We start from the raw sequence: 56,487 nt of genomic DNA, 5'->3' as shown, positions 1-56,487 counted from the left end.
CTTAGCAAAGCTGCAGAACTGTCCGAAAAAGTGGGACCACTTCAGATAGCGATCTGGCCAGGCGGTATCCGGCGATCGCGCCCAGCTGGCGACGGGCCTGGAACGAGGTTATCCCGTTCCTCGACTACCCGCCCGAGGTGCGCAGGCTGATTTACACCACGAACTCCATTGAGGCCTTGAACGCGAAAATCCGCCGCGCCGTCAGAAGCCAGCTCGCCATCATGTTCGAAGAACGCTTCCCAATGGCGTAAAAAAACGCGTCAGGCACAAAATTCGGCACAGTCTCGGCTGACTACCCCAGGATCTGGCTTTCCGTAAATCTTGTTTTTTCATCTCGTTCTCCAAGCCCATCAAAGGCCGGAGAAGTCCAATTTTCAACCCAATGGTTCTCGGGGACGATTACCCTTACTCTCAATCGCTCTGCCAGATGCATCAGCAACATGGACGTGAAACACGTTCTTGGCCAGATCAAGGCCAACGGTGGATGGGATCATTGGGGATGCTCCTCTTACAAACAGGACCAGCATACGGCCCCTTCTCGGGAGCGGGGCCGTCTTCCCCATCAATGGCCGGCTGAGGGACGAACTGCTGAACGAAACGCTGTTCCCGTCGCTCTCGCACGCCCGAGCAACTCTTTAGGCCTGGAGGAACGACTACAACCTCAACCGCCCACACTCCCGGCTCGGTTGGCTGACCCAGACCGAATATACCGACACCTTGAACCCGAAACGGGATCTGCCGCTCCGCTCGCTCGCGAGCTCCGCGTCAGACCCCGTCAATAGCCCCGGCCATATCGGCCAAACCCACCGCCAGAGTCTCCGTCAAACTGGATAAAACTTGGGGGCAACGTCAAACTGGTTACTTTTGTGTCAATGCGGCCTAGGCAGTGGAGCAGCCAGATACGGAGAAGCATAATCAACTAAATACGCCGCATGAATGATCTTATTGCAGATCACGACATTGGCAACCTGCATCGGTGCCTGTTCGTCAATATCAGCGACTAAACTCCGCAACTCTCGGCCTTGACTGCTTTCTTCAATCAAGCCAGTGTCAATTAAACGCTCAAGGGCTGCTAGCGTGAATGCCTTAAACTTTGCAGGAAAATTTTTGTTTTTATTCGTGATTCTGTCCGGTTCAGGATGAGGCACTCTGGTTATTTTTCCATTCGCCACTCTCTTACTCTCATCATATTTTGTCCTATCAACGCAGAGATCTCCCGTAATGAAGTCTAGATCGGCGCGCTCTAGGCGACTTTGAAGTTTTTCTCGCTCATCATTGTCCCTTGGACGGCCATAGGGGTACCTAGCTGCTTCCGGATTGAGGGCGGCCGTTACGTCTAGCTGTAGCTTTATGCTTTCGTCATCAAACATCTTCAGCTTCAGCTTAAACATTTCCTTAGATTGGAGAGGCCCCCAGCTCGGCCCAATCGTCTGGTTAAGCCACTTATCAGAGCAATGTAGTCCATTTCGATAAAAAAGATAATGTAGATCCCACTTCTCTAAATCACTACTTCCAGGTAACCGTGAAAGCTCTTCTGTGAGAATCGCGTGAAGATCGTGATCTAACTCCGACATGCGATGAGTTTTCGGTATACCCTTTACGATCCTTTCAACCAGTTTTCCTAAATTTTGGGAGGGTTTCCAATTGCCGAATAGCAGACGTGCATAATATGGGCGAGCGCAGATCTCCCCATAGAACCCGCTGATTCGAAGTGAATCGTTGAGTTTGGCCTGCACCGATACGGGCCTTCTCCCGAAGTATGTATCTAGATCGAGGCTGATAAGATCGATTAGAGAATCTTCGAGAAGGCACCTCGTATAAGTTCGAGCAATATCGTCGTATTCGAAGCCAATAATCTCCGATAGCGCTAGGCTTACCTCTAAATCTCTCGGTGAATTAATAACATCAGCAGTATGCAGCCTAATGCGGTCACGATACTGAGGAAAATGTGAGAGAGCGCCTACCACCATTCTAGCGTCCAGCCCAGCTGTAACGTCTACGCGCACATATTCGAAGCGCTTACTCTCCAAGGCCACCCGCAGATTGTCGATAATCTCTTCAGCAGCAAGCCGCACCGAAGTAGGATAATCTTGTACAGTTGTTTCGCCACAGCGAAGTAACTCTAATAGACCAGCCTCTTCATATACAATAGATTTTTCCTTAACGACGACCCGGGTGCCCGCTAACAGGCACTCAATTCCAACAACACTCATCTCTCGGGAGAAATTTTGAACAAACGGCTGATTAGCAGCGGTAAGTGTGGCTCTCAGTTTCTTCACATTTAGTTTTATAGGGCGATTAAGTTGCTTTATGCACAGTATTAATAAATGATATCGATTAGAAATCGCAAAAAAATTACCATCATCGTATCTGTAGAATTTACCAACGCCGAAAAAGTCAGTGGTCGCAGTAATATTCTTCCCCACTCGAAGCAATGTATAGTCACCAACCTGATCAGATATTTCATCTAAATCTGCGTGATTAAGATCTTCTTCGCCAAAAATAAAACGATCTTCTGTACGCGTTGATCCTGAGAAATAGACCGTCTCATCGCCAAGGTCCTTCCCTGGCCGAGAGGATAGGACTGCGTGCTCCTGCAGTGAGCCGGCACCGGAGCATATGAGTCCTAACCGGTCGGCAAGGTCTTCGAATAACTCAGGTTTTGCGCTGACAAGTGCGAAATCGAGATGAGGGTACGGAAGCTTAGCGAATTTCAAGTCGGGGAGTGGCTCGCTTAACGTATCCATGTGGGTCAAATCTTATGCTCCGTACGCTTGCACATGTTCATTTATGCCTTATAGACTCTGCTGTTCTAATAGGCAACGAGGGGTCAGCGGATGAGTAAGACCGCGTTACTTTATGGCTTTCTTGGGAGCAATGTCGGCGACGTGGCCGTAACGCGCGGAGCAATCGAAACTATACGCGCCCTGGGAATGAAAGGGCCGATGACAGTCGTTGCTCCGAAGTTGAACAATCGCGCGAGAGATACTTGGACAAAAGATGTGTGGCGACACTATCCATATCTCGATCTTGTCGAGTGGGATTTTAAGAATATACCCCAAGAAAGACCGGTGACTGTTGACGACATCGATGATATCGCCACTGCGAGTCTGCTAATTTCTCTGAAGATAAACGATGCGGACACTTTCGTATACTCAGGTGGAGAACATCTTTTTTCCTACGGCAAGTCGGGCGATGACTGGAATCTCCTCTTGAGACTAGCGCCGTTCTTCGCGGCTGCTTCTATGGGGAAACAAGTCCGGCTACTCCCCTCTACCTTAGGTCCGTTTAATACCCCCTTGTCAGATGTGCTTGCAAAACGTTTCCTGAGCTTGTTGCCTGATATACCCGTTCGGGACACCCACTCCCTAGAGACTGTCGCAAATTTAGGATTTCAGGGGCGATTCTGCTTAGATCCAGCCTTTTTTATCAATATAAGCGACTTACTGTCCTGCGACAAACAGCCTATTGCCAACTTGATAATGCGCCTCGACCGGTACGGCCTGCGAGTAGGAGAGGCGCAATCTCTTGAATACGCGCAATACTTGGTTAGCAACGGATACGGAAACTCACGATCTTACAATATCCATCGTGACGTCGCGAAGACCCTTGCTGACAAAGGCTTCCAAATTAACGTCATCATCCAAACGATGGCTGACGAAGCGCCCTCCCTGTCATTGTATCGGGAATTATCACAAGAACCAAATATTCGAGCGACTTTATCAAAACCAACCTCAATCGAGGCATTTATCCGAGAACTAAGCAAAGGTCGCGTAACGGTTACAAGTCGCTTTCACGGTGCCATATTTTCCCTTCTGTCAGACCGACCAGCCACAGCTATTTTTTTTAAAGATCATGGCAATAAGATGCCTGGTTTGTTTGAAGGATTGGGTTGGAGCCATTTATGCTTCGATGGTGACAAAAAGACTGCCAATCAAATCGCGGAAGCGGCTATAGCGCGTCCAGGCTCCGGAGATTTAAGAACTAAGCTGGACAAGTATAGACACGAGACCATAGAGAGCATGCAGCCGTACTTCCATCGAACTGGAAAAGCACTGATTAGAGCCGGGACACCAATATGCCGCGTCTGCGGCTGCGGTTTATGCGACGAAGAGCAGTCGTCGTTTGGTTTCTTCTGCCAGGAACATGGACTTGAACGCTTCGATTTCGAGTTGCTGATTTCACAACAATGACGCGACTTGAACTGATGGGGTGGATGCCCGCTCCGGTCGGCATCGGAGTATGATGCCAGCGGCCTATCATTGTTGCCGGCCGCCTCGGTAATCGTCCCCTCGAACCCGATCCGCACCGGCAGGTCGTAGCTGACCTGCGCCGCAGTTAAGCGTTGAAAGTCTTCCAACGTGTTCATGATAGTCATGTGCCGCCGGCGCTTCTTCCCCGGGACCTGGATCAGGACCTCGTGGCGGTGCTTGGAAATGTAGACGGCGACCAAGACGGTCGAAGCAATAGAATGCCTGGAGGTCATAGCCGGTCTCCTCAACGGTGTGGTTCAGCAAAACCACTATTGAGACCTGAGGCCCAGTTATGGCCTCCCGCTGCGCGATGTGGAGGCTGCGCGCGGCCATAACTGTCGGCAGCGCATGTTCCCGACGTGCTACGGCGCGAAATACATCAGCGGCCCCTCCTGGAATGGGCTGAGAACACGACACCAATGTCCGCCCGCACAGCGCAATCGGCGATAGGCCGCCGACATCGCTCATGAAAGGCTCATCAGCACCTTATGCCACCTCCTGAGCCAGAAACCCCAGAAGTTCCGGTTCGGGGCGATCCAAAGACGGAGTGCACGTCACCCCGACAGTTACATTGAACTACTTTTCTAATTTGCGTCTGCCTCTGCAGCGATGACCCCGGAAAAATCAAGGGGGGAAACTCCGTGTAAGCGATGCGAAATCCTGAAGGCCCTGTGCCCTACAAGTACTGCATGAATATCCGCACCACTCACAGCTTCCTCAAGCGTCGATAACTGCACGCCCCCCAAATTGGCTGGCAAACTGTCGACATGAGGTTCGACAATGAGCACTTGCCCACCAAAATCGGCGCAAAAGCGCTTCACGATCTCAATGGAGGGACTTTCGCGCAGATCATCAATATCCGGCTTGAAACTCAATCCAAAACAGGCAACGGTTACGCTGCTTGCCGTTCGATCCGGATTGGAAAGCAGAAACTCGCTGACCGCATTGCGGATTTTCTCAACCACCCACTCAGGCTTGCTATCGTTCACCTCACGCGCAGTGCGAATGAGGCGAGCCTCGTCCGGGGTCTTTGCCACGATGAACCACGGATCGACCGCGATGCAGTGTCCGCCGACACCAGGGCCTGGCTGCAGAATGTTCACTCGTGGATGGTGATTAGCCAGACGGATCAGTTCCCAAACATCGACGCCCAACTTATCACAGATGATAGAGAGTTCATTGGCGAGCGCGATATTCACATCGCGGAAGCTGTTTTCAGTCAGCTTACACATCTCGGCGGTGCGCGCATTTGTTACAATGCACTCGCCTTCCACAAAGGACTTGTAAAGGTCGGTTGCAGCATCGGCGCAACGCCGCGTCATGCCGCCAATGACGCGATCGTTAGCCACCAGTTCCTTCAGGACTTGCCCCGGAAGGACCCGCTCGGGACAATGCGCAACCCGAATGTCAGAATCCTCACCATGCGTTTGCGGGAAAGTGAGGTCCGGCCTCTTCTCTTGAAGCCATTGGGCTACCTCCTCCGTCGCCCCCACGGGAGACGTGGATTCCAGAATGACGAGATTTCCCTTCTTCAACACTGGGGCGATGGCGAAACTGGCTTCCCGTATGTATCTCAGATCCGGCTTGTGTCCGTCAACAAAGGGGGTCGGAACAGCAATCAAAAAGGCATCGGCCGGCTCAGGTATTGTGGTTGCTCGCAGTAAACCTTGCGTAACCGCAGCACCGACCACCATGTCGAGATCCGGCTCGACGATATGGATTTCTCCCCGATTGATTGTCTCGACAGCCTTCACATTAATATCGACGCCAATTACTGTCTTTCTTCGTGAGGCCAAAACTGCTGCAGTCGGAAGTCCGATGTATCCAAGTCCAATAACCGAAACCGTTTCATAGCTCATTTGGTATCAAGCCTTCTTGAATGCTAACAATGCTGACAGGATGCGCTCGCAAGCCTTGCCGTCACCATAAGGATTATGAGCAAAGCTCATACGGTCGTAAGTATCTTTGCTGGAAAGAAGCGCAGCGATTTCGGCAGCAATCTTGCCGGCATCCGTTCCCACCAACCTCACCGTACCCGCTTCTACCGCTTCGGGACGTTCGGTAGTGTCGCGCATGACAAGAACCGGCTTTCCTAAGGAGGGAGCCTCTTCCTGAACACCACCCGAATCCGTCACAACCATATGCGAACGGTCAATGAGGTGGACAAACGGCAGATAATCGAGCGGTTCGATGAGATGTATACGGTCATTCCCGCCAAGAAGACGACGCACCGGCTCTTGCACGTTGGGATTGAGATGCACAGGATAAACGATTTCGACGTCAGAAAAACGTGAAACGGTCTCTACCAAGGCCGTACAAATTCGCTCAAAACCGCCACCGAAACTTTCGCGACGATGGCCGGTTACCAGGATCAGCCGCCTGCTTTCATCCAGAAATGAAAACTGCTCGCGGAAACGCTTCTGCATCGAAGCATCTCCTCCAAGCACACCAACCACATGGAAGAGTGAATCAATAACAGTATTGCCGGTAACGTGTACACGCATTGGGTCAATACCCTCACGCAACAGATTTTTCTTTGCTGTTTCGGTCGGGGCGAAATGCAGCTCTGCTAAAGCGCCGGTTAGTTTGCGATTGGCCTCCTCAGGCCACGGAGAATAGATATCTCCCGTGCGCAGCCCCGCCTCGACATGCCCCACCGGGATACGCTGATAATATGCAGCCAAGCTTGCCGCAAAAGTTGTGGCGGTGTCACCGTGAACAAGAACGATATCGGGCTGAAATTCCCTCAACACCTCACGCATCCCGACGACTATTTTCGCTGTGACATCGGTCAGATCCTGACCGGGCTGCATGACATCCAGATCAAACGTGGGAGATAGGCCGAAGAGCTCCAGCGCCTGATCGAGCATTTGCCGATGCTGCGCAGTTATGCAGAACTTCGCCTCAAAACGTCCATCCTGATCCAGAGCGAGAATCAGAGGTGCCATCTTGATCGCCTCAGGCCGCGTTCCGACTACCGACAACACTTTCATCAAATACGAACCCCGTGATTCAGCATGACCCTAGCTTCACTCGACTGGAAAGAAGGTTGAGTCCATCAGACTATTTCGTGTCATATGCGTGCAACAGGTGGTTTGCAAGGTTCTTCATGCTCTCATTGTGCTGTGCACTGAGCCCGAAGTTTGGAGCGCCGGTCAACCACTGGTAGCTGCCCTTGCGGTGGCCCGCGAAAAGATGAAGGATTGGCGTGGATACTACAATGCGGATCGGCGTCATTCGGGGATCGGGTACAACGTTCCGACTGCACTACATAATCCCGGTAACATGCCCAGATCGTCACCGAGATCTTACCAGATAACTTTATTGGCGTTGCTCACGCCGTGCCACCGGCAACGATTGCCAACCGGAACGCCGTTCTCACCCTGCATCAAAATTGCCAGGATCTGGTTTTCCGTAGATCTTGATTTTTTCATCTCGTTCTCCAAGCGCATCAAAGGCCCGGGAAGCCCAATTTCAACCCAATGGTTTTGGGGACGATTACCCCTGCGCCTCCAAAAATCGGGGAGCATGTAAAAATGAGCTCCCCACCCCCTGTCTGATTGAGATGTGGCACTGTGGCCTTGCGGAGGGAGCCAGTCCCCCGCTTTGTCATCAACCTGAACAGTTGCTTGGGTCTCAGGTCACGCATGACATGGACAGGAGCCTTTCAGCATGCCACAGATCATCGTCGGCTGCGATCTTTCCCGTGCCTTCATCGACTTTGCCAGAATGCCGGACGGGCAATTTCGGGGATCCAAAACACCAAATCCGGCATCATGGAATGGATAGAAACACTCGACCCTACCGCTGTCATCGTCTTCGAGGCGACCAGCGGATGCCATAGCATTCTCATGGATGCTCTCGCGGCACGACATATCAACTATGCCCGCGTCAATCCAAGGCAGGCAAGGGAGTTCGCACGCGCGTCCTTTTACTACGAGCTGAAGGGCGAGACCGAGCAGAACCTCGGCCTGATGCGGCAGATCGACGACCAGTTCCTGGAGACGCCGTCCTTTGGTGTCCGGCAGATGACCTGGCACCTGCGGAACGACGGGCACCTCGTGAACGAGAAGCGGATACGCCGGCTGATGCACCTCATGGGGCTGATGCCAATTTACCAGAAGCCCAACACGAGCAGACAGGCGAAGGGGCACAAGGCCCATCCCTACCTGCTGAGACGTCTGCGGGTTGATCGCCCGAACCAGGTCTGGTGTTCGGACTTCACCTCTAGCGCTCGTGGACAAAGGCTGACTGCGGAAACTGGTTTTGATTCAAGGCTTCCTTTTGGAGGCCGCTTTGGGCGAGCGGATTGGTTTGACAGACGAAAAATGGGCGCTGATCGGGCGTTGTTACCCACTGAACGAGGGCGGGGCTGCCGTCCGGCTCAGGATAACCGGCGCTATTTCGAGGGCATGATGTGGATGGCTCGCACGGGCGCACAATGGCAACACCTGCCCGATGAATACGGCAAGTGGAACAGCGTCTTTCGCCGTTACCGAGACCCTTTCCGGCAATCATGATGTCGGCAAGGTCGACATGGTGGATCGCCTGAACCGTCAACTGGCGGGATGGGCGGCCTTCTACAAGTTCACCGACTTCACAGCACGCACCTTCCGGCGCATTGACCATGTCGTGTTCTGGAAACTGGCGCACTGGCTGGCGCGAAAATATCGGTCACGCATCAAGCCTTTGATGCGGAGCTGGTATCGAATGCCGGAGCCAGGCAAGGCAAAGACCTGGCTTGTCTATGGAACGAGTGAACGCGGAGACCGCGTCGGCAAGGCGATGCGCCGGATGGTATCCAGCCCAAAGGCGCAGTTCCGGTGGCGGAATCCGGAGAACAATCCATACATTCTCCGGAGCGAAACTCGCAGCACCGTTACCTCACGCTACCATGATGTTGCTATGGCCATGGGCCAAGCTTGAATGGAGAGCCGTATGCGCTGAAAGGTGCACGTACGGTCCGGAGGATGGCTCTACGTTGCGGCCGTGGTCGATTTGTTCTCCCGACATGTCGTCGGCTGGGCCATGAAGGCGGATATGACGGCACAACTCGTCACCGACGCGCTCATCATGGCGATCTGAAGGAGAGGCAAGCCCGACAGCCTACTGCACTATAGCGACCAGGGAAGCCAATACACCAGCGAGCAGTTCCAGCGCCTGATGGCCGACAACGTCATCACCTGTTCGATGAGCCGGTCGGGCAACGTCTAGGACAATGCGGCAATGGAGAGCTTCTTCTCGTCGCTCAAGACCGAGCGGACAGCCCGCAAGGTCTGCAGGACAAGAGATGACGCTAGCGCGGATGTGTTCGATTATTTTGCATGGACGGACAGGCTACGGCGGATGAGCGTAGGCATCTCGATGGACGGCAAGGGGCGGTTCCTCTACAATAGCTTCGTCGAGCGGCTTTGGCGCACCCTCAAATACGAGTGCGTTTTTTTTGCACGCCTGGGAAACCGGCTCACAGACCAGGGACGGTGTCCGAAAATGGATGGATTTTTATAACCGGAAACGCCCGCACTCTGCCCTTGGCGGCAAGCCGCCTGCCGTGGTCTATTAGCAGCGCAACGAACAAAACCAACCCGATTGGCAGGTGCAGAGAGTAACGTAATTACGCCAGATCCTGTCCAACGTACGGCGAGTAGCTCAAAACTTCAATGGATATGCCGCAAAATGAAACCTGTCGAGCAGCGTTTAAGTATGTTTTCGCCGGATGCTGAAGCTGTCTACTTTTCCGACGAAGCGTCGGCAAGCTTCTTTTCTCGATTGATCGCGACGCACCCACTACGTCCGTTCGAACAATTGGATGAGTGTCCAAATGTGTCAGGACCTACCCTTACTAGGAAGGTTGGAAAACGGATCAAAGAAGGATGGAGCTGTGGTGGCATCAGCAATGTGCAACTATCCCCACCATTTCCCTGGGATAAGCACGGTCGATCCTTCTCATTCCACATTCATAGCTGGGACCAATTATCAATAATTATATCAAAATACGAAGAAAAAAAAGAATTTGATTTGTTAAAGGTATGCATTGAAACTTGCAATGACTGGATAGATAGGTTTCAGAAACCTCTTTTTATCGAATGCAATATAGAAACGGCCATAGATAAAGCCGTAAACATGAATGATACTATGGCCTGGCACGACATGGCAGTGGGAAAAAGGGCGCAAATATTCTCTTATTTGGCTGATGTTATCCTTAGGTCCGCAGAAATACACGATTCAGATAAGTCAGTCTATCTTAAAACACTCGTCTTTCACCATGAAGTATTATCTCGTGATGACGTTTTCTCTCCCCACAATAATCAGGGCTTTCACCAAGCGATTGGCCAATTGGCGAGTGCTAAGCGTTTTTCTATGCTTCCTGGTTTCTCTGCATACATAGAAAAAGCAAAATATCGCTTAGAGGAAATGCTCAGGAAGAGCTTCTTTACCTCTGGTCCGCACAAGGAGCATTCGCCTGCCTACCATAGCATGGTGTTAGGCAGGCTGCTCAGAGCGCGAGAAGCTGGACTTCTAAGTCGCAGTGACCTCGAAAATACGCTAACTCGTGCCGAAGAGGCATTGGGATGGATGATCCAGCCAGACGGCTCCCTCGTACCTTTCGGTGACACGTCACCTAAGGCCAAAGTTTACACGCCCCAGCAATTGAAACACTTTCGTCATGCTGGATTGAAAAAACTACTAATGAGAGATGGCGAAAAGGACAACATTCCTTTAGGGCTTAAATTATACAAAGATGCGGGCTATGTATTCGCGCGCGAACGAAATGAAAATAATTCAGATAAATTCTCTTATCTTTCTCAACTTTCCGCATTTCATTCCCGAGCACATAAGCATGCTGACCATCTAACCTTCGTCTGGCATGATCGCGGTGTCAATATTTTCACCGATCCTGGTAAATATGGATATGTTACAAAAACAAAATTCGGAGACGACCTGTCAAATCAGGGTTTTTACTACTCAGATCCACGTCGTATTTATGTTGAGAAGACTCGTTCGCACAACTGTGTCGAAATTGACGGAAAAGATCACCAGAGGAAAGGTGTTAGACCCTTTGGTTCCGCTTTGCATTTCGCGGATACGATTGCGGGACTGTGGGTCACTCTGTCCGAAATTCGGCATCCAATACAGGTCCGGCACTTTCGACTTCTAGTGTGCAATCCTGGGCATTTCATACTAGTGGCGGACTGGTTAAAGGATGGAAATGAGAAGCCTCATGATTTCCGACAGTGGTTTCAGCTAGCACCAGGATGGAACGTAATTCTCACTGCAAACAATACCATTTCTGCACGCAATGACGTTGGCCGCCTTGGTCTTGCCGGAGCGGCATTGGCCGAAGGCAGCCTTGGAAAACCTATACAAGGACAGACGGAACCTGAGATTCAAGGGTGGGTTTCTGATGACAATCTTTCTCTAGTGCCTGCGACATCGCTCTACTGGGAAAACGCAGGGAAGCCGGCGAGCACATTTGCGACAATTTTTAGCCTTTCAAAAAAAATTAAAATTCAATGCTCATCGATAAGCAGAAGCTTTACATCTCTTTCCGCGAAATGGACTGACGACCTTGGAGAGAACGATCTAAAAATCCGCAGAGACCCTAGAACAAACGAAGTGACCGCTTCTTTCAATACTAACGCACTCTCCCAGTAAAGAGCTACTCCCCGATCGTTGGACAGGATCTGGCGTAAAATAAGCTACTCGCTGAACCTGCTGATCGGATTGGTTGATATTGACTGACCTGCCCCCCCTAGCTCCCTCCAGTTTTCGGGGATCAGAGCAATCAGAGCACACAGTTTCGTTGGACCCTTATCTCGGTGTCCACGAAACCGGCAGCTGGCCACGGTCCGAATTTCGGGAAGTAGTTCATTATCGTTCGCCCCCCACATTGTCGCCCTGAAGGGCTAGAGTTTGCAGCGTCCCCAGGATCTTCCTCGCTGAAGCAGTCCAAGTGCGATTTTCTAGGATAAAAGCTCGCGCAGCACTCCCCAACCTCGCTCGCTTTTCATGATTTTCAATCAGATCTGCCAACGCTTCGGACAACGATAGCACACTCCCCCTCTCATAGATCACCCCGGTTCTTTCGTGTTGCACCGCTTCCGACACTGCCAAAATGTCCGGAACGACTATCGCCTTTCCCATTGCCATTGCTTCTACAGGCTTCAGTGGTGAAACCAGTTCGCACACACGAACCGGCTTTCGCGGCAAGGGCGCAATGTCTATCAAGGAATAGTAATCCGCGACCTCATCATGAGGTACGCGTCCTGGCATGATTAGCCAGTCTGCAATGCCTACGTCGCACGCGATTGAGTATAGTTCACGGGTAAGAGCATGCTTCGAGTTAGCCCCCCCTTTGCCCCCTCCCACCAAAAGCAGTCTGAAGGACAGACCGCGGGATCTTAGCATGCCGCAAGCCTCAATGAGATCATCAAGCCCTTCATAATCCACGAAACTACCAACATACCCAATCACCAGAACGTCATCGGGTATGCCCAACGTCTCAGACAAGACATTATTGCGGGCCACCAACGGGAATTCCACTTCTTCCACAGAATTGGGAAAAAGTGAAACTTTATCTGCTCTCGCTCCGCGACTGACTAACTCAGCCCTCATAGAATTGTTGAGCGTTAATACGTGATCCGCTTCTGATGAAACGCGGGATTCTAACGCCATTTGAGCTTTATAATTCAGCGTTTTTTCGTACTCTGGCTCTCGCGATACTCTGGTTATCTCCCAAAAACCTCTAACTTCATAGACAAAGGGTACGCAACAGCGGCGAGCGGCAATTAAAGCCGGGAGTGCGGTTCGATGGTTTGACGCCGCAATTACCAATTCCGGTTGATGGGTTCGGATCACGTTTTCCCACGCATCGGCTGCAAGCAAGTAGTAGTCATGGGTTCCCGGATCCTTCAATGTCGGATTCTTGATCCGGTAGTAACGAATTCCGTCCACCTCATCCCAATCGCCAACTGTTGGGCTTTGCACTGCGTTCAAATCATACGGATATCCAGCGCGCGTAACTGCTAAAACATCAAAACCGGCAGATTCTAAACCTCTAATTACCCCTTTACTGCGCATCGAGTAACCGTTTGAATAGTGAGGCAAGCTGTTGTTAATAGCATAGAGAATTCGACCGCGCCTCTTCGAGGACGGAGCTCCAGAATCGAAGGGGATATTTGAGATTGATCTCAAATATAAATCGCTCTTCTTAATTGATCTAATTATTTGACTAGAAGACCTCCTTCCATCATATGATAATTCATTTATAATCCTTTTCATTAAATTTTCGCCTTCAGAAAGAAAGCCATTCTCCACCAGATCTGTTACTAATTGACTCTTTATTTTGTAACTTACATCGCGTTCCATTACTGCATTTGCAATGGATGGGATTGCAATGTCTCCCTTAGGAAGAAGATTGATCGCCTCAATCAGCGGATCGCCATAAATCTCCTTTTTACTTCCATTTTTCAGCAGAGGGCTTGAGTCGTGAATATTTCTCTGACTGTTCAGCCTACGCCAAGCCCATCTTTTAAGCCGACGAGGCACCATATTCTGAACAATTTTCGGAGATTTACGCCAAACAGACCTAACCTCATCGAAGTCAACATACATCATAATCGCATCCCAAATTCGCCACAAAGCCGATAGACAATGTCATACCGAAAAATTAACCATTATTTATCAACTTTTTTTATCTCCTCCACACCCCGCTCTCTGAGCAATCATTAACTAAATTTTTCTTTATTTCCAATAAATCCCACCTCATCAAAACCTTCGGCAAATGATCTCCCTACCGAGCAAATTCGCCCCCTGCACGATAAGCTTTTTCCCATCATATTCCGGCGTATTGCCACTAACGTCAGCACGCATGACGGGCCGTAGTCCCACGATTGCTTGTTGTTGTGGAGAGCTTGGCGAGAGAAGACGCTCAATATGTTACCGCATTAAGCCCGTTTGCGAGCCTTTCCGCTAGAACCTCGTAAGAGTAATGTGCCGAGACGTAATGTCTTGCGGATTTTCCCATCGCCCCCCGCTGCACCGATGGCATGGTGGCAAGCCGTAAAATGGCATCGGCGAGGATACGCGGATTCCCTGGCTCCACTGAGAGGCCGCCGCCCGATTCCTGGACCGGATCGTTCGCCGCGCGGCAAGCGAAGATCGTTGGCCGCCCAGCTGCCATGAAATCGAACAGCTTTCGCGGGCTGATACCATATTGGAACATGGGCGCGTCGATCAGGTTGAAGATGAAGCCATCCGCTTCCGCCGCAAGCGCCGGTATCGCACTCTTCGGTACAGGCGGTTCAAATAGGACGTTGGTTGCCCCGGTCTGGCGCGCGAGCGCCTCCAGCATCGGCTTCTGGGGGCCATCACCCACCATGCGTAAGCTGACATGCGCCCCCTGCGGCGACGCCCGGACAAGGCTCATTGCGCGGATGATATTGTCTAGCCCGTTCGCGCCTCCATGTGCCCCGAAATACATGAGCGTGAAATCGTCTTTTTCAGGGGCAGGGCTCCACTCGGGCCATTCATCCAGATCTATCCCGTTGGAGAGCCAAAGCACTTTCCCCTGATCGATCCCAAGCCCGTCGATATAGTTTCCGGCATTGGGCCAAAGGACGACGATCTTCGCAGCCGAGTTGTAGAGCTGTTTTTCAAGCCAGCGCATGAAATGTGCAACAGGGCTGTTTTCCTTGAGACGCCCCATCTCGATCAGCGCCTGGGGCCATAGATCCCGAACTTCGAACACGAAGGGCACATTGTGCCGCCTTGCGAGCCGCAAAGCGGCCCAGGCAGCAAACGGATGAATACTCGAACCAATGATGACATCCGGACGCTCCAGCCCGGCAAGATTTTCCGGCACCAGCGCGCGGGCACAGAAGGTGAGCATGTTTCGGATACGGTCGAGTCCGTTTCCCGAATAGGGAGGCGTCTTCAGCCAGAGAAACGGTATGCCTTCATGCACTTCAAGCCGCACCTTTTCTGAGTGGCCCAGCCGTTGCCTGCCGGTCAGATGTTCGGTGCTGGCCCCGACGATGAAGCTCCTCCATCCCTGGCCAAGAAGATGCTTGGCGAGCGAATAATGGCGTCCGCCTCCCGCACCTCCGGGCTCCTCCGCATAATGATTGACGATCCAGACGGTTTTCATCGGCAAGAAACGACCATCATTTCCTGAAGACGCCCTCATAGAGGGAAACGAGCTTCATCTCCTGCTCTTCCCAATTCATGGTTTTGGCGGCCTGAACCGCATTGGCTGCGCAGCTGGCGCGCAGGTCCGGATTATCAACAAGCGTGCGGATTGCCTGGACCAGTGCTTCCGTATCCCCCGGAGCAACAGTAATGCCGAATTCGTACCTGTTTACGATAGCGCGTATTTCCGGCATGCCGGAAGCGACTACGGCGAGACCCGCCATCATGTATTCGAACAGCTTGTTCGAATCCGTCGTCAAGTGATTGAGGCAGGTGTTTTCGATGGGCTGAACACCGATATCCGCAGAAGCTGTGTAACTAGGCAGATCGTCCAAGCTGACCGTCTGTATGAAACGGACGCGGTCGCTGAGCCCCGCATCTACGGCCTTTTGTTCAAGCGACTGGGCGAGCCTGCCGCCACCTATGAAGACAAAATAGGCTTGCTCGATCATGCCGGCTACGTCGACGAGGCGAGCAAGGCCGCGGCCTTGCTGCAAGCCACCCTGATAGAGGACGATAGGCCAGGGCATCTGCAGTTCGAGCTCACGCCGCAGCCTGTCGCCGCGCTTTTCGATGAGGAGCCGCGGCCGGTTCTGCAGCACCACGGGCCGCGGAATGCGATAGGCCCTCGCAAAAAACTTCGCGCGCGCATCGGTGGTTGTGATGGTGGCGGCAGCGCGCGGCATCAGTTTCTTCTCGACCCAGCCGACCAGCGAGCGGAGCCTTGCGTAGCCCTCCCTGTCCGTACTGATTTCATGGGCATCGTAGACGAGGGGAGTGCGGGTGAATACCGAGGCGAGCCATGCAGTGGGCAAGGTGTTGACGTCGTGGCTGTGTATCGCGCCTGGGCGCGAGGCGATCATGCGGAAGAGAAGCACGCAATGGGTCAGGGAGCGGGTGACGATGCGCAGGGCCTGGCCCACGGGTCCCTTATTTGCCTGCTTGGGAGAAACGAATCCGGTTTGTTTTTGTGGATTCGCGGGGCTACGGAAAAGCCACAACGGGCTTCTGAGGACCCGCGTCACCTTGATGCCCGATGCCAGGGTTTCGCTGGCCTTGGTCACTCCGGGCGTGTGGAGTGCGAAAACGGTGACCTCATGGCCAGCGGCCTGCAATGTCTGGGCTTCTTTTAGAACGCGCGCATCGTTCCTGAAGTCGTTCCAGACAATCATGGAAATGCGGGCCATTCAGGTCTCCGGTTCTGGACGTCGCAAAGGGCCCCAAAGCAGCAAGGCACATGCTCGTAAAAGACCGCATCCGACGGTCGTGACAATGAATGGGTGCGGTAATTCCAAGCTCAAGTATTCGTGCGCTGACGTTGATTTGCACTGAATAATCCAAGAGACGAGGTGGGCTTTCAAGGCGAGAACGCAATTTAGAATCTGAGCCCCCCTATCCCACGGGAGGCAAACCGTTGTCAATTTCCGCCTCTGATGCTTGAAGTGCCTCGTTTTTTCTGACTGTTTGGGGTCGGCCTAGCTGTGTAGCTTCAAGAGGTTATCCTCGTTCAAGCCGAGGCGATACCATCTCGACGTCGTGCGTGCCCAAGCCTGGTCGGCCGATACGAGTTGTAGATCGGACGTGATGATCGATCGGTCTTTGCCCACCAGTCGGGGATGCCCTGTCGACAGGCCAGTCAGGCACAGCACTGGCCGGCACGTAAGTGCCCACTGTTCCAGAATGGGTGCTCCTTCCGGAAGCGCCTTTTGCATTTTTTGCTGCTGCACCGCCTCCATGTCAGCGACGAGCGCTTTGAACCGCTGGAGTTGAAGTCCGAAACGCTCATCCCTACTCGTTTCATTCCAGTCAAAAACCAACATCGGCTTTCCATTCTTTCCTGTCTTGTTTGTCCACTCGGCAAAGCGCGGCAGCTCCCCAGGGACCAACCTGAACCGCCTCGCTGTCAAAGATTGCATGCACGTACTGCTTCCGTGCGATACCATCTGGACCGAGATCGCCTGGGCTCGCAGAGAGTGCTCCCATTCCCCGTCAACGANCGCTGTCAAAGATTGCATGCACGTACTGCTTCCGTGCGATACCATCTGGACCGAGATCGCCTGGGCTCGCAGAGAGTGCTCCCATTCCCCGTCAACGAGTTCTTCGAGAAGCAATACCAACAGCAAAAGCGGGCGAATGAGACGATGTGGTTGCATGAGCACCCGCAGGCTCATCCGAGTTTCCGCCTATGTATTCGAATATCCCCTCCTGATCTCCGACCTGATCGACTGCTTGCGGGTTGAGCTCTTCACCTTGCTCTTCATTTCCAGGCGTCGGTCCCATTTTTTTCTCAAACCCAGCCTGCGGTTTCTCGCCCGACCGCCCTTTGTGTCGCTGTCCCATGATCGTTTTACAGTGTTTCTGCAGGATGGCGCGCATCTTCGCGCCATAAAGCTCACGAAGGTTCCTGATCGCACGACCCGCACCATCGATACGCAAAAGCCAGTCAAGATCGCCAAGGCCAAGTATGCCTTCGGCCTCACTACGGGTGTCCCCCGCCGCATCGATGATGGCGATGCTCGCACGTGATACGGATGGAACATCGTATTTGCGCTCTAGCACTTCCCGGAGGGCCAGTGCGCTTGCCATCATCCTGCTGCGCAGGGTGACGATCGCGCTTGGGCTGTAGGAGGAGACGGTTCGTTTGATATCGAAGAGCAGTGCATACTGCTGCGCACGGTCGACCACCAGTAGATCAGGACGGTAGTATTCACGTGTGACGACCTCCGCATCGCGCCTGATCATCGATGCCCTCGCCCAGTCATCGCGAAGGAACAGAACTTTCGCGGCTTGGTGCACTGGCAACGGCCGCTCAAGATTGATGAGGCTGAGCTCGGGGGTCTTGCCAACAACAAGAGCTATGGCCCTTTTGAGAAGGGCCCCTTCAAGGCTCGTTGCCGAGCGGACCGCAGCCAGCAGTTCCTCGTAGCCTTCGAACGTGGGATCGCGTTTTGCCGGACATGCCTCGACCTGCGCAATCGTATCTGAGACGATGCGCTCAAAGTCAGAACGCAGCTCTTCCAGATTGGTCGTTGCGGCAGATGAGGTTTCCACCCCGCCCATCATCGGAGCGTCGGAATCTGGTCGAGAAAGCCCCCTTCCCGACTGGCGACTAGTTGTAATCATGAAATCTCCTTGAACAACGGCAGCAAGCAGCGGATATCAAGCCCGCTACGGCGGTCTCAATGTTGGCTGTGCTGAGATTTTTGGGTGCGCAGATCAGCGGTGAACGTCCCCGTCCGTTCAGGGACGAGGTCAGTTCAGCGCCAGCTCAAAGCAAACGAAGGAAGGGGCTGCTATGCCGCGAGGCAGTAGGCGCTGATCCGTTCCGCTTCGTTGGCATCATCGATGTCATCAAGTGCAATCGCTTCGCGGAGCAGCATCTCACGGCAAAAAGCAAGCTTCTCTTCTGCTTGGTGCAGACGCGCCTCAGCAGCTTCAAGCTCAGCAGCGAGGGCGGCAATCAGGGCCGCCGCACTGGGCCCATAAGATGCACGGCCGAAAAGCTCGATGGCATCGTCGCTACAGACCGTTCGACCCTCGTCCGCCCAGAGCGACATCATGCTGTCATCATGAAGCTGGGGGTTCCGATACACAGTGGCTTCATTCGCCAGTTCAAAGGAAATAAAGTCTTTCATAGCCCAAGGCCTTCTATCAGGTTGCGGGTCAGGCCTCCGTCGGTGTTGCTGCACCTTCGGAGGCCGCTTTCGTAGATGTGTTCCCCGAAAGCAAGAGCATCCTGGCACATCCTGGATTGCCACGGAGCCCCTAAAATGATCATGAATGCTTTTTCTTGCGATCGTATGGTTAACCTGCGGTTCTTCTGAAGAAAGATAACGACTTCATCTTGCAACGCATTCTGTCGCGTCGCCAAAGTTTCGCTGGGCCATCAGAGAGCATCAGTCTGGGTTTCCTGCTGCACGTCGCCCCACATCAAACGCCGTTTGGGCGCGTAACGCTTTTCGTGCATTCAGAATCGCTTGCTCGCACATTTGAATCGGATAGGCAGAAACTGGAATCGGAATACCGCAAATTATTCCAAATCAGTTCGAGTTTGATCAACGTGTCAGCACGTTCATTCAATTTGGCGCGGCGTTGAAAACCCGGGTACAGACGCCAAAGGGAAATGTCGGAGAATTGCCACGGGGTTCAGTCGCAGCAGAGTGCCTGCACATGTGGACACGATCATGACTACGCTTTCTGCTACCCGCTTTGGTAATCTCTCACCAGGCCATGGCCTCTTTTCAGGCTAGGTCAACAGAAACGGCTGCAGATAAGCGATTCATCGGCAAACGTCGTTTCAGGGAGTAACGGGGGGAGAACCGAACATTTGAGATTGCAGATCGATTGAGGATGCCATCAATCCGGTATCGAAACCGCGCAGACGAAACGGAAAGCCGCCTCTCTAATCAAGCGTCGGCATCAGCTTCATCAGCACCGAGATCATCATTCTTTGAAAGGTGGCGCTTCTGTTGGAAAGACCACCCCGACTGGTATTTGTCGACCAGGGCATCCCATACGATCTCCGTCTCCCTCTCATCGAATCCTTGGACAACCAGCGCTGTAACAATTTGATGTTGAAGCTCTTCAAGCCGCTCCCTCCGCTCCATGCTCAGGTTCTTCGTGATGGCAAAATGGAGCAGGGTCCTGGCTATGTCGTCTCGGGAGGGTTTCCGCCGGCTCCTGCTGGCAGCCCGCAGGGCCCGTTGGCGATCACGCTGTCTCGCCAGGCGCTCTTTTCTGGACTGAGCCATCTCCCCTCCTCTACCCGTCTTTTTTTCACCTCTCTAGCAAACGGCGTTTGAAAAGGTAACGCCTTTCCGCAATTCAGAATCGTTGGTGTCGAGTTTTGAATCGCCTTGCATAAAATTTGAATCGGACGACCACAAATCATCACGATTTAAGTCAGGTTGAACTGAGGTGCCGGGGACGCAATTCGATTTTTAGGGGCGCACTCACGCTCCAATTATGTGGCTTGATTAATGCCCCTTGACTGCATCACGAAAGTGCTCCACAAAACTGGCACACAGAGAGCCGATCGGCGCTGCTAACCCCTTGGATTTCCAAGAGGGCCTTTGATGCTTGTGCAAGCTGGCTTAGAATCCAGGTTCTGCAGCCAATCTTCTTCCCAAACTTGCAGACACTGTAATCTCGCACGATTTTGCGCGATATTTCCGTGGCTTGAGTGCGATCTCTACACACTGAGACTGCCTTTCCAACCCAAATCACGGGCTGAATCGCACGCAGTCTCACCAGACAGGTATGACGTTTAAAGTTTGTAGGTGGGAGGCATAATGTGGTCACTACCATGGCCAGCGCACAAAGCTGGCGAATGTCCGACTTGGCTCAGTTTCCTAAGTAAGTTGTGCAGTTAAAGCAGAGGGATGATCAAACGGCTTTGCGCCGACCAATCGAACGGCTGAACAATTCGCCCTCCGGTAAAGTTTTCCCAGGCAGCGCCATCATTCACGGTGTCGCCCCGCCTGACCACAAAATAACCGCGACATGCCCGGGCAATGTTGCCGATCAGAACCTGATCGAGGGCCTTTTAATCGGCACGCGCGATAGCCAGCGCAGTTGCAATACCTCCACTGCAGAACTGCGAAGCCGCTCTTTAGCGGCTGCAACAAAGGTTCTCGGCAGAGGCTTCGGCCGACACAGCGCAGCGCCCCCCCGTCGCTCAAGTCTCCCAGCACTTATCGGCCTCTATTTAGCGCTCGTAGACGAAGGGTATCCATAGCTTGACTGCGGCGATGGCAACGAAGCCGATGGAGGGTTCTCTGGTCTTGTCGTAACGGGTCGCGACGCGCCGCCAGTTCTTGTGTCTCTTGAAGAGGCGCTTGATCTGATTTCGCCACTTGTATTTGACTTTGTCGTGCGGGCTGGGTCCGCGCCGATTGCTTTTCGCCGGAATGACGACCTCGATGTCGGCATCGGCGATCTCCTCGCGAATGGCATCGGCATCATAGCCCTTATCCGCGAGGAATACCTCGGTCCGGTCAGCGATCATTCGAAACAGAGGCGCGCAGCCCTGAATGTCGTGCGTGTTCCCGGATGTCAGCACAAAGCCGGGCGGGCGGCCTTTGGCGTCGCATCGGGCATGGAGTTTGGTGGGGAAGCCGCCGCGCGATCGGCCAAGCGCTTCGGCCTCCTGTGTCCTCTTTTTTCTACCGACCGCACAATGATGTGCTCGGACAATGGTGCTGTCGATCATGTCGGCGTTTCGATCCCGCTCGACCAGTTCGGCAAGGGATTCGAGCAGCACCTCGAACACGCCGCCCTTGACCCATCGTCAGTAACGGCGAAAGATGCTGTTCCACTTGCCGTATTCATTGGACAGATGTCGCCATTGCGCGCCCGCGCCGGCCATCCACATCATGCCCTCGAAATAGCGCTGTCCTGCGCCGGACGGCAGCCCCCGTTCAGCGGGTAGAAGCGGCCCGATCAGCACCCACTCTTCGTCCGTCAACCCAATACGTTCGCCCAGAGGCTGGATGATGCTCCCCTACCCGTTCCTTCTGCTGGTTTCCCCTGGAGCCAATTGTCACAATAGCGCCAAACCGGTGTAGCGTCATAACTGGCCACATTCACTTGGGAAAAGGACAATCCAGAACCGCCGACGTTACAGGCAACGACTCCCAGCAATCGGTTGACCGCATGGCCCGGCCTGCCTGACCAATTCTGGCCCGCATCCGGCCACAAGACTTCAGCCCCGCAAAATGCCGGTATCAACGCCGACCCGCCGATAGGCCGCGCCGGCGACGAAGCCGCCATCGATCAGGAAATCCTCGCCTGTCACGAACCGCGAGGCGTCCGAGGCGAGATAGAGCACGAGCTGCGCAACCTCCTCCGCCTCACCGGAGCGCCCGGCAGGGGTCAGGTCGATCATCGGGCGCAGATGCGGTGACTCGCGGTTCAGTCCCGTCACGATCAGGCCGGGGCAGACCGCATTCACGCGAATGCCATCTGCGGAAAACTCGTTCGCCGCCGACCGTGTCAGGCCGCGAAGCCCCCATTTGCTGGCCGTGTAGGCCGGATCCGCATGGCCGGAGAATGCGGAATTGGAGGAGATGTTGATGATGCTGCCACCGCCGCCCTCTACCATCAGGGGAGCTGCGGCGCGGATGCCGAGAAAGGCGCCCGTCAGGTTCACATCGAGAAGCCTGCGCCAGGCTTCGGGCTCCGTCGACGCGATTAGCGTGCGATTGATGATCCCCGCATTGTTGACGAGGATATCGAGCCTGCCAGCCCAGTCGCGCATCGCTGCGACCGTATTTCCCCAGGCTTCCGCATCGGTCACGTCCAGCTGACGAAAGCACGCGCGCTCGCCGAGCTCTGCCGCCAGCGCTGTTCCTTCATCCACAAGCACATCGCAGATCATGACCTGCGCGCCGCACTCGGCCAGAAGGCGCGCTTCCGCCTCCCCCTGACCGCGCGCGCCCCCGGTGACGATTGCCGCCTTGCCGGAGAGATCCGTCATCTGCGCCCGCCATTCGGCAGCCGTGCTCACGCCTGCACCATCGTCTGACGCTGCTCACCGAGACCGGAAATGCCAAGCCGCACGACCTGCCCTTCCCTCAGGAAGGTTGGCGGCTTCATGCCGAGGCCGACGCCGGGCGGCGTGCCCGACGAGATGACATCGCCCGGCTCCAGCGTCATGAACTGGGAGAGATAGCTGACGAGTTCCGCCACACCGAAAATCATCGTGCTGGTGTTGCCGGTCTGCCGCCGCTCGCCATCGACATCCAGCCACATGTCGAGATCCTGCACATTGGCAATCTCGTCCCGCGTCACAAGCCAGGGGCCAATCGGGCCAAACGTGTCGTGGCTCTTGCCCTTCGTCCACTGCCCGCCTCGTTCCGACTGGAAACGGCGCTCGGACAGGTCATTGATGAGACAGAAACCGGCGACATGATCCATCGCCTCGGCTTCGGAAATGTATTTCGCGCGCGAGCCGATCACCACACCCATCTCGACTTCCCAGTCGGTGCGATCCGAGCCACGCGGAATTTCGACATCGTCATTGGGTCCGCAGATCGCGGAGACGGCCTTGGCAAAGACAACGGGTTCGCTCGGAGGCTCCTTGCCCGTCTCGCGCGCGTGGTCGGCGAAGTTCAGTCCGATGCAGAGAAACTTGCCGACCCGACCGACGCAGGGGCCAATCCGTGGCGAGCCTTCAACAGGCGGAAGGGAAGCGATATCCAGCGCAGCAATCGCCGCGAGCCCTGCGGGAGAAAGAACATCGCCGGCAATGTCGGGAACATGGTGCGACAGGTCATGGATCTGACCCTCCGCATCGACCAGACCGGGCTTTTCCTGCCCTTTCGGCCCATAGCGCAGCAACTTCATCTGTGTTTCTCCTCCTTGAACGGGTCGGGCTTGAATGGATCGGGCATTTCGTCGGCGATCACGCTGATCGACGAACTCAGCCCCGATAGACGGGAACGCGGCGCGGACGCGCTGCCGCGGTTGGTGCGGTTGCGGCAAACTTGCTGGCGCGCAGAATGCCGTGCTCGATTTCAGACGCGATGTGGCGGATCTCCTGCGCCAGCGCATCACGTTCGAGACTGTTGAAGTGTTCGATGGACAGGACGAAGACGACGCTTCCCAGAACGCGCTCTTCACCGTCGCGGATCGGCGCGGCTATTCCGACGAGACCGTCGACCACCTCGCCCTGGGTGATCGTCACGCCTGCACTGCGGATTTCCGCCATGCGCGCGAGGAATTCTTCGAGCGTTTCGCCAAGACCACTCTCGCGAATGCGCTCGGCGTTCCACGAATGGATGCTCTTCAGCTGCGAAGGCGAGAGATTGGCCAGAATGACCTTCGCCATCGCACCCTTGAAAATCGGCATGGAACGGCCGGGCTTGTAGATCTCCGGGATGCTGTGGTCGGGCCATGCATTGTCCGCGCAGAGCACCTTGTCGCCATAATAGCTGCACAGCATGATGTTCATGCCCATGCAATCGGCATAGTAGCGGATGAGATAACGTGCCGCGCGCAGGAGCGGATCGTTCTCCCGCTTCAGCATTTCCAGCTCGATCACGCGCGAACCGATCACGTAGCTGCCGCCGCTCGCGGGCGTCAGCAGGCCCGACCGCGTCAGCGCCTGCAGATACCGATAGGCGCTTGCACGGGACGAACCCGACAGTTCCGCCGCCTGGGCGACATCGATCATCAGATTGTCTTCGTTGAACCCGTTCAGAACGGACAGCATCTTGTCGAGGCTGTTCATCTTGCCTTCGGTTTCGTCTTCCAACGGAGCCATGACGTGTCCCTAATTTCCAGAAATGAAGTTCGCCGGTACCATAACGATTTCGGGGAACAGGATAAGGAGAACAAGCACGGCAATCTGCGCCAGGATAAACGGTCCCACGCCCTGAATGACCCGCGCAAGCGGTATCCGGGCCACGCCGGCCACGACGTTGAGCACACTGCCGACCGGTGGCGTGAGCAGGCCAACCGCCGCCGCAATCATGAAGATCACCGCGAAATAGACCGGGTCGATTCCTGCCGCCTTGATGGTCGGCATCAGGACGGGAACGAGGATCAGGATGATCGGCACCATGTCCATTGCACAGCCAATCACCACGACCAGCCCCACCACCGCCGCCATCAGAAGGATGGGATTGTCGGCGAAGGGCGCAACCAGCGCCGAAATCTGCGCGGTCAGGCCGGCAATCGTGATCATCCAGCTGGAAACCAGAGCGGCAGCCACGAGGAACATGACCATGGAGGTGGTCTTGGCCGCGCCAAGAAACACGTCGAAGAGCTGGGCGACGCTCAGTTCCCGATAGATCACCATCGAGACAAACAGCGCGTAGACGGCAGCGATCACACCGGCCTCGGTCGGCGTGAAGACGCCAAAACGCAGGCCGACGAGAATGATCACGGGCAGCATCAGCGCCCAGATGCCCGACCACGCTTCTTTCATGACAACCGAGAATGGCACGCGTTCACGCGTCACCGTCTCTTCACGCCGCGACACCAGGAACCAGGTGGCCGTCAGCGCGACCGCCATGACGAGGCCGGGCACGATGCCGGCGATGAAGATGCGCGTGATCGAGATATTGCCCACCACGCCGATCAGAATGAAGCCAATGGACGGCGGAATGACGAGGGCGGAAATGCCCGCCGATGCGATAAGCCCCGCCGAGCGCCCCTGATCGTGCCCCGCCTTCACCATCATCGGCACGAGGATGGCAGCAAGCGCTGCGGCGTCGGCTGCCGCCGAACCCGAAAGACTTGCAAGGATCAGGGCCGCAAGGATTGCCACATAGCCAAGCCCGCCGCGCACATGACCCACGGCTGCAACCGAGAGATTGACGATCCGGCGCGACAGGCCGCCCGCATTCATCACTTCGCCGGCGAGCATGAAGAAGGGAACCGCCATGAGCGGAAAGCTGTCCGCGCCGTTCAAAAGGTTCTGCGCGATCACCTGGGCGTCGAAGAAACCCAGATACCACATCAGCGCGATACCGGTCATGATCAGCGCATAGGCGATGGGCATGCCGATCGCCATGCTGCCGAGCAGGCTGACGAGAAAGACACCAAGCGTCATCTCACTTCACCCCGCTCTGCTGGAGAGCCTGCAGCTCTTCATCGAAGGTCACGACACGGTCGAGCCTGCCGACAACGATCAGATAGAGCCGCCAGACCAGAATGGCGCCGGTCGACACACCAAAGATCAGCCCGACGCCCACGAGGAACGAGATCGGCAATCCGGTCGCCGGCGCATAGGTGTGCATGTTGAGAAGAAACTGCGTGTAGCTGCCGGAGATGATCAGCCATGTGGCAAAGATCATCAGCACATGGGCAAGGCCGAGGCAGATCCTGCGGAGCGGGCGCGGCAGGCTGTTGACCACGAATTCCAGCCCCAGATGGCCATTTTCCCGGAGAACGACAATCGCCCCCAGAAACACCATCCAGACGAAGAGCCAGCGCGAGAACTCCTCGGACTCCGTAATGCCCGAGTTGAAGGCGTAGCGCAGCACCACATTGCCGAAAACCAGCAGAACCATGCCCGCAAGGCAAACCACAATCAGTATTTTCAGCAGTCTGAAATAGGCTTCGATCACCTTGGACATTGGTCCTCCCCCTCCAGGATCATGAATGTCACGCGCGCCCCTCTTTCCGGGGGCGCTGCGCTTGGTCGCTTATGCGGGGCGACGATAGCCTTCCAGATCGCTGTCGGGAACGTCTGGCAGGTTGACCACGATATTGTCCGGCGTCCGGCAGGTCAGCCAGACCAGCTCCTCGGTCGTGCTCATGTTCACTTCCACATGCGGCATGTGCGGCGGCACGAACACGAAGTCGCCGGGCATCATGTCCACATAGTCGCGGTAACCCTCGCCGAAATAGATGCGGCCGTGGCCGGAGAGAACGTAGCCGCCCGTCTCTGCTTCGCCATGATGGTGCGGCGGCGAGCGAAAGCCCGGTTCGTTGGAAACCTGACCGAACCAGATCTTGGTCGCCGGCGTGTGCTGCGGGCTGACTCCCGAGCGGCGGACGCAATCGCCGGACTGGCCGGTCTTGTCGCTCAGCTCATTGGCGCGGGTAACGACGGGGACAACGGGTCCACTCATCACAATCTCCTGTTGGATTGATGTTGAAGTCGGTGAGACGGCAATCGCCGCCTCAGTTCATGTGCATGCCGCCATTCACATCGACGGCAGAGCCGGTCATGTAGGACGACAGGTCGGATGCGAGGAAAAGGCAGGTGTTCGCCACATCCTGCGGCGCTCCAAAGCGACCGATCGGGATCTGCGGCAGAACCCGCGCCGTCTGCACATCATCATAGAAATCACGCGTCATGCTCGACATGATGACGCCGGGGTTCACCGCATTGATGCGAATGCCGTCCGGAGAGATTTCGCGCGCGACCGACTTCACAAGCGACAGCACGGCACCCTTGGAGGCAGCATAGTGAGCGCCGCCCATCAGGCCGCCGCCACGCTGGCCGGCAATGGATGCGATGCAGATGATCGATGCGCCGCTTTCCATCATTCCCAGCGCGCCCTGGGTCATCATCACCGTGCCGCGCAGATTGATGTCCATGATGGCGTCGTAATCGGCAGCGGTGATTTCGGTGAATTTGCGCGGCTGGGTGATCCCGGCATTGTTCACCAGAACATCGAGGCGAGCGAAACGCTCGCGCGTCACATCGAAAACTCGCCGGCAGGCGGCCTCGTCACGCAGGTCTGCCGCAACACCGACAGCCCGTTCGCCGAGCGCCTTTACGGCCTGGTCGACGGCTCGCTCGTCACGGTCCACGACCACGACGGATGCACCCTCGGCCACAAAGGTCTGCGCAACGGAAAACCCGATGCCTTCAGGGTTGCCAGCGCCCGTGACCAGCGCAATCTTGTCTTTCAAAAGCAATGACTTCTCCCACGCACGAGAAACGCAGCACAAGGCTGCCCATCCTGCCGCGCGGCCGAGCCACGCGGCAGGACAGCCAAACTCAGTTGGCGCTCTTCGAAGCTTCGATCTCGGCCATGAACTCCGTCACGATCTCCTGATCGAGCTGTGCGCTCACTTCCTCGACCACCGGCTTGACGGCATCGCGGAAGGCCTGAAGGTTCTCGGCCGAGATCGTGTCGATCTGCATGCCCTTCTCCTTCAGGAATTCGAGCGTTTCGCCGCTCGAGGCGTTGATGATCTCACGATTGTAGTCGGAGCTCTCCGCACAGGCGGCGCGGACCGCATCCTGCTGGGACGCATCCAGTCCATCCCAGAACTTCTTGCTGGCATAGACAACCGAGATGGTGGTGAAGTGCTGGGTCTCGGTCAGGTAGTCCTGAACCTCATAGAAAGATGTCGAGCGGGTGACATCGTTGGCGATCTCATTGCCGTCGATCGCGCCGGTCTCCAGAGCCGTAAACGTCTCCGGGAAAGGCAGCGGCGTCGGGTTCATGCCCATGGCTGAAAGCGCGTCGATATAGACCTTGTTCTGGATCGTGCGGATGCGCAGCCCCTGCACATCGTCGAGGCTGGTCACGGGACGCTTGTTGTTGGTGATGTTGCGGAAGCCGTAATCCCAGAAGCACAGACCGACGAGGTTGTTCGGCTCCATCTTGTCCAGAATTTTCTGCGACACCGGGCTGCGGGAAACCTTGTCCAGCTGCTCGTAGCTGCCGAACATGAAGGGAAGCTGGAAGACGTTGAATTCCGGCACCATGGCGGCCAGGCCTGCAGTCGTGGTCACCGCCATTTCGACGATGCCGCCCTGCGCCGAGGAGATCGACTGGATCTCGTTACCGATCTGCGCCTGCGGGAACTGGCGCACCGTGACGGCCCCGCCGGTCTTCTCCTCCACAAGCTCTGCAAACTTCGTGACGGTCTGCCCCATCGTGCTGTCCTGGGCGACGGGGTAGCTGAACTTGATCTCTGCGGCGGACACGGCGCCCGCGCTGAGTGCGGCAACCGAAACGGAAAGAGCGGCGGCTTTAAGCAGTTTCATGAATTCCTCCCAAAAAACACATCTTGGCGATGGCGCAATTTTCGTAACATCACCATGCGATACCTGTCAAAGTTTTTTGACCTTTTTTGAATTACAATTCTCACAATATGATTTTTATATGAGATTTCACCTATACGCGGGACGCTGCTTCAGCGCCGCATCTCCCTTCGCAACCAAAGGGTTGAGCCACAGAACGTCGTTTTCCCCGAAAACCTGAACGACCGACGCCGGGACATGCTTGAGATTGGCGATTGCCGGTGACATGTTCGTGTCCAGAGGAAACGCATTGATCAAAATTCTGCACACCGCCGACATTCACCTCGACTCCCCGCTCAAATCGCTCGCCCTGCGCGATGTGACGCTGCGTGAAAAGGTGGAAACCGCCAGCCGCGCCGCCTTTTCGCGGATCATCGACACCGCGCTCTCGGAAGAGGTTTCGGCGCTGCTGATCTCGGGCGATCTCTTCGATGGCAAGGAGCGCAGTGCGCGCACCGCCGCCTTCCTCACCGGACAGCTCGACCGCCTGCGCGCGGAGGGCACCCGGGTCTTCTACATCAAGGGCAACCACGATGCCGAAAACCCCATAACCGGAACCCTCGACCTGCCCGATCATGTGCATGTCTTCGACGCACGGGGCGGAAAGGTGCAGCTTGCGGAAAATATCTGGGTGCACGGCGTCAGCTTTGCAGATCGACACGCGCCCGACAGCCTCCTGCCGCGCTTTTCGGCCCCCGTGGCCGGTGCGGTGAACATCGCCATGCTGCACACATCGCTTGCCGGGGCGGCGGGGCATGACACCTACGCCCCCTGCACTGTCAGTGAATTGTCAGGGATGGGCTTCGATTACTGGGCGCTCGGCCATGTCCACAAGAGACAGGTCCATTCGCAGGCGCCATGGGTGGTCATGCCCGGCATCCCGCAGGGGCGTGACATCGGAGAGGCAGGCCCGAAATCGGCGACGCTTCTGAGCATCAACGACGGTGGCATTCGCGTCGACGAAATCCCCACATCGGCGCTGGAGTTCACCAATTCCGCGCTCGACATCACGGCGGCGCAGAGCGACGAGGCGTTGCGCACGCTCCTGCGCGATCACCTGCGCACGACCGCCGGTGAGCTGACGGCAGATGCCGGCGTTCTGCGCCTCACCCTGCAGGGCGCGCCGGAACGTCACTGGCATTTCTTGCGCGACCGCGATTACTGGGGCGAGCAGATCAGCGAGTTGGCGCGGGAGACCGACCGCCTCTGGATCGAGAAGCTGGACTTCAGCCTCGACGCGCCGGCGCAGCACGACGGCGCGCTTAGCGCCACCGACGAGCTGGCCGCAACGATCACCGCAATCCAGGCGGAACAGGGCTTTGCGAGCGCGGCCCAGACCGAAATCGATGAGGTTCTGATGGATCTGCCGCCGGCCATTCGCGCGCGGCTCGTGCCCGATGAGGCCGCAGCGGAAAGGCTCACCCAAAGCCTTGCCGAAGCCGGAAGCGAGCGTGTTCTGGCGCGGCTGAAGGGTGCTGAAAACTGATGCGTCTGCGCAAACTCTCCATGGACCGTTTCGGCCATTTCACGGGCCGTCAGTTCGACTTCGGCGAAGCCGGAGAGAAACCCGATTTCCACATCATCTACGGGCCCAACGAGGCGGGCAAGACGACCACGATGGAGGCGGCGCTGCGCCTCTTCTATGGCTTCCCGAACCGCGAGGGCTACGCCTTCAAACACCAGCGCAGCAATCTGCAGGTGTCCGGGCAACTGGAAATCGATGGCGACCTGCGCTGGTTCACCCGCCTTCCCACGCGCAGCGGCGCGCTGGTGGATGAGGCAGGCGCGCCCCTGCCCGAGACCGCCATATCGGCCCTTCTGGCTGGCCTTTCCGAAGAGGATTACCGCCACCTTCTGTGCCTTGACGACGAAACCATCGAACGCGGCGGCGAAGAAATCGCGCAGGCGCGCGGCGATATCGGGCGGCTTCTCTTCTCCGCAGCCGCCGGCGTGGCGGATCTGAGCACCGTTCTGGACAAGGTGCGTGAAGAAGCGGACGAAATCTGGCGCAAAAGGGCCAGCAAGACGCGCATCGCCATTCTCAAGCGTGAGCTGGCGCAGCTTGAAAAGGACATTCGCGAGCGCGACGTTTCTGCAAGCGCATGGCGCAGCCTCAAGAAAGAGCTGACCGATGCGCGCAAGGCGGAAAGCGAAGCCAGAACCGCGCGCAATGGGCTGCTTGAGAATGCCGCCCGGATTGCCGCCAGACGCCGCGCCCTGCCCATGCTGGCCAAAATCGAGGCGCTCGCAACCCGCATCGCCCCCTTCGCATCCTTCCCCGAAAGGCTGGATTTCGAACCGGAAAGCCTGGTCACACTGCTTGCCGAGGAAAGCCGGACACGGGCGGACATCGAGCGCCTGACCGCGGAGATCGAAGAGGCGAGCGCGGCGCGCGATGGCCTGAGCCGCGCACCGGAACTGGCGGCCCTCTCCGAGACGCTGGACACACTGGATGATCTGCGCGCGCGTGACGTGACCGCGGGGCTTGATCTTGAACGCCGGCGCGCAAATGTCTTTGAAGCCGAGAGCGCCATGCTGCGCGCAGCCAGAGACCTTGGCGCTGACGAGACCACCGATCCGCGCAGCCTTGTGCTGACGCCCGCCCAGATTGCCAGCCTTGAACGCGCGCGCGATGAATTGCGCAGCGCCGAGCAGACGCTTTTGGCCGAAAGCCGGGAGATCGAGGATCTGGCGGCGCGTTTCGAGCAGGCGGAAACCACGCACGAAGCCGCAGCCGCGAAGATCCCGGCCGCGTGCGGGATCGGCGAGATACTCGCCCGCCATGATGTGGAGCGCCTTGTTCCCCTTATCGCACGGGCCGAGCAGGCGATTGATGCCGCGACCGCTGACGAGCGCCTTGCGCGCGAAGGCCTCACGGTCGGCGCTGTCCGTTTTGAGACGCTGCCGGACTGCCCGACAAGCCCCCTGAAGGCGCAGGACTGGGCCCAGGCCCACGCGGAACTTACGCGGCAGATCGCCCAGGCCGAAGAAGCGCTTTCGCAGCATCGTGAGGATTTGGCCGCCCGCCGCGCGCAGGCCGCCCAGCTCGCCTCCGACACAAGCCTTGTTTCAGATGGCGAGGCAAACACCCTCAAGACCGAGCGGGACCGGCTTTGGCAAAAACACCGCGCGGAATTGAACGACGGGACCGCACAGACCTTCGAACATGCGCTTCACGCGCTTGATGCGGCGATGCAGTCGCGCGTCCTGCAGGCGCGCGATCTCGGGCAGCTGCGCCAGATCGAACAGGCCGGTGCTGAGTTGCAGGCGCGCGCCGGTCAGGCAGAGGCGCGACTGACAGCGCTTCGCGAAAAACAGGCCGCGCTTGAAAGCACCGTGAACGATGCCGCCGCATCCGTGGGCCTCCCCCTCCCGCTGACGCCGGCGGAGTGGCTTGACTGGGTGAAACGCCACGAGGCGGCGGCAGAGGCTTCGGCCAGAACCGCGCGTCTGCGCGAAACGCATCGCCCGACGCTGGCGCGGGCGGCGCATCTGCTTGATGCGCTCCTCCCCCATCTGAACCTCGAGAACCCGGATCTGGACAGCGCTCTTGCCGCAGCCCGCACTCTGGCCGAGGCGGAAAGCGAGGCGATTGCCGCCGCAGCACAGGCTCATGAGGCGCGCCGCACGATTGACGAAGAGCTGCGCCGCAGAACGAAAAGGCAGGAAGCTGCAAAGGAAAAGGCCACGCAGGCGAAAGCCGCCTGGCGCGATCTGGTCCGCGATCTTTTAAGCAATGCAGTGAATGAGGAGAGCCTTCTGGCGACACTCGATCCGCTGCGGGCTCTGCGCGACGGCGAAGAAAAACGCGCCGATGCCGCGCAGCGCGTCGCGACCATGGAGGCCGATCAGGCGCTTTTCGAAAGCAGGGTCACGGCGCTCGCCGCCACCCACGATATTCCCGTGGCCGAAACCGCAGCTGCAACATTCTCGCTGCTGCGTGAACGCTCCGAAGCGGCACGCGCTGCGGAAACACGCGCGGCGGAGCTGAGCGCAAATCTCGACCGGGCCAGCGCCCGGCTGACGGAGAAAGAGAAGCGGCTGAAAGACATCGACCGCGAGGTCGAAGTGATGGGGCGGATTTTCCCCGAAGACGCGCCGGTCGACACGCTCGATGCCCTGCGCCGCACCGCGACACAGGCCCAACAGGTCATCGCCGAGCGACAGGAAAAGGCCAGGCTTGAACGCACGGTTCTCTCCGAACTTGGTCTCGACAGCATGGAGTGCGCCCGCGAAACATTGCAGGGCGTAACGGCTGCCGCCCTTGAAGCCGAGGCGGAAAGCCTGAAAGCTGACGCTACGGAGGCCGAACGCCAGTTGACCGCAACGACCGAGAAGCGCGTGACGGCAGAGCAGGCGCTGCTTCGCGTGACCGGCGACGCCGACATTGCCGCCATGACGGAGCGCAAGGCCACGCTTGAATTGGAGTTGGAAGAGGCTGCCCGCGATCATCTGGAGCTTTCGCTGGGCTACCGGCTGGCCGACGAGGCGATCCGCCGCTACCGGGACACCCATCGCAGCGGCATGATGGCCGCCACCGAAAGCTGCTTCTCAACGCTGACGCAGGGCGCTTATGAACGCCTGACGACACAGCCCGAAGGCAATGACGAAACGCTTCTGGCAGTCGCTCGCGACGGCACGGCCAAGCGGGTGGCGGAACTCTCCAAGGGCACGCGTTTCCAGCTTTATCTGGCGCTGCGCGCCGCCGCACACGAGCAGCTGATCGCGCAGGGCACCCGCCTGCCCTTCTTCTGCGACGACATTTTCGAGACATTCGACGAAAACCGCACCAGCGCCGCCTGCCGGGTGATGGAACAGATCGGCCGCCGCGGCCAGGCCATCTACCTGACCCACCACCGCCACGTGATCGACCTGGCACAAAAAGTCTGCGACACCCCACCGCGCGTTCATGAGATTTGAGGAAGGAAGAACCCTCTGGGTGCTCGCCCAGGCGAAAGATATTTAGGAACGACGAGCGGGTATTTTCCGAAAGCACCACGTAGGCAGGCCAAAGGCGAGCATCCGTATGCGCTTTCCGGACGAGCCATTACCGAACGCAAAGTCGCATCCACGATGCATCGTCATCGCCTGCCCACCGGCTAAAAGCCAAGGCGACCATATTAATGCATCAATTGGATAATATCACTCAAAGAACTCTTGGCTCTTTGCGCACTGGTTCTCGCCCCGCCGCTTCAGGCGCACATGGCCCTGAGGGCGGCTTCGTCGACCACTTCCACCGTGCGCGTGTTGGCCAGGCGGACGAGGCCCTTGCTCTTGAACTTCGAGAAGGTGCGCGAAACCGTTTCGATGGTCAGGCCCAGATAATCGCCAATATCGGTGCGTGACATGGGAAGCTGCACCTCGCGGGCATTGTCCTGACGCTCCATCATGTCGAGAAGGAAGGCAGCGACGCGTTCGGCGGCGTTCTGCCGGCCAATCACCAGAAGATGCTCCTGCGCACGAACGAGCGCACCCAGAGCGGCGTCCAGCGTCTGACGCCAGTTGCCTTCATTGGCAGGCTGACGGAACACGCGAATGCCGGCCGGGCCAACGGCTTCAGCAAAGAAATGATGATGGCCGTCGGCTTCGAAACCGAACACTTCGCCCGCCACATGGAAGGCGCTGATCTGACGGCGACCGTCCGACAGGAGGCGATAGAGGCGAACCGCACCGAACTCGACCTGATAGAGCGCATTGGCGCGCGCGCCCTGCGCATAGACCTCTTCATTGGCCTCGAAGAAGGCAATCTGGTGCGGCTGATCGGGAGAAAACGACGCAGGCGCCGGACGCGCCTCGGCAAGACGCTGATGCCCCCGGAAAGGAGCTGTCGGTGCGTGTGCGGTTGCGGCCTGTGCAAACATGGGTGCCTCCGTCGTTTGGATGCTCCATTACTGCCGCAATGCCCGCACGCGCGAAATTCGGTTTTGTCCCTACGGGATTCTACGTAGCGCCTCTCAGATCGCGATGCCGGGCCTGCTCCAGAAGGTCGTGAACCGCGTTGACGACGGCGCTCCCAAGGAGCGGTTTTTCTATGGTTCTTATGTGCCCGGCCTGCGGCATCTCATCCAGCGTATCGGCCAGAAGAACGAGTGGCCCGGCCCCGCCAAGCAGCCGTTCAAGCGGCACCTTCATGTCGGCAAGGACTTCATGATCCACAATCGTGCAGGCAGCCGTGCGGCGCAGCCGTTCAACCTCTTCCAGATTGCGCGGCACGACAACGTCGTACCCCTCCGATTCAAGCATGAATCGCAGTGACAATCGAAAGGCTGAATCGGGCGCCACCACGAGAATCATTGCATGCACATCCCGGCATCTCCTCACTGCCGGGCAACGCAAATCAGTCACCGCGGCAGCGTACAATCTCTGCCGTCGGTCGCCATCGTGCTTTGCGTTGGATCAAAACGCCCCCTGAAAGGCGAAATCAGCCGACCGGATCACCGGCCTGCAGGACCATGCGAACCAGTTCCGGCAGGTTTCTGGCCTGCATCTTGGACATCACATTGGCCCGGTGAACCTCGACCGTGCGCGGGGAAATATCGAGTTCAAAGGCGATCGTCTTGTTGGGCATGCCCGCCACGATCCGGCGCATCACCTGCTGTTCGCGCTCCGAAAGCTGCTCCACCCGGCCCCGCACCAGCGCCGCATCGGCGGCGGCCGGTGGCCGCTTGTCGAGTTCGCAGATCGCGCGGGAAAGCGCCTCCATGAGCGTGTCGTCGGAGAACGGCTTCTCGATGAAGTCGAGCGCGCCCGCCTTCATCGCCTCGACCGCCATCGGCACGTCGCCATGGCCGGTGATGACGATGGCCGGCAGCATGGCGCCGTGCTCGTTCAGCCGCTGCAGAAGCTCGACGCCGCTCATGTCCGGCATTCTCAGATCGGTGATCAGGCAGGCATTCTGCAGCCCGGGCGCAACCTTGAGAAAGGCCGTTGCCGATTCATGCACCCGCGCCACATGCCCGGACATGGTGAGCAGAAAAGCCAGCGATTTGCGCACCGGCTCTTCATCATCAACGATATGGATCACCACATCATCAGGCATTCTGCAATTCCTGCTCTTCCATTGCGGGCAGCGTGAAACGGAATGTCGTCCCCTCGCCCGAACTCACGATCAGTTTCAACATGCCGCCATGGGCCTCGGCAATCCGCTTTGAGATCGCAAGCCCCACGCCCATGCCGCCCCTCTTGGATGAAACGAACGGCTTGAAAAGGTTCTCGGCGATCTCCTCGGGCACTCCCGTTCCCGTATCGGACACGTCAATGTCTATGGCGTCGCCTTCCTCGTTGAAAGCCACGGCCACCTTGAGCTCGCGACCGTCACTCTCGCGCATCGCCTCCATGGCATTGCGCATGAGATTGATCAAGATCTGCTGGATCTGCACCCGGTCCACGAAAACCCTGCCAAGCCCGGCTTCGAACTCGAAGACGGTGTGCACGCCGAGCTCGCGTGAGCCCATCAGGGCGAGTGCAGCCGCCTCCTCGACCAGTTTTTGCAGGTCTTCCGGGTGCTTCTCGCTCTCACCACGCGAGACGAATTCACGCAGATGACGGATGATCTGTCCGGCATGAAGCGACTGCCGCGCCGTCTCTTCCAGCGCATCGCGCATGCGCTCGGCCACGGGGTCATCCAGATCGTTCAGGAGCCGCTTGCAGCCCTGCACATAGTTGGAGACGGCCGAAAGCGGCTGATTGAGTTCATGCGCCAGGGTCGAGGCCATTTCCCCCAGCTCGTTGAGGCGGGCAAGACGCGCCAGTTCCGCCTGCACCTCTTCCATCTGCGCTTCGGTTTCCGCACGCTCGGTCAGGTCGCGGATGAAACCGGTGAAGAAGGTGCGCCCGCCACTCTTCATCTCGCCAACAGCGAGCTTCATGGGAAAGGTAGAGCCATCCTTGCGCTGACCGACCACCACGCGGTCGATGCCGATGATGCGGCGTTCACCCGTGGTCTTGTAGCGCTCGATATAGCCGTCATGCTGCCCGCGATAGGGCTCGGGCATCAGCATTTTCACATTGTTGCCGCGCGCCTCGTCTTCCGTATAGCCGAACTGGCGCACTGCTGCGCGGTTGAACGACACCATCGTTCCCTTGTGGTCGATGACCACGGTGGCGTCCGGAACCGTGTCGAGAATGGAGTTCAGATGCGCGTCGCGCGCCGCAAGCTGCTGGCGCACCAGCTTTCCCGCATCTTCGGCGTTGAAATAGGCAGCGCCCACATGGGCGATAAGGATGAGAAAGGCGATGAGCGCGGCAAACACGGGAAGCGAGAGCGGCAGCGTGTCCACGACGCCGACCAGCGCCACGGCTCCGGCAACCAGCGCCACCGCGACAATTCCGGCAACACGCCCGCCAAGGATCGCGGCGTAAAGGGCCGTGAGCGATGCAAGGAAGATGATCCAGATGCCGCTGAACGCCGGCCCCATCCACAGGCGGGCGGCCAGAAGGATCAGACTGCCGCCCATGGCAACGACATAGCCCGGCACCCCGGTGCGGCGCGCCGGTTCAGCAATATCGAAATCGTGACCCAAGATTGCCCCTTCCGCAACGGGTTCGTTTGTGGTGCGCATTATTTCCGCACGTGCGTGTCACTGCAAGCCTCGGCCATGGCACAATTGCCAACTGTTTGATCCAGCGCAAAGCGCACTGTATCGTAACAGGTGATAGTCTCCGATTAATGTTTGGAGTCGGAAATGAAACGCTTGTCCCAGAAAATTGAAACGCATGCCAAATTGATGGGCAAGATGATGGACCGCTGCGATGTGGATTTGCAGCGGCTCGCTGCCGATCGCCTTGGCCTGACGCTCGCCTCGGCCGTTCGCACCTGCGCCCGCTGCCGCAATGCCGATTCCTGTCGGGGCTGGCTGGCGGCAACTGCCGGAGAAACAAAACGCCAGCCGCCGTCCTTCTGCCCGAACGCAGTTCTCTTCGATAAAATGACACGCCTTGAGGAAGAGCCTCAGGACGAACGCCTCGCCCTGAGCAGCGCCGGGCTGTAGAGCAGCGCAAACCCGAGAAACGCGATCATCCAGGCCGTTCCGGAAATGTGAACCCAGGCCAGTCCCGGCTCGAAAGCAGCCCAGACGCGCACGATTGCGGCCACGCAGACAGCACCGAAGATCACGCCTCCCGCCAGTCCGGCCTTCAGCATGCGCCCGGTGTGCCCCAGCGTCGCGCGCATCATGACCGCCAGCGTCATCGCGCCAATGGCGCCGCCGCCGAGCGCATGAAACCCGGCGGCCTGCGGCACGCTCTCGGGCAACAGCGCCGAGAGCGCCAGCAGCCCGAGACCGAAGGGCACGAAGGCATAGGCGATGTGCAGCATGAGCACCAGCGCGTCCCGCACGGTGCGCTCACCGGCCCAGCGCGTCAGGCGCACGGCCTGCGAGACTGCGGCGATTGCAAGCAGAACGCCCGTCAGCAGCGCCTCGGGCAGAAACACCCACAGGGTAAGCGCCGCAGTTGAGACAACAAGCGACGCGACGTCATATTGCCCGAACGGCACGGGCAGACGCCCGGGATTTTCGCGCACCAGCCAGTTGCGGGTGAAGCTCGGAATGATGCGCCCGCCGATGATCATGATCAGGACAATGGCTGCGCCAAGGCCAAGCCGGCGGCTCACATCGGAGATCCCGGCCGTCTGCACCTCGACATGAAACAGGATGTTGGCGAGCAGAAGAACCGCGAGCGGCATCAGCACCTTGAGATTGCGCCAGTTGCGGCCGGCAACGATTTCGCGCACAGCCGCCAGCGTCAGCGCCACGAGAAACGCATTGTCGATGATGGCGGCCTGCCACCATCCAAGCGATGCGGAATAGTAGATGGCCACCCGCCCCGCGATCCACAGCGCGACCAGAACCGCGAGCGGCGTTCCCTGCACGGGCAGCCGCCCGGTCCAGTTGGGAATGGCCGTGAGCAGAAAGCCGGCGACGACAGCCGCCAGAAAGCCGAACAGCATCTCGTGCACATGCCAGTCGACCGGCAGGAAAAGGCTGCGCGTTTCAAGAAGCCCCATATAGATGGGCAACCAGGCGAGAATGGAGAGGCCCGAATAGGCTGCACCCAGAAGGAAGAAGGGTCGAAACCCATAGGACAACACCGCCGGCCCCTCATAGGCCCGCAATCTCGGTACAGCCATCGCCAACTCCTGAAAAGGTAGGGCCGGACGGATGCTTCCCCCATTCCGTCCGGCCGGCTGCTGCGTCGACGCTACCGGACTGGCCGGTGCGCACCGCCGCTGGTTGTCGCAGCAGCATCTCATGAAGAGCCGTTGGATATCCTTTTGGGTGGCTCTCTGAGTGTTTTTCTAGCGGCTTTCGCGCCGCGAGAATTTGCGCTAGCGCAAAGACGGTCTAAAAAAAGCGCGATTTTGAACGCGGAGTTGCAAATGCCGGGCCTCGACCCTTCGCTGATTGCCGATCTGCCGAGCTTTTCGGGGCTGGAGCGCCGGGAGCTGGAGACGCTTCTGGGCTATGCCCAGCCCCTGCGCTTTTCCGAAGGCGCGACAGTCTTCGCCCAGGGCGATGAAGCGGAATCGTTTTACGTCCTGCTCGATGGCCACATTCGCGTGGTTCGCTCAACGCCCGAGGGGCAACAGGTGATCGTGCGCTATATCAGCGTCGGCGAACTGTTCGGCATCGCAGCCGCCCTTGGCCGCAGCACCTATCCGGCGTCCGCAGTCGCCGCAGCAGAATGCGTGGCGCTCGCCTGGCCCAACGCGAAATGGGACGAACTGACCGCACGCTTCCCCTCACTTGGCGCGAACACCTACAAGACCGTCGGCGGCCGTCTGCAGGACGCGCACACGCGCGTTGTCGAAATGTCGACCGAGCAGGTCGAGCAGCGGGTGGCCCATGCTCTCCTGCGCCTCGTCAAGCAGACCGGACGCAAGACCGCTGAAGGGGTGGAGATCGACTTTCCGATCACCCGGCAGGACATCGCGGAGATGACCGGCGCGACGCTGCACACGGTCAGCCGCGTCCTTCAGGCATGGGAGAAGGACGGCATCGTTCGCGGTGGCCGCAAGCGTGTCGTGGTGATCAGCCCGCACCGCCTGCTCCTGAAAGCCGAGGCCCGCAAGGAGAGCTAGGGTCCTGACCCTGGGGTCAGAATCCGTCAGCCCTCCGTGATTGCCAGTTCCAGCTCACGCCTGAACGCCTTTTCATCGATGCCATGTTCCTGGCAGGCGTCGCTCACCGAATGAAACGCGGTGATCGGGCACCCCACGCACAGCATGTGATGGCGCAGCATCACCGCGACCGTGTCCGGCCAGTGCTCCATGATCTCCTCAAGCGTCATCCCGGCACGCAAATGCGTCTGTCGCATCGTCGCCTCCTCCAGACCGAAACATCCTCCACTCAGGCATTCAGCTCGATGGCTTCGACACGCAGGATAGCGGCCTTCGGGCCACGGTTCATTGCGCTGACGCAACAAGCCGCGCGTCGGTCACACGGCAGCAGAGTGGCGCGCGCCGCCACGCTTCAGATACTGGTCGAACAGCGCAGCCGTCGAACGCACCAGCGGCCGCGCCTCGTCACGCAGGCTGAAGGTGCCGCCATCTTCCACCAGTCCGGCCTCTTCGTCCGCCTGACGCGCCTCGCTCACGATCCGCCGTCCGCATTCGCCGAATAGCCGGATCGCCTCTTCGCCCGAAAAGGCGAAGTCGCACATGAGCCGCTCGATCACCCAGGCCCGCGCCTGATCCTCCTCGCTGAGCGCGATGCCCCGCGCCGTGGCAAGACCGCCTTCGCTGACGATGCGCTCGTAATTCGCAGTCGCCGGCGTGTTCTGCGCATAGCCCTGCGGCAGGCGCGACACCGATGAAGGCCCGAGCCCGATCAGCGTCCGGCAGGCATCTTCCGTATAGCCCTGAAAATTGCGGAACAGCCGCCCTTCCCGCGCAGCCACCGCCAGCGGATCATCCGGCTTTGCGAAATGATCGAGCCCGATCACCTCATATCCGGCCTCGCGGATGATGCGCGCCGTTTCCTGCTGCTGCGCAAAGCGCTCTTCCGGCCCCGGAAGAAACGCCTCGTCGATCATCGTCTGGTGCTTCTTGAACCAGGGCACATGCGCATAGCCGAAAAGCGCGATGCGATCCGGCGAAAGCGTCAGCGCCTGCCTGATCGTATCGGCCACGCTTTCAAGCGTCTGGTGCGGCAGGCCGTAGAGCAGGTCCAGATTGACCGAGTGCACGCCGCGCGCGCGAACGCCATCCACAACGCCCCTGGTCTGTTCAAAGGTCTGCTCGCGATTGATGGCCGTCTGCACCTTCGGGTCGAAATCCTGCACGCCAAGGCTGGCGCGCGTCATGCCGATGGCCGCAAACGCGTCGAACCGCGCATCGTCCATATCGTTGGGATCGAGTTCGACACTGATCTCCGCATCATCGGCGAAGTTGAAGGCGTCTTTCAGCGCCGCGCCCAGCCGCAGCACGTCTTCGGGCCGGAGCATGGTGGGCGAGCCGCCGCCGAAATGGAGCGCGCGGATGCGCCCATTGCCATCCAGCACGTTTCCCACAGTCTTTATTTCACTAAGGAGCGCGTCCAGAAACGCCGCGACCGGCTCGTAACGGCGGGTCATTTTCGTGTGGCAGGCGCAGAACCAGCACAGCCGATCACAAAAAGGGATGTGTACATAGAGCGACACGTCGTCGCTGCTGCCCGTCTGTTGCAGCCATCCACGGAAGGTTTCTGCGCCGATTCCTGCATGGAAATGCGGGGCCGTCGGATAGCTCGTATAGCGCGGAACCGCTTCTGAATAACGGGTTGCCGGCACTGTACCGGTGATCTGTTCGCCTGCGCGCTGCATGTTGACCATCCCTCATAATGAACGGAAACTGTTTTTCATGGCTGGGGGCGCGCAGCTTTGACGCAGATCAAGGCAGTTCGGTTCCCGTTAAGAGATGCGTTGAATGTGGGAATCGGGGAACGGATTCCCGCGAGCTTTTCTGGATTGGGGAAACAGCAATGAGATTTGGCACCGAGATCGTATTGGTCGGCCTGGCTGCTTTTGCAGCTCTGGCCGCTGCGGGTCTGGCGCAGGATTCAGCTTTTCAGGCCCATATGTGGGTTCTGTTCTTTGTCCTGCTGGGATCGGCGATCGTGTTGATGCGCAACACCAGCTTTGCGCCCGAGGGCGCGGCATCGATACCGCTCAAGGCCGACACCGACGGCTATATGGACGGTCCGATACGGTACGGCGTCATCGCAACGACATTCTGGGGCGTTGTCGGCTTTCTGGTTGGCGTCATCGTGGCGCTCCAGCTTGCCTACCCGGATTTGAACATCGAACCGTGGTTCAACTTTGGCCGCACCCGGCCGCTGCACACCTCGGCCGTTATCTTCGCCTTCGGCGGCAACGCGCTGATCGCCACCTCGTTCTACGTGGTGCAGCGTACGAGCCGGGCGCGCCTGTTTGGCGGCAATCTGGCCTGGTTCGTGTTCTGGGGCTATCAGCTCTTCATCGTCATGGCGGCAACCGGCTATCTTCTGGGCATCACCCAGAGCCGTGAATACGCCGAGCCGGAATGGTATGTGGATCTGTTCCTCACCATTGTCTGGGTGGCGTATTTCATCGTCTTCTTCGGCACGATCATGAGGCGCAAGGAGCCACATATCTATGTGGCCAACTGGTTCTACCTGTCCTTCATCGTGACCATCGCGATGCTGCACATCGTGAACAACCTTGCTGTTCCCGTTTCGCCCTTCGGTTCCAAGAGCTACTCGCTCTTTGCCGGTGTTCAGGACGCACTGACCCAGTGGTGGTACGGCCACAACGCGGTGGGCTTCTTCCTGACCGCCGGCTTCCTCGGCATGATGTACTACTTCATTCCGAAGCAGGCCGACCGTCCGGTTTACTCCTACCGTCTGTCGATCATTCACTTCTGGGCGCTGATCTTCCTGTACATCTGGGCCGGTCCGCACCACCTGCACTACACCGCCCTGCCCGACTGGGCGCAGACGCTGGGCATGGTCTTCTCGATCATGCTGTGGATGCCGTCCTGGGGTGGCATGATCAACGGTCTGATGACGCTTTCGGGCGCATGGGACAAGCTGCGCACCGACCCGATCATCCGCATGATGGTTCTGGCCGTTGCCTTCTACGGCATGTCCACCTTCGAAGGTCCGTTGATGTCCATCAAGGCCGTCAACTCGCTGTCGCACTACACTGACTGGACCATCGGTCACGTGCATTCCGGTGCGCTCGGCTGGGTCGGCATGATCACCTTCGGCGCACTCTACTATCTGGTTCCGAAGCTGTGGCACCGCGAGCGTCTCTACTCGCTGCGGCTCGTCACCTGGCACTTCTGGCTCGCCACCCTCGGCATCGTGGTCTATGCGGCCGTGATGTGGGTCTCCGGCATCCAGCAGGGTCTGATGTGGCGCGAGTACGACTCTCAGGGCTTCCTGGTCTACTCCTTCGCCGAAACCGTGGCTGCAATGCACCCCTACTACGTGCTGCGCGCACTCGGCGGCGTGCTCTTCCTGCTCGGTGGCATCGTCATGGCCTACAACCTGGCCATGACCATCCTCGGCCACCAGCGCGAGGAAGAGCCGATCGGCGGCACTGTCGTACAGCCCGCAGCCACCATTCAAAACGCCGGTTAAGGAGCCCACACGATGGCATTGCTGGACAAACACAAGATCATCGAAAAGAACGCCACACTGCTCCTGGTGGGATCGTTCCTCGTGGTTACCGTCGGCGGCATCGTCGAGATCGTGCCTCTCTTCTATCTGGAGAACACGATCGAGAAGGTGGAGGGCATGCGCCCTTACTCGCCGCTGGAGCTGGCCGGACGCAACATCTATGTCCGTGAGGGGTGCTACACCTGTCACAGCCAGATGATCCGTCCGTTCCGCGACGAGGTGGAGCGTTACGGCCATTACAGCCTGGCGGCGGAATCGATGTACGATCACTCCTTCCAGTGGGGATCGAAGCGCACGGGCCCGGATCTGGCCCGTGTGGGTGGCCGCTACTCCAACGAGTGGCACGTCGACCATCTGATCGAGCCGCGCTCCGTGGTGCCGGAATCGATCATGCCGAGCTACGCCTTCCTCAAGGACACCCCGCTCGAGATCAACGATTTCTCGACCGAGCTCATCGCCAATCAGCGCGTGGGTGTGCCCTACACGGAAGAAATGGTGCTCAACGCCAATGCGGACATTCGCGCCCAGGCTGATCCGAATGCGGATACGTCCGGGCTCGAAGAACGCTATCCCAAGGCCGTTCTGGGTGATTTCGACGGAAACCCCAACGCGCTGACGGAGATGGACGCGCTGATCGCCTATCTGCAGATGCTCGGCACGCTGGTTGATTTCTCGACCTACGACGAAACGGCCGGATATCGGTGAGGAGGATAAATCATGGAAGCCTATACAGCGCTCCGACAGTTCGCAGATAGCTGGGGCCTACTGGCCATGACCGTCTTCTTCATCGGCGTGGTCATCTTCGCCTTCCGTCCCGGAAGCAAGAAGAGCGCCGAAGAAGCCGCACGCATCCCGCTTAAGGACGATTGAGATGAGTGAGAAGAAAGATATCGACGAGGTTTCCGGCGTCTCGACCACCGGCCATGAGTGGGACGGCATCAAGGAACTCGACAACCCCATGCCCCGCTGGTGGGTCTGGACCTTTTACGCCACCATCGTGTGGGCGATCGGCTACACCGTCGCCTACCCGGCATGGCCGCTGGTCAGCTCCGCCACCCAGGGCGTTCTGGGCTATTCCAGCCGCAGCGAGTTCTCCACCACCATGGACGTGGTCTCTGCACAGCAGGCCGATCTGCGTCAGGCCATCGCCGACAAGTCGCTTGAAGAGATTCTCGCCGACGAGACGCTGCGCCGCTTTGCGACCGCAGCAGGCGACGCCGCGTTCAAGGTCAACTGCTCGCAGTGCCATGGCTCGGGCGCGCAGGGTTCTGCCGGTTATCCGAACCTCAATGACGATGACTGGCTTTGGGGCGGAGACATCGAATCGATTCACCAGACCATCGCGCACGGCGTGCGCTTTGCTGGCGACGACGACACCCGCTTCGGCGAAATGCCGGCCTTCGGCGACATCCTGAGCGCTGACGAGATCCGTCAGGTGGCCGTCCATGTGGTGTCCTTCACCGGAACGCCGTCCGACCCGGCGCTGGCCGAGGCCGGTGCACAGGTCTTCGCCGACAACTGCGCTTCCTGCCACGGCGACAATGGCCAGGGCGACATCACCTTCGGTGCGCCGAACCTGGCCGATGCGATCTGGCTCTACGGTTCCAGCGAGCGGGAAATCGCCGCGCAGGTGCGTCAGCCGAAGCACGGCGTCATGCCAGCCTGGCAGGCCCGCCTTGGCGATCCGACGGTCAAGCAACTGTCCGTCTACGTCTACTCCCTTGGTGGCGGCCAGTAGCCGCAGCGCCATACGGAAAGCAAAAACCCGGCCATCTGGCCGGGTTTTTTGTCGCAGCGACGTAACGTCGACTTTCCCTGCGCGCAAAAAGGGCTTTGATCGGGATCAATGCACTGGTGCACCCTGAGAGACTAGAAACTTCAATACCGAGCAGTCTGCGAGCCGCCGAATGACCCTTGTTACGAACAATGCAGCCAGCAACGACGTCGAACGACTTGATGCCGAAGCTGTAAACTCCGCCGGCAAGCGGCAATCGCTTTACGCCGCGCGCAAGAAGATTTTCCCCAAGCGCGCCTCCGGGCAGTTCCGGCGGTTCAAGTGGCTGATCATGCTGGTCACGCTGGGCATCTATTACCTGACGCCCTGGATTCGCTGGGATCGCGGCCCCTACGCACCCGATCAGGCCGTGCTCGTGGATCTGGCCAACCGGCGCTTCTACTTCTTCTTCATCGAGATCTGGCCGCAGGAATTCTTCTATGTCGCGGGCCTGCTCGTCATGGCCGGCATCGGGCTCTTCCTGATCACCTCCACGGTGGGACGCGCATGGTGCGGCTACACCTGCCCGCAGACGGTCTGGGTCGACCTCTTCCTCGTGGTGGAACGCGCCATTGAGGGCGACCGCAATGCGCGCATCAAGCTTGATGGCGCGCCCATGTCGGTCAACAAGCTCGGCAAGCGCTTTTCCAAGCACCTGATATGGCTTCTGATCGCGGTGGCGACAGGCGGTGCCTGGGTGTTCTACTTCGCCGACGCCCCGGCCCTGCTCATCGACCTCGTGACCGGTAAGGCGGCCCCCGTCGCCTACATCACCATCGCCGTTCTGACCGCCACCACCTATGTGTTCGGCGGCCTGATGCGCGAACAGGTCTGCACCTATATGTGCCCGTGGCCGCGCATTCAGGCGGCCATGCTCGACGAAAACTCGCTGACCGTCACCTACAACGACTGGCGCGGCGAACCCCGCACCCGCCATGCGAAGAAAGCTGCGGCAGCCGGTCAGACCGTTGGCGACTGCGTCGACTGTAACGCCTGTGTGGCGGTCTGCCCGATGGGCATCGACATTCGCGACGGCCAGCAGCTCGAGTGCATCACCTGCGCGCTGTGCATCGACGCCTGCGACGGCGTGATGGACAAGCTGGGTCGCGACCGTGGTCTCATCTCCTATGCGACCCTTTCCGACTACAATGCCAACATGGCGCTCGCCACCGCCGGCGGCACCGACGCGATCAACCCCGACCGCGTGCGCAACGAAAACGGCCGCCTGACCGACAAGGTCGCGCATTTCCGCTGGAAGAAGATCTTCCGCCCGCGCACCTTCGTCTATTTCGGCGCGTGGTCGCTGGTCGGTCTGGCCATGCTCTACGCCCTCCTGACCCGTGACCGGCTGGAAGTGAACGTCCTGCACGACCGCAATCCGCAATATGTGCTTCTGTCCGACGGCTCCGTGCGCAACGGCTACACGGTCAAGCTCCTGAACATGATCCCGGAACCGCGTGTAATCGTGCTGTCGCTCGACGGCCTGCCGGGTGCTACAATGAACGTGGTCGGCCTCGATCAGGCGGAAGGCCGCTCGGCCTCCGTGCCCGTGGAGCCGGATCGCTTGCGTGAAGTGCGCATTTTCGTCACCCTGCCTGCGGACCGTCTCGACGAGGCCGGCGAAAGGTTCAGCTTTGTTGTTGAAGACAAGGCCAGCTTCGAGAGCGACGTTTACCGGGCCAGCTTCAACATTCCGGAGGCCTCACGATGAGCAGCGCACAAAAGCAGAAAGTCTTCACCGGGTGGCACATGCTCGCCATCATGATCGCTTTCTTCGGCGTCATCATCGCGGTGAACCTGACCATGGCCTTCTACGCCAATTCGAGCTGGACCGGCCTTATCGTCAAGAACAGCTATGTGGCGAGCCAGACCTTCAACGAGCGTGCGGCAGAGGGCCGCGCGCAGGCCGCACTCGGCTGGAACGGCGACCTCATCGTTGAGGACGGCGCGATCACCTATCGCCTGACCGATGCCAGCGGCAGCCTGATCCCGCTCGACGGCGTCAAGCTGATCATGCACCGTCCCGTGACGGCGGACGAAGACACGACGCTCGAGCTTGAGCGCCGCCCCGATGGCGCTTTCGGCGTCGACCATGGTCCCGGTGACGGCACCTGGGTCGTCAGCATCACCGCCGAAGCCGGTCTCGACCATCCCTATCGCGACGTGCGTCGCATCGTCATCAAGGACGGAGCACTGAGATGAGCTGTTGCGCCCCCGGCACCGAAATGGCGCTGGAAGCGGAACAGGCCCGCGATGCCGGGCCGCGTTCGGAAGAAATCCTTCTCGCCAGCCGCACCGTCGGCGAAGGCCTGAAGCAGACGGATCTTTCCGTGCCCGGCGTCCATTGCGGTGCTTGCATTCAGACAATCGAGAGCGCGCTCGGCAAGCTTGACGGCGTTGTCGGCGCGCGCGTCAATCTCTCCACCAAGCGCGTCAGCGTGAAATGGCGCGATGGCGAACTGCCGCCCATCATCGATACGCTGAACAGGCTGGGCTACGCCGCCCACCTGTTCGACAGCGTCGAATCCGGCAAGGACCCCGTCCTGTCGCAGCTGATCCGCGCCGTGGCGATCTCCGGCTTTGCCGCCAGCAACATCATGCTTCTGTCCGTGTCGGTCTGGTCCGGCGCGGAGGACAGCACGCGCGATCTCTTTCACTGGCTCTCCGCGCTGATCGCCCTGCCCGCGCTCGTCTTTGCCGGCGGCATCTTCTACAGCTCCGCCTGGAACGCGCTGCGCCACGGGCGCATGAACATGGATGTACCCATCGCGCTCGGCGTATCGCTTGCCTACGGGCTCAGCATCTATGAGACCATTAACAGCGGCCAGCACGCCTATTTCGACGCCTCGGTCTCGCTCCTCTTCTTCCTTCTGATCGGACGCACGCTCGACCACGTGATGCGCGAACGCGCCCGCACCGCCGTGAAGGGGCTTGCCCGCCTTGCTCCACGCGGCGCGCTGGTCGTCGCCGAGGATGGCGGTCGCGATTATCTTCCGCTGCAGGAAGTCACGCCCGGCATGAAGCTGGTCGTCGCCGCTGGCGAACGCATTCCCGTCGACGGCGTGGTCATGACCGGCGCTTCGGAGCTGGATTGCTCCATGGCCACCGGCGAAAGCGCGCCCCAGCCGGTCAAGCCCGGCTCGGATGTGCGCGCCGGCATGCTCAACCTCACCCAGCCGCTGGTGATGGAATCGACCGCCACCGCCGACACCTCCTTCCTTGCCGAAATGATGCGCCTCATGGAGGCGGCCGAAGGTGGTCGCGCGCATTATCGCCGGCTGGCAGACCGCGCCTCTGCACTGTACTCGCCGGTGGTCCACGCCACCGCCTTCATCACCTTTCTGGGCTGGATGGCTGCCAGCGGCGACTGGCATCGCGCAATCACCATCGCCATTGCCGTTCTCATCATCACCTGCCCCTGTGCGCTTGGCCTTGCCGTGCCGATCGTTCAGGTCGTCGCCGCCCGCCGGCTGTTTGAAAACGGCATCATGGTGAAGGACGGCGCGGCCATGGAGCGCTTCGCCCAGATCGACACCGCCGTGTTCGACAAGACCGGCACGCTCACGCTCGGCATTCCCGAATTGCGCAATCTGGCTGACATCGACCCGCAGGTTCTCGCCATCGCCGCCTCCGTGGCCTCCCACTCGCGCCACCCCTTCTCCCGCGCCATTCTGCGCGCTGCGGGTTCCGCCCGCGCAACCACCGCCTTCGACAGTGTCGAGGAGGTGCCGGGCCTTGGCATCGAGGCGCGCTCCGGCGACACCGTCTGGCGGCTTGGCCGCGCAGGCTGGTCGCTTGGTCGCGAAGACGCGCATGAGAATGACGCCGGCGGCACCGTCCTTTCGCGCAATGGTGAAGAACTGGCCGCCTTCCGTTTCGAAGACCGGCTGCGGCCCGACGCGAAGAAAGCCGTCGCCTTCCTGCAGAAGAACGGCGTCAGCGTCGAGATCATCTCCGGTGACAGCGAAGAACAGGTTCGTGACATTGCCGAAAAACTCGGCGTCGAGCGTTTTCAGGCGGGCGTCCTGCCCGGCGAGAAGCTTGACCGGATGCGCGCGCTCGCAGCCGAAGGCCGCAAGGTTCTGATGGTCGGCGACGGGCTGAACGATGCGCCCGCACTTGCCGCGGCACACGTCTCCATGGCTCCCGCCACGGCAGCCGACATTGGCCGCAACGCCGCCGATTTCGTGTTCCTGCGCGACAACATGCTGGCCGTGCCGCTCGCCCGCGACGTATCGCGCCGCGCCGGTCGCCTGATCCGCCAGAATTTCGGCCTGGCCATCATCTACAACCTGCTGGCCGTTCCGATCGCCGTGCTTGGCTATGTCACGCCACTCGTGGCGGCGGTCGCCATGTCGCTGTCGTCACTGATCGTCATCGGCAATGCGCTGCGCCTGCGCACCGACAGGCGTCTGGTCGGACCGGCAGAAGCAAAGGCCCCGACACAGGGCCACAACGCGCCCCTAGCCGAGGCTGCGGCATGACCAATCTCGTCATTCTCATTCCGATTGCCCTCTTCCTTGGCGCAGTCGGCCTTGCCGCCTTCCTCTGGTCGCTCAAGAGCGGCCAGTATGAGGATCTCGACGGAGCGGCAGAGCGCATCCTGTTCGATGATGACGACAGCCCGGACGACCCGCCGAACAACGCGCCGAACAACGCGAAAGACGGGAAGAAACGCTGATCCCTGCAAGACAGGCAGACACAAAAAACGGCCGCGCTCCCTCAGGAAGCACGGCCGTTTTTTTGAGTTCGATTACCGGCTCGGCAATTGCGCAAAAAACGCTAGCGCACCACCAGAACGGAAATGGATGCGTGCCGCACAACGCGCGCGGCATTCGGCCCGATGAGGTAATCCTCCGGGCTTGGGCGCGAAGCCGACAGCACAATCAGATCCGCCTTCACTTCACCCGCATAGCGCAGGATCTCGCGATAGATCGATCCATGGCCGACAATGTGCCGGTGCTTGATTTCGTCGGGCACATATTTCTTCGTGAACTCATGCAGCGCCTCATTGGCGTGCTGGATCGCGTCATGCTCATGCCCCTTGGGAAAGAAGCCGCCGACGATGGACATGCCGTAATCGGGCACAACCGTCATCACATGCAGGCGGCTACCGAAGGTACGGGCGTAATCGACCGCTGTTTCCAGCGTGCGCACCTCCCCCTCGGCATGCCCCAGATCGATGGAAACGAGAATGTCCTTATACATGGATCCTAATCCTTTCAGGCTTCTGCCGAACGCGGCGCACCGGCTTTCGGATTGCCGGTCAGCGTGCCCCCGCGGCGGCGCTGCAGGAACATCACCAGCGCCAGCAGAAGAGCGGCCGGAAGATAGAAGATCTCGCGCGGCATGCGCCCTTCGTCGCTCACCTCGACTGAAGTGATCTGAACCGGCTCGTCGGCGTAGAAATCGAGGCTTGCAAGGGTCTTGCCGGCGAGGCTGTTCATGTCGAACGGCTCTTCCAGAAGCACCCGCTCCCCGTCGATCTGTGCAACCAGCCCGGTCGCTGCCTCGAAGCGGGCTTCACCCGGCTCGCCCGCAGCCCCCAGATTGAACGCCATGGTGCGCTCGTCGATCTCGTCGGGATTGTCGAAGTTCGGCCCGCGGATCGTGAAGCGGATTTCCGCATCATCGGGCTCCTCGGCAACCGCCTCGAAGATCTTCGTCGGTTCGGTTTCGATATAGGGCGGCTGAACCAGATCCAGGAAGAAACCCGGACGCAGCAGCATGAAGGTGACGAGCAGCAGCGCCGCCGACTCCCAAAGCCTGTTGCGCGCCATGAAGAAGCCCTGCGTCGCAGCCGCAAAGATCAACATGGCGACGGTCGCCTGAATGGTCACCCAGATCGCGCCCGCCCAGCTCACATCGATCAGAAGCAGATCGGTGTTGAACACGAAGATGAAGGGCAGCAGCACCGTGCGCAGCGAATAGAAGAACGCCGTGAAGCCGGTCTTGATCGGATCGCCGCCCGAAACGGCCGCAGCCGCAAAGGAGGCTAGCCCCACCGGTGGCGTCACATCCGCCATGATGCCGAAGTAGAACACGAACATGTGCGCGGCGATGAGCGGGATCAGAACGCCATTGGCGGCGCCCAGCTCCACGATCACCGGAGCCATCAGCGAGGAGACCACGATGTAGTTCGCCGTGGTCGGCAGGCCCATGCCCAGCACCAGACTGATCAGCGCCGTGAAGACGAGGATCAGCAGGATGTTGCCGCCCGACAGGAACTCGACGAACTCGGCCATCACCTGACCAATGCCCGTCAGCGTGACCGTGCCGACGATGACGCCGGCTGCCGCCGTGGCGCAGGCGATGCCGATCATGTTGCGCGCGCCGAGAATGAGGCCGACCACCAGATCGTCGAAACCTTCCTTGAAGGCCGCCCGCTGGTCTGCGCTCTGCAGACCACGGAACAGCGCCTTCAACGGCTTCTGCGTGACGATGATGACGATCAGCAGCAGCACCGCATAGAAGGCCGAGAGACCGGGCGACTTGCGCTCGACCATCAGCGACCAGACGAGCACGAAAAGCGGCAGAAGGTAATGCAGACCAGTGCGGATAACCTCGCCCGGCAGCGGCAGTTCCACCACCGGCGCATTCGGGTCGTCCATCTCCAGATCCGGCGATTTGGCCGCATACCAGATGAGCGCCACATAGGCGATCAGCAGGGCTGCCATCAGCACCGGCGCCGAGAGGTTCGGCAGCATGAACTTGATGAAGTTGATCGCGTAGTAGATCACGCCAATCAGAATGACGATGGACGAAATGACGATGCCCGAGCGCATCAGGGCCACCAGGGCCGGGTGCGACTGGCGCTTCTCAAGCACCGGCATGTCTTTCTTCACGGCTTCCAGATGCACCAGATAGAGCAGCGCAATGTAGGAGACCACGGCCGGCAGGAACGCGTGCTTGATCACCTGCAAATAGGGAATGCCGACATATTCGACCATCAGGAACGCGGCCGCGCCCATGACGGGCGGCATGATCTGTCCGTTGACCGAACTCGCCACCTCGACGGAGCCCGCCTTTTCCGGCGAGAAGCCGACGCGCTTCATGAGCGGAATGGTGAAGGTGCCCGTCGTCACCACATTGGCGATGGAGGAACCCGAAATCAGACCGGTCATCATCGAGGCCAGAACCGCCGCCTTGGCCGGTCCGCCACGCAGATGGCCAAGCAGCGCAAAGGCGAGCTTGATGAAGAAATTGCCCGCGCCCGCCCGGTCCAGCATCGAGCCGAACAGCACGAACAGGAACACGAAGGCCGACGAAACGCCCAGCGCCACGCCGAACACGCCGTTCGGCGAGAGCCACATCTGATCCATGGCGCGGCTGAACGAAGCGCCGCCCCAGCGGATGATGTCTGGCACGAAGGTTGACGATCCGAAGAAGACGTAGAGCAGGAAGACAATGGCGACCACGGCGAGCGGTGGCCCGAGCGCGCGGCGCGTCGCTTCCAGCAACAGCACCATGCCGATGCCCGCCACCACCAGATCCTGTGTGATCGGGAGGCCGGGCCGCTGCGAGAGGTCGCGGTAGAAAACGAAGATGTAGAGCGCACAGCTTGCCGCCACGATGGCGAGCACCCAGTCGCTTACGGGAATGCGGTTTCGCGGGCTGGAAGCCAGCGCCGGAAACGCCATGAATGCGAGAAACAGGCCGAATGCCAGATGGATCGCGCGCGACTGCGCATCGTTTAACACCAGCGGCAGGCCGGTCATGCTGGTCAGTGTGAAAGGCAGGGGCGACGCGATGTAGAGCTGGAAAAGCGACCAGCAAAGCGCAACACCGGCAATGATATAGCCGGCAGTGCCTTCGGGATCGCGCGCTCCGGTATCGGATGACGCAACAAGATCCTGAAGTTCGTCGTCATTCAGTGGCGCTGAATTCTTGCCAGCGGTTTCAGGTTTCGTCGCCATGCGCCATCCCCTCTTGATGCGTTTTCTTCATTGGGAAAAGAAGGGCGCCCGCATGGCGGGCGCCCCCTTTTTTTTAAACCGGCTTATTTGAGCCAGCCTTTTTCCTTGTAGTAGGCTTCTGCGCCCGGATGCATCGGGGCGGAGTTGCCCTGATTGACCATGCTCTCAGGCGTCAGGTTGGCAAGTGCCGGATGCAGTGCCTTGAACGCGTCGAAGTCCTTGAACACGGCGTCCACGAAAGCAGCCACAACGTCATCGGGTACATCAGCCGAGGTCACGACGGTCGCGCCAACACCGAAGGTGTTCACGTCATTGTCGGTGCCGCGATACATACCGCCCGGGATCGTCGCCTTGAAGTAGTAGGGGTTGTCGGCAACGAGCTTGTCGACTGCCTCACCCTCGACAGCCACGATCACGCTGTCACAGGTCGTGGTGGCTTCCTGGATGGCGCCAGCCGGGTGACCGACCGTGTAGGCGAACGCATCGATGTTGTTGTCGCACAGTGCGGAGCTCTGTTCGGCCGGGGCCAGCTCTGCAGCAACGGCGAAGTCCGAATTCGTCCAGCCCTTTTCAGCGATCAGCAGGTCCATGAGGGCGCGCTGGCCCGAACCCGGATTGCCGATGTTCACGCGCTTGCCCTTGAGGTCGTCAAAGGATGCAATGCCTGCTTCCTTGCGCGCCACCAGGGTGAGCGGCTCGGCATGCAGCGAGAAGACCGAACGCAGCTTGTCGTGTGCGCCGCCGTCGGCGAAATTGGCTTCGCCCTTGTTGGCATTGTACTGAACGTCAGACTGCACGACGCCGAATTCCAGGTCGCCGCCCTTGATGGCGTTGACGTTGAAGACGGAACCACCGGTCGACTCGACCGAGCAGCGAATGCCCGTCTCGCGACGGTTCTGGTTCATCAGGCGGCAGATCGCGCCACCAACCGGATAGTAAACGCCCGTCACGCCGCCAGTGCCGACGGAAACGAAGCGCTGCTCCTGGGCGCTGGCCGTCCCGGTCGCCAGCGAGCCGAGCATCGCGGCCGCGAGGCCAAAACCGAGAATGCGATGAGGTTTCATAGTGCGTCTCCCTAATGAAATGATGCTTTACGCATACGTGCACGTCGAAAGATGCCGTGGTCGGTCCGGACCGAACAACCGCAGCCGGGCATTGCGTGCGAGATGCCCGGCAAAGCGCGGCCCGCAAAGACCTGACGTGAAGCGTTAAACGCCCCCCGTCGCGAGTCAATGGCTCGGACGCGCAATTTGCAATTTGCTATGACTGAAATCTGTGTCAACGCCATTAGCGCGCAAAACACAAACTTCTGTTTTTCCTGCGGATTATTTCTTCCTCCTCCGTTTACGTAAAATTACCCTGTAGCCGCGTCCACCGCCTCTCCGAGCCGCTCGACAATCGTGTCCGCGACGGCCCTGTCGATGATGAAGGGCGGAGCCAGCAACACGTGGTCGCCGCGCGTTCCGTCGATCGTGCCGCCGGACGGGTAGACCATGAGGCCGCGTTTCATCGCTTCTTTTTTGACCGCTGCATGGACCTTGCGCGCCGGATCGAACGGCTCCTTCGTCCCGCGGTCGGCCACCAGTTCGAGACCGAGGAACAGGCCCCGCCCGCGAATGTCGCCCACATGGGCGTGGTTGCCGAAACGCGCTTCAAGGCGTTCACGCAGATAAGCGCCCATCTCGCGCACATTGGCCAGAAGCCCGTCGCGCTCGATCACGTCCTGAACGGCCAGCGCGGCGGCGCACGCCATCGGGTGGCAGATATAGGTGTGGCCATGCTGGAACAGGCCCGACCCTTCCGCGAAGGCATCGAAAATGTGCTGCCCCAGAAGCACCGCGCCGATGGGCTGATAGCCGCCGCCGAGCCCCTTGGCGATGGTCAGCATGTCCGGTGCAATCCCGTCCTGCTCGCAGGCATGCATGGTGCCCGTGCGTCCCATGCCGCACATCACCTCGTCAAGAATGAGCAGCACGCCATAACGGTCGCAGATCTCGCGGATGCGTTTGAAATAGCCGCTCACCGCCGGCACGGCGCCCGCCGTGGCCCCGACCACCGGCTCGGCGACGAATGCCATCACCGTGTCCGGCCCCAGCGCGTTGATCCTGTCTTCCAGCGCCTGCGCCGCGCGAAGGCCGTAAGCCTCTTCGCTCTCTCCGGCCTCCTGGTAGCGATAGGCGTAGCACGGGTCGATGTGGTGCGTTTCGATCAGGAGCGGCCTGAACGGTTCGCGCCGCCACTCATTGCCGCCGGTCGCCAGCGTGCCCAGCGTGTTGCCGTGATAGCTCTGCCGGCGGGCGATGATCCTGCGCCGCTGCGGCTCGCCCTTTTCCACGAAATACTGGCGCGCCATCTTCAGCGCCGCCTCATTGGCCTCCGAACCGCCAGACACGAAATAGGCATGGCTGATGCCCTCGGGCGCACCCGCAATCAGGCGATCCGCGAGCTGTTCGGCCGGCTCGTTGGTGAAGAAGCTTGTATGGGCATAGGCGAGCGTCTCCGCCTGCTTTTTCAGCGCATCCACCACATCGGGGTGACCATGGCCGAGGCACGAGACGGCAGCGCCGCCACATGCGTCGATATAGGCATTGCCCGCCTCATCGAAGAGTTCGACGCCACGGCCGCCTTTGGCGACCGGCAGTGAGGCATGGATCTGACGATGCAGAATGTGTGTCATTTGGGTTTTCCAGAACGATGCGCACGCGGCGCGGGATCGAGCAAATGGGTGTTGAGGGTGGAAAGCAGCGCTTCGGTCTTTGCGATTTCCGCGAGCGCCTCCTCGCCTCCTTCGCCGGCAACGAGCGCTGCCAGAATTTCGGCGGCCGCGAAGGCCGGCGTCATCGTGTGCAGAAAGGACGGGCTCTCCGTCGAAACGATCACGCACTGGTCTGCAAGGCTGGCGAGCGGTGAAACGGCGCTATCCGTCAGCGCAACCACGGTCAGCCCCAGCGCCCGGGCGCTGGCCGCCGCTTCCACCGTCGCCCGCGTGTAGGGCGCAACCGTGGTCACGAAGAACACGTCATCGGCGGTCGCGTGGCGCAGCTTGTCGAGCCCTGCCCCGTTCACATGGTCGAGCAGATGCGCCTTCTCGCCGAGAAAGGTCATCGAATAGGTGAAATGCGCCGCCACCGCGTGGCTCGAGCGCAGCCCGAAGCAATAGATGCGGCGCGCTGCGGCCAGGGTTGCCGCAGCGCGCGCCAGCGCTTCCAGCGTGCCGGCG

Annotated in this window: 48 protein-coding genes and 5 pseudogenes; 21 read left to right on the top strand and 32 right to left on the bottom strand. The window is 59.0% G+C overall.

Translation table 11 applies throughout. From position 1 onward, the window contains the following. Nucleotides 1-59: 59 nt before the first annotated feature. A pseudogene (locus NDI72_RS19880) lies at nucleotides 60-251 on the top strand (transposase); the annotation flags it as partial. Between the two features lie 618 nt (nucleotides 252-869). Here the strand turns inward: NDI72_RS19880 and NDI72_RS19870 are convergent. Next, complete coding sequence (locus NDI72_RS19870) at nucleotides 870-2,747, bottom strand: hypothetical protein (protein ID WP_283801565.1); 1,878 nt, start codon at nucleotides 2,745-2,747, stop codon at nucleotides 870-872. Between the two features lie 90 nt (nucleotides 2,748-2,837). Here NDI72_RS19870 and NDI72_RS19865 point away from each other — a divergent pair, with 90 nt between their 5' ends. After that, complete coding sequence (locus NDI72_RS19865; RefSeq protein WP_283801564.1) at nucleotides 2,838-4,193, top strand: polysaccharide pyruvyl transferase family protein; 1,356 nt, start codon at nucleotides 2,838-2,840, stop codon at nucleotides 4,191-4,193. Nucleotides 4,194-4,837: 644 nt separating this feature from the next. Here the strand turns inward: NDI72_RS19865 and wecC are convergent. After that, nucleotides 4,838-6,112, bottom strand: coding sequence for a UDP-N-acetyl-D-mannosamine dehydrogenase (gene wecC / locus NDI72_RS19855; protein ID WP_283801563.1), 1,275 nt, complete (start codon nucleotides 6,110-6,112; stop codon nucleotides 4,838-4,840). 6 nt (nucleotides 6,113-6,118) lie between these two features. Continuing rightward, entirely contained in the window at nucleotides 6,119-7,246 is a 1,128-nt protein-coding gene (wecB, locus tag NDI72_RS19850; RefSeq protein ID WP_283801561.1) for a non-hydrolyzing UDP-N-acetylglucosamine 2-epimerase, read from the bottom strand. A gap of 88 nt (nucleotides 7,247-7,334) precedes the next feature. On the opposite strand from wecB, the gene NDI72_RS22140 reads away from it, so the two are divergent. The 7 genes and pseudogenes from NDI72_RS22140 (at nucleotide 7,335) to NDI72_RS19810 (ending at nucleotide 11,909) form a co-directional block, all read left to right on the top strand. Beyond that, the gene (locus NDI72_RS22140) at nucleotides 7,335-7,787 is read left to right on the top strand and encodes an integrase core domain-containing protein (RefSeq protein WP_502888434.1); all 453 of its coding nucleotides are present in this window, start codon (nucleotides 7,335-7,337) and stop codon (nucleotides 7,785-7,787) included. A gap of 386 nt (nucleotides 7,788-8,173) precedes the next feature. Then, nucleotides 8,174-8,479: pseudogene (locus tag NDI72_RS19835) on the top strand (IS3 family transposase); the annotation flags it as partial. A gap of 102 nt (nucleotides 8,480-8,581) precedes the next feature. Continuing rightward, nucleotides 8,582-8,773 (top strand): transposase, encoded by a 192-nt coding sequence (locus tag NDI72_RS19830; RefSeq protein ID WP_283801568.1) that lies wholly within the window; start codon nucleotides 8,582-8,584, stop codon nucleotides 8,771-8,773. Beyond that, a pseudogene (locus NDI72_RS19825) lies at nucleotides 8,745-9,179 on the top strand (group II intron maturase-specific domain-containing protein); the annotation flags it as partial. The gene NDI72_RS19830 and the pseudogene NDI72_RS19825, both read left to right, overlap by 29 nt. Nucleotides 9,180-9,215: 36 nt before the next feature. Continuing rightward, nucleotides 9,216-9,605: pseudogene (locus NDI72_RS19820) on the top strand (DDE-type integrase/transposase/recombinase); the annotation flags it as partial. Between the two features lie 91 nt (nucleotides 9,606-9,696). Then, a complete protein-coding gene (locus NDI72_RS22135; RefSeq protein ID WP_502888433.1) occupies nucleotides 9,697-9,816 on the top strand; it encodes an integrase core domain-containing protein in 120 nt (39 codons plus the stop codon). A 113-nt stretch (nucleotides 9,817-9,929) separates the two neighbouring features. Then, on the top strand, nucleotides 9,930-11,909 hold the full coding sequence (locus NDI72_RS19810; RefSeq protein ID WP_283801557.1) for a heparinase II/III domain-containing protein: 1,980 nt from the start codon (nucleotides 9,930-9,932) through the stop codon (nucleotides 11,907-11,909). Between the two features lie 216 nt (nucleotides 11,910-12,125). Here the strand turns inward: NDI72_RS19810 and NDI72_RS19805 are convergent, their stop codons facing one another. From NDI72_RS19805 to dctP, 17 genes and pseudogenes are all read right to left on the bottom strand, one after another. Further along, nucleotides 12,126-13,871, bottom strand: a complete 1,746-nt coding sequence (locus tag NDI72_RS19805; protein ID WP_283801555.1) for a glycosyltransferase family 4 protein — start codon at nucleotides 13,869-13,871, stop codon at nucleotides 12,126-12,128. A 313-nt stretch (nucleotides 13,872-14,184) separates the two neighbouring features. Then, nucleotides 14,185-15,402, bottom strand: a complete 1,218-nt coding sequence (locus NDI72_RS19800; protein ID WP_283801567.1) for a glycosyltransferase family 4 protein — start codon at nucleotides 15,400-15,402, stop codon at nucleotides 14,185-14,187. A gap of 16 nt (nucleotides 15,403-15,418) precedes the next feature. Continuing rightward, nucleotides 15,419-16,630, bottom strand: a complete 1,212-nt coding sequence (locus NDI72_RS19795) for a glycosyltransferase (protein ID WP_283801553.1) — start codon at nucleotides 16,628-16,630, stop codon at nucleotides 15,419-15,421. Nucleotides 16,631-16,918: 288 nt separating this feature from the next. Continuing rightward, nucleotides 16,919-17,263, bottom strand: a complete 345-nt coding sequence (locus NDI72_RS19790; RefSeq protein WP_283801552.1) for a DUF6634 family protein — start codon at nucleotides 17,261-17,263, stop codon at nucleotides 16,919-16,921. 268 nt (nucleotides 17,264-17,531) lie between these two features. After that, nucleotides 17,532-18,566: a hypothetical protein gene (locus NDI72_RS19785; RefSeq protein ID WP_283801550.1), complete on the bottom strand. Its 1,035-nt coding sequence runs from the start codon at nucleotides 18,564-18,566 to the stop codon at nucleotides 17,532-17,534. A gap of 170 nt (nucleotides 18,567-18,736) precedes the next feature. Beyond that, the gene (locus NDI72_RS19780) at nucleotides 18,737-19,078 is read right to left on the bottom strand and encodes a hypothetical protein (protein ID WP_283801548.1); all 342 of its coding nucleotides are present in this window, start codon (nucleotides 19,076-19,078) and stop codon (nucleotides 18,737-18,739) included. 771 nt (nucleotides 19,079-19,849) lie between these two features. Beyond that, nucleotides 19,850-20,194 (bottom strand): hypothetical protein, encoded by a 345-nt coding sequence (locus NDI72_RS19775; protein ID WP_283801546.1) that lies wholly within the window; start codon nucleotides 20,192-20,194, stop codon nucleotides 19,850-19,852. Nucleotides 20,195-21,150: 956 nt separating this feature from the next. Next, a pseudogene (locus tag NDI72_RS19770) lies at nucleotides 21,151-21,720 on the bottom strand (IS5 family transposase); the annotation flags it as partial. Between the two features lie 12 nt (nucleotides 21,721-21,732). Further along, entirely contained in the window at nucleotides 21,733-21,909 is a 177-nt protein-coding gene (locus NDI72_RS19765) for a transposase (RefSeq protein WP_283801544.1), read from the bottom strand. A 237-nt stretch (nucleotides 21,910-22,146) separates the two neighbouring features. Beyond that, nucleotides 22,147-22,950 carry an SDR family NAD(P)-dependent oxidoreductase gene (locus tag NDI72_RS19760; protein WP_245447471.1) on the bottom strand — a complete coding sequence of 268 codons (804 nt, stop codon included), beginning with the start codon at nucleotides 22,948-22,950 and terminating at the stop codon, nucleotides 22,147-22,149. Then, a complete protein-coding gene (locus NDI72_RS19755) occupies nucleotides 22,947-23,789 on the bottom strand; it encodes a fumarylacetoacetate hydrolase family protein (RefSeq protein WP_283801542.1) in 843 nt (280 codons plus the stop codon). The genes NDI72_RS19760 and NDI72_RS19755 overlap by 4 nt, the downstream gene beginning before the upstream one ends. Nucleotides 23,790-23,865: 76 nt before the next feature. Then, entirely contained in the window at nucleotides 23,866-24,708 is an 843-nt protein-coding gene (locus NDI72_RS19750; protein WP_283801540.1) for an IclR family transcriptional regulator, read from the bottom strand. Between the two features lie 9 nt (nucleotides 24,709-24,717). Continuing rightward, nucleotides 24,718-26,001 carry a TRAP transporter large permease gene (locus NDI72_RS19745; RefSeq protein WP_283801539.1) on the bottom strand — a complete coding sequence of 428 codons (1,284 nt, stop codon included), beginning with the start codon at nucleotides 25,999-26,001 and terminating at the stop codon, nucleotides 24,718-24,720. Nucleotide 26,002: 1 nt separating this feature from the next. Then, complete coding sequence (locus NDI72_RS19740; RefSeq protein WP_206544764.1) at nucleotides 26,003-26,527, bottom strand: TRAP transporter small permease; 525 nt, start codon at nucleotides 26,525-26,527, stop codon at nucleotides 26,003-26,005. A 69-nt stretch (nucleotides 26,528-26,596) separates the two neighbouring features. Continuing rightward, nucleotides 26,597-27,025, bottom strand: a complete 429-nt coding sequence (locus NDI72_RS19735; protein WP_113154384.1) for a cupin domain-containing protein — start codon at nucleotides 27,023-27,025, stop codon at nucleotides 26,597-26,599. Between the two features lie 52 nt (nucleotides 27,026-27,077). After that, nucleotides 27,078-27,815 (bottom strand): SDR family NAD(P)-dependent oxidoreductase, encoded by a 738-nt coding sequence (locus NDI72_RS19730; RefSeq protein ID WP_283801537.1) that lies wholly within the window; start codon nucleotides 27,813-27,815, stop codon nucleotides 27,078-27,080. Nucleotides 27,816-27,903: 88 nt separating this feature from the next. Continuing rightward, entirely contained in the window at nucleotides 27,904-28,902 is a 999-nt protein-coding gene (gene dctP / locus NDI72_RS19725; protein WP_206544762.1) for a TRAP transporter substrate-binding protein DctP, read from the bottom strand. 286 nt (nucleotides 28,903-29,188) lie between these two features. Here dctP and NDI72_RS19720 point away from each other — a divergent pair, with 286 nt between their 5' ends. Further along, nucleotides 29,189-30,424, top strand: a complete 1,236-nt coding sequence (locus NDI72_RS19720; RefSeq protein ID WP_283801535.1) for a metallophosphoesterase family protein — start codon at nucleotides 29,189-29,191, stop codon at nucleotides 30,422-30,424. Next, nucleotides 30,424-33,858, top strand: a complete 3,435-nt coding sequence (locus tag NDI72_RS19715; protein ID WP_283801532.1) for a YhaN family protein — start codon at nucleotides 30,424-30,426, stop codon at nucleotides 33,856-33,858. The genes NDI72_RS19720 and NDI72_RS19715 overlap by 1 nt, the downstream gene beginning before the upstream one ends. A 272-nt stretch (nucleotides 33,859-34,130) precedes the next feature. On the opposite strand, the gene NDI72_RS19710 is transcribed toward NDI72_RS19715, so the two are convergent. From NDI72_RS19710 to NDI72_RS19695, 4 genes are all read right to left on the bottom strand, one after another. After that, nucleotides 34,131-34,799 carry a helix-turn-helix domain-containing protein gene (locus NDI72_RS19710; RefSeq protein ID WP_283801531.1) on the bottom strand — a complete coding sequence of 223 codons (669 nt, stop codon included), beginning with the start codon at nucleotides 34,797-34,799 and terminating at the stop codon, nucleotides 34,131-34,133. Nucleotides 34,800-34,878: 79 nt separating this feature from the next. After that, nucleotides 34,879-35,181, bottom strand: coding sequence for a hypothetical protein (locus tag NDI72_RS19705; RefSeq protein ID WP_222473822.1), 303 nt, complete (start codon nucleotides 35,179-35,181; stop codon nucleotides 34,879-34,881). Between the two features lie 178 nt (nucleotides 35,182-35,359). Then, nucleotides 35,360-35,977 carry a response regulator FixJ gene (fixJ, locus tag NDI72_RS19700; RefSeq protein WP_113154377.1) on the bottom strand — a complete coding sequence of 206 codons (618 nt, stop codon included), beginning with the start codon at nucleotides 35,975-35,977 and terminating at the stop codon, nucleotides 35,360-35,362. Beyond that, nucleotides 35,970-37,394 (bottom strand): PAS domain-containing sensor histidine kinase, encoded by a 1,425-nt coding sequence (locus NDI72_RS19695; protein WP_390906443.1) that lies wholly within the window; start codon nucleotides 37,392-37,394, stop codon nucleotides 35,970-35,972. Before NDI72_RS19695 ends, fixJ begins: the two co-directional genes overlap by 8 nt. A gap of 216 nt (nucleotides 37,395-37,610) precedes the next feature. Here NDI72_RS19695 and NDI72_RS19690 point away from each other — a divergent pair, with 216 nt between their 5' ends. Beyond that, nucleotides 37,611-37,928, top strand: coding sequence for a DUF6455 family protein (locus tag NDI72_RS19690; RefSeq protein ID WP_283801528.1), 318 nt, complete (start codon nucleotides 37,611-37,613; stop codon nucleotides 37,926-37,928). Here NDI72_RS19690 and NDI72_RS19685 read toward each other — a convergent pair. Next, nucleotides 37,889-39,067: an NnrS family protein gene (locus tag NDI72_RS19685; protein WP_206547181.1), complete on the bottom strand. Its 1,179-nt coding sequence runs from the start codon at nucleotides 39,065-39,067 to the stop codon at nucleotides 37,889-37,891. The genes NDI72_RS19690 and NDI72_RS19685 overlap by 40 nt on opposite strands. A gap of 249 nt (nucleotides 39,068-39,316) precedes the next feature. Here NDI72_RS19685 and NDI72_RS19680 point away from each other — a divergent pair, with 249 nt between their 5' ends. After that, nucleotides 39,317-40,018 carry a Crp/Fnr family transcriptional regulator gene (locus tag NDI72_RS19680; RefSeq protein ID WP_113154375.1) on the top strand — a complete coding sequence of 234 codons (702 nt, stop codon included), beginning with the start codon at nucleotides 39,317-39,319 and terminating at the stop codon, nucleotides 40,016-40,018. Between the two features lie 26 nt (nucleotides 40,019-40,044). On the opposite strand, the gene NDI72_RS19675 is transcribed toward NDI72_RS19680, so the two are convergent. Both NDI72_RS19675 and hemN read right to left on the bottom strand, forming a co-directional pair. After that, nucleotides 40,045-40,254 carry a DUF1858 domain-containing protein gene (locus NDI72_RS19675; protein ID WP_113154374.1) on the bottom strand — a complete coding sequence of 70 codons (210 nt, stop codon included), beginning with the start codon at nucleotides 40,252-40,254 and terminating at the stop codon, nucleotides 40,045-40,047. 120 nt (nucleotides 40,255-40,374) lie between these two features. Next, nucleotides 40,375-41,739: an oxygen-independent coproporphyrinogen III oxidase gene (hemN, locus tag NDI72_RS19670; RefSeq protein WP_283801526.1), complete on the bottom strand. Its 1,365-nt coding sequence runs from the start codon at nucleotides 41,737-41,739 to the stop codon at nucleotides 40,375-40,377. A gap of 158 nt (nucleotides 41,740-41,897) precedes the next feature. Between hemN and ccoN the strand changes: the two genes are divergently transcribed. The 8 genes from ccoN (at nucleotide 41,898) to ccoS (ending at nucleotide 50,032) form a co-directional block, all read left to right on the top strand. After that, nucleotides 41,898-43,538 carry a cytochrome-c oxidase, cbb3-type subunit I gene (ccoN, locus tag NDI72_RS19665; protein ID WP_113154373.1) on the top strand — a complete coding sequence of 547 codons (1,641 nt, stop codon included), beginning with the start codon at nucleotides 41,898-41,900 and terminating at the stop codon, nucleotides 43,536-43,538. 12 nt (nucleotides 43,539-43,550) lie between these two features. After that, the gene (gene ccoO / locus NDI72_RS19660) at nucleotides 43,551-44,282 is read left to right on the top strand and encodes a cytochrome-c oxidase, cbb3-type subunit II (protein WP_113154372.1); all 732 of its coding nucleotides are present in this window, start codon (nucleotides 43,551-43,553) and stop codon (nucleotides 44,280-44,282) included. Between the two features lie 12 nt (nucleotides 44,283-44,294). After that, nucleotides 44,295-44,447, top strand: coding sequence for a cbb3-type cytochrome c oxidase subunit 3 (locus NDI72_RS19655; RefSeq protein ID WP_113154371.1), 153 nt, complete (start codon nucleotides 44,295-44,297; stop codon nucleotides 44,445-44,447). A 1-nt stretch (nucleotide 44,448) separates the two neighbouring features. Beyond that, a complete protein-coding gene (gene ccoP, locus NDI72_RS19650) occupies nucleotides 44,449-45,315 on the top strand; it encodes a cytochrome-c oxidase, cbb3-type subunit III (protein ID WP_283801525.1) in 867 nt (288 codons plus the stop codon). Between the two features lie 169 nt (nucleotides 45,316-45,484). Next, entirely contained in the window at nucleotides 45,485-47,062 is a 1,578-nt protein-coding gene (gene ccoG, locus NDI72_RS19645; RefSeq protein ID WP_206544752.1) for a cytochrome c oxidase accessory protein CcoG, read from the top strand. Beyond that, nucleotides 47,059-47,553, top strand: a complete 495-nt coding sequence (locus tag NDI72_RS19640; protein ID WP_113154368.1) for a FixH family protein — start codon at nucleotides 47,059-47,061, stop codon at nucleotides 47,551-47,553. The genes ccoG and NDI72_RS19640 overlap by 4 nt, the downstream gene beginning before the upstream one ends. Next, the gene (locus NDI72_RS19635; RefSeq protein WP_283801523.1) at nucleotides 47,550-49,835 is read left to right on the top strand and encodes a cation-translocating P-type ATPase; all 2,286 of its coding nucleotides are present in this window, start codon (nucleotides 47,550-47,552) and stop codon (nucleotides 49,833-49,835) included. Before NDI72_RS19640 ends, NDI72_RS19635 begins: the two co-directional genes overlap by 4 nt. Then, nucleotides 49,832-50,032: a cbb3-type cytochrome oxidase assembly protein CcoS gene (gene ccoS / locus NDI72_RS19630; protein ID WP_283801522.1), complete on the top strand. Its 201-nt coding sequence runs from the start codon at nucleotides 49,832-49,834 to the stop codon at nucleotides 50,030-50,032. Before NDI72_RS19635 ends, ccoS begins: the two co-directional genes overlap by 4 nt. A gap of 101 nt (nucleotides 50,033-50,133) precedes the next feature. Here ccoS and NDI72_RS19625 read toward each other — a convergent pair whose 3' ends face one another. The 5 genes from NDI72_RS19625 to NDI72_RS19605 form a co-directional block, all read right to left on the bottom strand. Further along, nucleotides 50,134-50,559, bottom strand: a complete 426-nt coding sequence (locus NDI72_RS19625) for a universal stress protein (RefSeq protein ID WP_206544749.1) — start codon at nucleotides 50,557-50,559, stop codon at nucleotides 50,134-50,136. Between the two features lie 14 nt (nucleotides 50,560-50,573). After that, nucleotides 50,574-53,267, bottom strand: coding sequence for a TRAP transporter permease (locus NDI72_RS19620; RefSeq protein WP_206544748.1), 2,694 nt, complete (start codon nucleotides 53,265-53,267; stop codon nucleotides 50,574-50,576). A gap of 83 nt (nucleotides 53,268-53,350) precedes the next feature. Then, entirely contained in the window at nucleotides 53,351-54,331 is a 981-nt protein-coding gene (locus NDI72_RS19615; protein WP_206547175.1) for a TAXI family TRAP transporter solute-binding subunit, read from the bottom strand. Between the two features lie 290 nt (nucleotides 54,332-54,621). Continuing rightward, complete coding sequence (locus tag NDI72_RS19610) at nucleotides 54,622-55,944, bottom strand: aspartate aminotransferase family protein (protein WP_283801520.1); 1,323 nt, start codon at nucleotides 55,942-55,944, stop codon at nucleotides 54,622-54,624. Further along, on the bottom strand, nucleotides 55,941-56,487 hold a 547-nt coding region (locus tag NDI72_RS19605; protein ID WP_283801519.1), incomplete at its 5' end, for a MurR/RpiR family transcriptional regulator. The genes NDI72_RS19610 and NDI72_RS19605, both read right to left, overlap by 4 nt.

Source organism: Nitratireductor sp. GZWM139 (assembly GCF_030068685.1).
Classification (GTDB): domain Bacteria; phylum Pseudomonadota; class Alphaproteobacteria; order Rhizobiales; family Rhizobiaceae; genus Nitratireductor; species Nitratireductor aquimarinus.
This window is presented reverse-complemented; position numbering and strand designations above follow the sequence as displayed.

Coding starts and splice junctions, on each gene's coding strand:
- NDI72_RS19870 (WP_283801565.1), bottom strand. CDS start 2,747: ATGGATACGTTAAGCGAGCCACTCCCCGACTTGAAATTCGCTAAGCTT.
- NDI72_RS19865 (WP_283801564.1), top strand. CDS start 2,838: ATGAGTAAGACCGCGTTACTTTATGGCTTTCTTGGGAGCAATGTCGGC.
- wecC (WP_283801563.1), bottom strand. CDS start 6,112: ATGAGCTATGAAACGGTTTCGGTTATTGGACTTGGATACATCGGACTT.
- wecB (WP_283801561.1), bottom strand. CDS start 7,246: ATGAAAGTGTTGTCGGTAGTCGGAACGCGGCCTGAGGCGATCAAGATG.
- NDI72_RS19830 (WP_283801568.1), top strand. CDS start 8,582: ATGGGCGCTGATCGGGCGTTGTTACCCACTGAACGAGGGCGGGGCTGC.
- NDI72_RS19810 (WP_283801557.1), top strand. CDS start 9,930: ATGAAACCTGTCGAGCAGCGTTTAAGTATGTTTTCGCCGGATGCTGAA.
- NDI72_RS19805 (WP_283801555.1), bottom strand. CDS start 13,871: ATGATGTATGTTGACTTCGATGAGGTTAGGTCTGTTTGGCGTAAATCT.
- NDI72_RS19800 (WP_283801567.1), bottom strand. CDS start 15,402: ATGAAAACCGTCTGGATCGTCAATCATTATGCGGAGGAGCCCGGAGGT.
- NDI72_RS19795 (WP_283801553.1), bottom strand. CDS start 16,630: ATGGCCCGCATTTCCATGATTGTCTGGAACGACTTCAGGAACGATGCG.
- NDI72_RS19790 (WP_283801552.1), bottom strand. CDS start 17,263: ATGTTGGTTTTTGACTGGAATGAAACGAGTAGGGATGAGCGTTTCGGA.
- NDI72_RS19785 (WP_283801550.1), bottom strand. CDS start 18,566: ATGATTACAACTAGTCGCCAGTCGGGAAGGGGGCTTTCTCGACCAGAT.
- NDI72_RS19780 (WP_283801548.1), bottom strand. CDS start 19,078: ATGAAAGACTTTATTTCCTTTGAACTGGCGAATGAAGCCACTGTGTAT.
- NDI72_RS19775 (WP_283801546.1), bottom strand. CDS start 20,194: ATGGCTCAGTCCAGAAAAGAGCGCCTGGCGAGACAGCGTGATCGCCAA.
- NDI72_RS19755 (WP_283801542.1), bottom strand. CDS start 23,789: ATGAAGTTGCTGCGCTATGGGCCGAAAGGGCAGGAAAAGCCCGGTCTG.
- NDI72_RS19750 (WP_283801540.1), bottom strand. CDS start 24,708: ATGGCTCCGTTGGAAGACGAAACCGAAGGCAAGATGAACAGCCTCGAC.
- NDI72_RS19745 (WP_283801539.1), bottom strand. CDS start 26,001: ATGACGCTTGGTGTCTTTCTCGTCAGCCTGCTCGGCAGCATGGCGATC.
- NDI72_RS19740 (WP_206544764.1), bottom strand. CDS start 26,527: ATGTCCAAGGTGATCGAAGCCTATTTCAGACTGCTGAAAATACTGATT.
- NDI72_RS19735 (WP_113154384.1), bottom strand. CDS start 27,025: ATGAGTGGACCCGTTGTCCCCGTCGTTACCCGCGCCAATGAGCTGAGC.
- dctP (WP_206544762.1), bottom strand. CDS start 28,902: ATGAAACTGCTTAAAGCCGCCGCTCTTTCCGTTTCGGTTGCCGCACTC.
- NDI72_RS19715 (WP_283801532.1), top strand. CDS start 30,424: ATGCGTCTGCGCAAACTCTCCATGGACCGTTTCGGCCATTTCACGGGC.
- NDI72_RS19710 (WP_283801531.1), bottom strand. CDS start 34,799: ATGTTTGCACAGGCCGCAACCGCACACGCACCGACAGCTCCTTTCCGG.
- NDI72_RS19705 (WP_222473822.1), bottom strand. CDS start 35,181: ATGCTTGAATCGGAGGGGTACGACGTTGTCGTGCCGCGCAATCTGGAA.
- fixJ (WP_113154377.1), bottom strand. CDS start 35,977: ATGCCTGATGATGTGGTGATCCATATCGTTGATGATGAAGAGCCGGTG.
- NDI72_RS19695 (WP_390906443.1), bottom strand. CDS start 37,394: ATGGGCGGCAGTCTGATCCTTCTGGCCGCCCGCCTGTGGATGGGGCCG.
- NDI72_RS19685 (WP_206547181.1), bottom strand. CDS start 39,067: ATGGCTGTACCGAGATTGCGGGCCTATGAGGGGCCGGCGGTGTTGTCC.
- NDI72_RS19680 (WP_113154375.1), top strand. CDS start 39,317: ATGCCGGGCCTCGACCCTTCGCTGATTGCCGATCTGCCGAGCTTTTCG.
- NDI72_RS19675 (WP_113154374.1), bottom strand. CDS start 40,254: ATGCGACAGACGCATTTGCGTGCCGGGATGACGCTTGAGGAGATCATG.
- hemN (WP_283801526.1), bottom strand. CDS start 41,739: ATGCAGCGCGCAGGCGAACAGATCACCGGTACAGTGCCGGCAACCCGT.
- ccoN (WP_113154373.1), top strand. CDS start 41,898: ATGAGATTTGGCACCGAGATCGTATTGGTCGGCCTGGCTGCTTTTGCA.
- ccoO (WP_113154372.1), top strand. CDS start 43,551: ATGGCATTGCTGGACAAACACAAGATCATCGAAAAGAACGCCACACTG.
- NDI72_RS19655 (WP_113154371.1), top strand. CDS start 44,295: ATGGAAGCCTATACAGCGCTCCGACAGTTCGCAGATAGCTGGGGCCTA.
- ccoP (WP_283801525.1), top strand. CDS start 44,449: ATGAGTGAGAAGAAAGATATCGACGAGGTTTCCGGCGTCTCGACCACC.
- ccoG (WP_206544752.1), top strand. CDS start 45,485: ATGACCCTTGTTACGAACAATGCAGCCAGCAACGACGTCGAACGACTT.
- NDI72_RS19640 (WP_113154368.1), top strand. CDS start 47,059: ATGAGCAGCGCACAAAAGCAGAAAGTCTTCACCGGGTGGCACATGCTC.
- NDI72_RS19635 (WP_283801523.1), top strand. CDS start 47,550: ATGAGCTGTTGCGCCCCCGGCACCGAAATGGCGCTGGAAGCGGAACAG.
- ccoS (WP_283801522.1), top strand. CDS start 49,832: ATGACCAATCTCGTCATTCTCATTCCGATTGCCCTCTTCCTTGGCGCA.
- NDI72_RS19625 (WP_206544749.1), bottom strand. CDS start 50,559: ATGTATAAGGACATTCTCGTTTCCATCGATCTGGGGCATGCCGAGGGG.
- NDI72_RS19620 (WP_206544748.1), bottom strand. CDS start 53,267: ATGGCGACGAAACCTGAAACCGCTGGCAAGAATTCAGCGCCACTGAAT.
- NDI72_RS19615 (WP_206547175.1), bottom strand. CDS start 54,331: ATGAAACCTCATCGCATTCTCGGTTTTGGCCTCGCGGCCGCGATGCTC.
- NDI72_RS19610 (WP_283801520.1), bottom strand. CDS start 55,944: ATGACACACATTCTGCATCGTCAGATCCATGCCTCACTGCCGGTCGCC.